The 57,671-nt window shown below is 69.4% G+C and carries 46 protein-coding genes, 1 rRNA gene and 2 pseudogenes (2 of these 49 cut by a window edge); 31 read left to right on the top strand and 18 right to left on the bottom strand.

Going from position 1 to position 57,671, the window contains the following annotated elements; genetic code table 11:
* Positions 1–239 (bottom strand): 16S ribosomal RNA (locus OG767_RS00015); it reaches 1,276 nt to the left of the window's first position.
* Positions 240–922: 683 nt separating this feature from the next.
* On the bottom strand, positions 923–1,168 hold the full coding sequence (locus tag OG767_RS00020; protein ID WP_405091611.1) for an SCO4848 family membrane protein: 246 nt from the start codon (positions 1,166–1,168) through the stop codon (positions 923–925).
* Positions 1,169–1,528: 360 nt separating this feature from the next.
* Between OG767_RS00020 and argS the strand changes: the two genes are divergently transcribed.
* Entirely contained in the window at positions 1,529–3,247 is a 1,719-nt protein-coding gene (gene argS / locus OG767_RS00025) for an arginine--tRNA ligase (RefSeq protein WP_405091612.1), read from the top strand.
* Positions 3,248–3,257: 10 nt separating this feature from the next.
* Here the strand turns inward: argS and OG767_RS00030 are convergent, their stop codons facing one another.
* Entirely contained in the window at positions 3,258–3,623 is a 366-nt protein-coding gene (locus OG767_RS00030) for a VOC family protein (RefSeq protein ID WP_405091613.1), read from the bottom strand.
* A gap of 246 nt (positions 3,624–3,869) precedes the next feature.
* Here OG767_RS00030 and OG767_RS00035 point away from each other — a divergent pair, with 246 nt between their 5' ends.
* Complete coding sequence (locus OG767_RS00035; protein ID WP_405091614.1) at positions 3,870–6,455, top strand: carbohydrate binding domain-containing protein; 2,586 nt, start codon at positions 3,870–3,872, stop codon at positions 6,453–6,455.
* A gap of 110 nt (positions 6,456–6,565) precedes the next feature.
* Positions 6,566–7,114, top strand: coding sequence for an alpha/beta hydrolase (locus tag OG767_RS00040; RefSeq protein WP_405091615.1), 549 nt, complete (start codon positions 6,566–6,568; stop codon positions 7,112–7,114).
* Here the strand turns inward: OG767_RS00040 and OG767_RS00045 are convergent.
* Genes OG767_RS00045 through OG767_RS00055 form a run of 3 tightly spaced genes read right to left on the bottom strand, consistent with a single transcriptional unit; the run spans position 7,101 to position 8,827 of the window.
* Positions 7,101–7,382 carry an SCO0607 family lipoprotein gene (locus OG767_RS00045; protein WP_405091616.1) on the bottom strand — a complete coding sequence of 94 codons (282 nt, stop codon included), beginning with the start codon at positions 7,380–7,382 and terminating at the stop codon, positions 7,101–7,103. The genes OG767_RS00040 and OG767_RS00045 overlap by 14 nt on opposite strands.
* Before the next feature lie 48 nt (positions 7,383–7,430).
* Positions 7,431–8,573, bottom strand: a complete 1,143-nt coding sequence (locus OG767_RS00050; RefSeq protein ID WP_405091617.1) for a glutathione-independent formaldehyde dehydrogenase — start codon at positions 8,571–8,573, stop codon at positions 7,431–7,433.
* A gap of 29 nt (positions 8,574–8,602) precedes the next feature.
* Positions 8,603–8,827: a hypothetical protein gene (locus OG767_RS00055; protein ID WP_405091618.1), complete on the bottom strand. Its 225-nt coding sequence runs from the start codon at positions 8,825–8,827 to the stop codon at positions 8,603–8,605.
* 185 nt (positions 8,828–9,012) lie between these two features.
* Between OG767_RS00055 and OG767_RS00060 the strand changes: the two genes are divergently transcribed.
* Genes OG767_RS00060 through OG767_RS00075 form a run of 4 tightly spaced genes read left to right on the top strand, consistent with a single transcriptional unit; the run spans position 9,013 to position 12,151 of the window.
* The gene (locus OG767_RS00060; protein WP_405091619.1) at positions 9,013–9,432 is read left to right on the top strand and encodes a molybdopterin-binding protein; all 420 of its coding nucleotides are present in this window, start codon (positions 9,013–9,015) and stop codon (positions 9,430–9,432) included.
* A 33-nt stretch (positions 9,433–9,465) separates the two neighbouring features.
* Entirely contained in the window at positions 9,466–10,254 is a 789-nt protein-coding gene (gene modA / locus OG767_RS00065) for a molybdate ABC transporter substrate-binding protein (RefSeq protein WP_405091620.1), read from the top strand.
* Positions 10,251–11,090 carry an ABC transporter permease gene (locus OG767_RS00070; protein WP_405091621.1) on the top strand — a complete coding sequence of 280 codons (840 nt, stop codon included), beginning with the start codon at positions 10,251–10,253 and terminating at the stop codon, positions 11,088–11,090. Before modA ends, OG767_RS00070 begins: the two co-directional genes overlap by 4 nt.
* A complete protein-coding gene (locus OG767_RS00075) occupies positions 11,087–12,151 on the top strand; it encodes an ABC transporter ATP-binding protein (RefSeq protein ID WP_405091622.1) in 1,065 nt (354 codons plus the stop codon). The genes OG767_RS00070 and OG767_RS00075 overlap by 4 nt, the downstream gene beginning before the upstream one ends.
* Before the next feature lie 63 nt (positions 12,152–12,214).
* Here the strand turns inward: OG767_RS00075 and OG767_RS00080 are convergent, their stop codons facing one another.
* Positions 12,215–13,738, bottom strand: coding sequence for a non-reducing end alpha-L-arabinofuranosidase family hydrolase (locus tag OG767_RS00080; RefSeq protein WP_405091623.1), 1,524 nt, complete (start codon positions 13,736–13,738; stop codon positions 12,215–12,217).
* Positions 13,739–14,153: 415 nt separating this feature from the next.
* On the opposite strand from OG767_RS00080, the gene OG767_RS00085 reads away from it, so the two are divergent.
* Positions 14,154–14,702, top strand: a complete 549-nt coding sequence (locus OG767_RS00085) for a hypothetical protein (protein ID WP_405091624.1) — start codon at positions 14,154–14,156, stop codon at positions 14,700–14,702.
* Between the two features lie 60 nt (positions 14,703–14,762).
* Here the strand turns inward: OG767_RS00085 and OG767_RS00090 are convergent, their stop codons facing one another.
* The 3 genes from OG767_RS00090 to OG767_RS00100 are packed head-to-tail and all read right to left on the bottom strand — an operon-like array spanning position 14,763 to position 17,835.
* Positions 14,763–15,962, bottom strand: coding sequence for an ABC transporter permease (locus OG767_RS00090; protein WP_405091625.1), 1,200 nt, complete (start codon positions 15,960–15,962; stop codon positions 14,763–14,765).
* Entirely contained in the window at positions 15,959–16,606 is a 648-nt protein-coding gene (locus tag OG767_RS00095; RefSeq protein ID WP_405094092.1) for an ABC transporter ATP-binding protein, read from the bottom strand. Before OG767_RS00095 ends, OG767_RS00090 begins: the two co-directional genes overlap by 4 nt.
* Positions 16,607–16,635: 29 nt before the next feature.
* The gene (locus OG767_RS00100) at positions 16,636–17,835 is read right to left on the bottom strand and encodes an efflux RND transporter periplasmic adaptor subunit (RefSeq protein WP_405091626.1); all 1,200 of its coding nucleotides are present in this window, start codon (positions 17,833–17,835) and stop codon (positions 16,636–16,638) included.
* Between the two features lie 98 nt (positions 17,836–17,933).
* Here OG767_RS00100 and OG767_RS00105 point away from each other — a divergent pair, with 98 nt between their 5' ends.
* Both OG767_RS00105 and OG767_RS00110 read left to right on the top strand, forming a co-directional pair.
* Positions 17,934–18,623 carry a response regulator transcription factor gene (locus tag OG767_RS00105; protein ID WP_405091627.1) on the top strand — a complete coding sequence of 230 codons (690 nt, stop codon included), beginning with the start codon at positions 17,934–17,936 and terminating at the stop codon, positions 18,621–18,623.
* Complete coding sequence (locus OG767_RS00110; RefSeq protein ID WP_405091628.1) at positions 18,620–20,401, top strand: sensor histidine kinase; 1,782 nt, start codon at positions 18,620–18,622, stop codon at positions 20,399–20,401. The genes OG767_RS00105 and OG767_RS00110 overlap by 4 nt, the downstream gene beginning before the upstream one ends.
* 59 nt (positions 20,402–20,460) lie before the next feature.
* Here the strand turns inward: OG767_RS00110 and OG767_RS00115 are convergent, their stop codons facing one another.
* Positions 20,461–22,731 carry a glycoside hydrolase family 44 protein gene (locus OG767_RS00115; RefSeq protein WP_405091629.1) on the bottom strand — a complete coding sequence of 757 codons (2,271 nt, stop codon included), beginning with the start codon at positions 22,729–22,731 and terminating at the stop codon, positions 20,461–20,463.
* Positions 22,732–22,986: 255 nt separating this feature from the next.
* Between OG767_RS00115 and OG767_RS00120 the strand changes: the two genes are divergently transcribed.
* From OG767_RS00120 to OG767_RS00135, 4 genes are all read left to right on the top strand, one after another.
* Complete coding sequence (locus OG767_RS00120) at positions 22,987–23,697, top strand: VanZ family protein (RefSeq protein WP_405091630.1); 711 nt, start codon at positions 22,987–22,989, stop codon at positions 23,695–23,697.
* A gap of 5 nt (positions 23,698–23,702) precedes the next feature.
* On the top strand, positions 23,703–24,389 hold the full coding sequence (locus OG767_RS00125; RefSeq protein WP_405091631.1) for a response regulator transcription factor: 687 nt from the start codon (positions 23,703–23,705) through the stop codon (positions 24,387–24,389).
* Positions 24,382–25,488, top strand: coding sequence for a sensor histidine kinase (locus tag OG767_RS00130; protein ID WP_405091632.1), 1,107 nt, complete (start codon positions 24,382–24,384; stop codon positions 25,486–25,488). Before OG767_RS00125 ends, OG767_RS00130 begins: the two co-directional genes overlap by 8 nt.
* A gap of 155 nt (positions 25,489–25,643) precedes the next feature.
* Positions 25,644–26,603, top strand: coding sequence for a helix-turn-helix transcriptional regulator (locus tag OG767_RS00135; protein WP_405091633.1), 960 nt, complete (start codon positions 25,644–25,646; stop codon positions 26,601–26,603).
* A gap of 78 nt (positions 26,604–26,681) precedes the next feature.
* Here the strand turns inward: OG767_RS00135 and OG767_RS00140 are convergent, their stop codons facing one another.
* Positions 26,682–28,355 carry a cellulose-binding protein gene (locus tag OG767_RS00140; protein ID WP_405091634.1) on the bottom strand — a complete coding sequence of 558 codons (1,674 nt, stop codon included), beginning with the start codon at positions 28,353–28,355 and terminating at the stop codon, positions 26,682–26,684.
* Positions 28,356–28,786: 431 nt separating this feature from the next.
* Positions 28,787–29,197, bottom strand: a pseudogene (locus OG767_RS00145) (helix-turn-helix domain-containing protein); the annotation flags it as partial.
* Positions 29,198–29,503: 306 nt separating this feature from the next.
* Between OG767_RS00145 and OG767_RS00150 the strand changes: the two are divergent.
* Positions 29,504–31,471 carry an ATP-binding cassette domain-containing protein gene (locus OG767_RS00150; RefSeq protein WP_405091635.1) on the top strand — a complete coding sequence of 656 codons (1,968 nt, stop codon included), beginning with the start codon at positions 29,504–29,506 and terminating at the stop codon, positions 31,469–31,471.
* A 389-nt stretch (positions 31,472–31,860) separates the two neighbouring features.
* Entirely contained in the window at positions 31,861–32,841 is a 981-nt protein-coding gene (locus tag OG767_RS00155; RefSeq protein WP_405091636.1) for an alpha/beta fold hydrolase, read from the top strand.
* Positions 32,842–32,915: 74 nt separating this feature from the next.
* Here OG767_RS00155 and OG767_RS00160 read toward each other — a convergent pair whose 3' ends face one another.
* Together OG767_RS00160 and OG767_RS00165 are read right to left on the bottom strand one after the other, a co-directional pair.
* A complete protein-coding gene (locus tag OG767_RS00160) occupies positions 32,916–34,505 on the bottom strand; it encodes a cellulase family glycosylhydrolase (protein WP_405091637.1) in 1,590 nt (529 codons plus the stop codon).
* Between the two features lie 535 nt (positions 34,506–35,040).
* On the bottom strand, positions 35,041–36,093 hold the full coding sequence (locus tag OG767_RS00165) for a polysaccharide deacetylase family protein (protein WP_405091638.1): 1,053 nt from the start codon (positions 36,091–36,093) through the stop codon (positions 35,041–35,043).
* Positions 36,094–37,777: 1,684 nt separating this feature from the next.
* Here OG767_RS00165 and OG767_RS00170 point away from each other — a divergent pair.
* Together OG767_RS00170 and OG767_RS00175 are read left to right on the top strand one after the other, a co-directional pair.
* Positions 37,778–38,332 carry a DinB family protein gene (locus OG767_RS00170; protein WP_405091639.1) on the top strand — a complete coding sequence of 185 codons (555 nt, stop codon included), beginning with the start codon at positions 37,778–37,780 and terminating at the stop codon, positions 38,330–38,332.
* Positions 38,333–38,757: 425 nt separating this feature from the next.
* Positions 38,758–39,456 carry a hypothetical protein gene (locus tag OG767_RS00175; RefSeq protein WP_405091640.1) on the top strand — a complete coding sequence of 233 codons (699 nt, stop codon included), beginning with the start codon at positions 38,758–38,760 and terminating at the stop codon, positions 39,454–39,456.
* A gap of 130 nt (positions 39,457–39,586) precedes the next feature.
* Here OG767_RS00175 and OG767_RS00180 read toward each other — a convergent pair whose 3' ends face one another.
* Complete coding sequence (locus OG767_RS00180) at positions 39,587–40,822, bottom strand: cytochrome P450 (protein WP_405091641.1); 1,236 nt, start codon at positions 40,820–40,822, stop codon at positions 39,587–39,589.
* 393 nt (positions 40,823–41,215) lie between these two features.
* Between OG767_RS00180 and OG767_RS00185 the strand changes: the two genes are divergently transcribed.
* From OG767_RS00185 to OG767_RS00240, 12 genes and pseudogenes are all read left to right on the top strand, one after another.
* Positions 41,216–42,469 (top strand): MFS transporter, encoded by a 1,254-nt coding sequence (locus OG767_RS00185; RefSeq protein WP_405091642.1) that lies wholly within the window; start codon positions 41,216–41,218, stop codon positions 42,467–42,469.
* A gap of 101 nt (positions 42,470–42,570) precedes the next feature.
* The gene (locus OG767_RS00190; RefSeq protein WP_405091643.1) at positions 42,571–44,067 is read left to right on the top strand and encodes an FAD/NAD(P)-binding protein; all 1,497 of its coding nucleotides are present in this window, start codon (positions 42,571–42,573) and stop codon (positions 44,065–44,067) included.
* 209 nt (positions 44,068–44,276) lie between these two features.
* Complete coding sequence (locus OG767_RS00195) at positions 44,277–44,543, top strand: phosphopantetheine-binding protein (protein ID WP_405091644.1); 267 nt, start codon at positions 44,277–44,279, stop codon at positions 44,541–44,543.
* A gap of 104 nt (positions 44,544–44,647) precedes the next feature.
* A complete protein-coding gene (locus tag OG767_RS00200; protein ID WP_405091645.1) occupies positions 44,648–45,010 on the top strand; it encodes a hypothetical protein in 363 nt (120 codons plus the stop codon).
* Positions 45,011–45,113: 103 nt separating this feature from the next.
* Positions 45,114–45,254: pseudogene (locus OG767_RS00205) on the top strand (MbtH family protein); the annotation flags it as partial.
* Between the two features lie 72 nt (positions 45,255–45,326).
* Entirely contained in the window at positions 45,327–47,126 is a 1,800-nt protein-coding gene (locus OG767_RS00210; protein ID WP_405094093.1) for an amino acid adenylation domain-containing protein, read from the top strand.
* Positions 47,123–48,382, top strand: a complete 1,260-nt coding sequence (locus OG767_RS00215) for a cytochrome P450 (RefSeq protein WP_405091646.1) — start codon at positions 47,123–47,125, stop codon at positions 48,380–48,382. The genes OG767_RS00210 and OG767_RS00215 overlap by 4 nt, the downstream gene beginning before the upstream one ends.
* Positions 48,383–48,407: 25 nt before the next feature.
* Entirely contained in the window at positions 48,408–49,145 is a 738-nt protein-coding gene (locus OG767_RS00220) for a thioesterase II family protein (protein ID WP_405091647.1), read from the top strand.
* Positions 49,146–49,200: 55 nt separating this feature from the next.
* A complete protein-coding gene (locus OG767_RS00225; protein ID WP_405091648.1) occupies positions 49,201–49,950 on the top strand; it encodes a thioesterase II family protein in 750 nt (249 codons plus the stop codon).
* Positions 49,951–49,997: 47 nt separating this feature from the next.
* A complete protein-coding gene (locus OG767_RS00230) occupies positions 49,998–51,935 on the top strand; it encodes a RiPP maturation radical SAM C-methyltransferase (protein ID WP_405091649.1) in 1,938 nt (645 codons plus the stop codon).
* 93 nt (positions 51,936–52,028) lie between these two features.
* On the top strand, positions 52,029–52,262 hold the full coding sequence (locus tag OG767_RS00235; protein ID WP_405091650.1) for an MbtH family protein: 234 nt from the start codon (positions 52,029–52,031) through the stop codon (positions 52,260–52,262).
* A gap of 56 nt (positions 52,263–52,318) precedes the next feature.
* Positions 52,319–54,094 (top strand): non-ribosomal peptide synthetase, encoded by a 1,776-nt coding sequence (locus tag OG767_RS00240; RefSeq protein WP_405091651.1) that lies wholly within the window; start codon positions 52,319–52,321, stop codon positions 54,092–54,094.
* Between the two features lie 77 nt (positions 54,095–54,171).
* Here OG767_RS00240 and OG767_RS00245 read toward each other — a convergent pair whose 3' ends face one another.
* Together OG767_RS00245 and OG767_RS00250 are read right to left on the bottom strand one after the other, a co-directional pair.
* On the bottom strand, positions 54,172–55,386 hold the full coding sequence (locus tag OG767_RS00245; RefSeq protein ID WP_405091652.1) for a condensation domain-containing protein: 1,215 nt from the start codon (positions 55,384–55,386) through the stop codon (positions 54,172–54,174).
* A gap of 87 nt (positions 55,387–55,473) precedes the next feature.
* Entirely contained in the window at positions 55,474–56,670 is a 1,197-nt protein-coding gene (locus OG767_RS00250; protein WP_405091653.1) for a hypothetical protein, read from the bottom strand.
* A gap of 189 nt (positions 56,671–56,859) precedes the next feature.
* Here OG767_RS00250 and OG767_RS00255 point away from each other — a divergent pair, with 189 nt between their 5' ends.
* Positions 56,860–57,671, top strand: the 5' end (the start) of a protein-coding gene (locus tag OG767_RS00255) for an AMP-binding protein (protein ID WP_405091654.1). Its footprint extends 2,200 nt past the window's final position; the window shows 812 of its 3,012 coding nt (coding positions 1–812); its start codon is at positions 56,860–56,862; the stop codon falls past the right edge of the window.

Consider the following 57,671-nt stretch of genomic DNA (forward strand, 5'->3'; position numbering starts at 1 on the left):
GCTGATAGGCCGCGAGCCCATCCCAGGCCGAAAAACTTTCCACCACACACCATGCGATGCGAGGTCATATTCGGTATTAGCCCCCGTTTCCGAGGGTTATCCCAAAGCCTAGGGCAGGTTGCTCACGTGTTACTCACCCGTTCGCCGCTCGAGTACCCCGAAGGGCCTTTCCGCTCGACTTGCATGTGTTAAGCACGCCGCCAGCGTTCGTCCTGAGCCAGGATCAAACTCTCCAACAAAAACTTTGTCGGACACAATGTCCTGGCAACAAAAGTGTTGCCAAAGGAATCCCGACCAAATCAGACCAAAGCCTGACCAGTCCGGGGTATAAAACAATTGGCACTGGCTTATCAAGCACCCTGTTGAGTTCTCAAAGAACAACCACACACCAACCCGGAAACCCCCACCAGGAGGCCCCCGACCCGGGGTATTTCGTTCGCGTCCCCGCCGCTCTCGCGCCGGGCACTTTTACTACGTTACCTCACCGTCTCCGCCGTGTCAAACCGTGTGTCCCGGTCTGTCGTGCTTCGTACGGGTTGGCGCCCGGTGAACCCGCGCAGCGGTGAACCGCTGCGCTTGATCATCGGATTTGGCAGCCCGGCCGCTGCGGTTTCCCGCAAGCTCGCCCGGTTCCCTGCCGGTCGACAACCTTACCCGGTCGGTTCCGCTCCGCCAAATCCGCCCTGCGGCGTTCCGGTGAGCCCCTCCCGGACCGCATCCTCGCGGGGTGGTGAGACCCCGTTCGGACCCGGTGCCCACGTGGATCGGTGCCTCGGGTTTTCATCCCCGTTTGCCCCGTTCCGCGCTGGCAGAGAGAAAGTTACGCGTCTGCGGGTTTGATCGTCAAATCCGGGGGTAGCGTCCCGCGTCACATCATCACCACCGAGCTATCTGCCCAGTTCAGCGCGCTCAGCGCGCCACCTCACCGACGGCGGGTCGCCAACCAGCCGCGTACGCCGAGCACGCCGGCCGTCGTGCCGATCGCCAGTGACGCGGCGATGAGCAGCGCATGCACCCAGAGGAAGCCGGTCGGATCGCCCGCCCCGACGGCGCCGGTCGACCAGGCCCGCGGGTCGTTCCAGATCGCGACCGCGAACCTCGGCCAGATCACCCAGGTCCACACCCCGACCCCGACCAGGAACAACGACCAGCCACGCGACAGAACCATGGTCGGCCAGTATGCCAGCGGCCCGACCGCCGAGACCGGCGGAGCGGCGGCGGAGCGCCGAGCGCCACCGCCACACCGGCCTGACGACCGGATACGCCGAGGGCCGGCCCGGGTAAGCGATTGCGCCGACCCCGGGCCGGCCGGTTACGCTGCGGGCATGAGCAGTTCGCAGGCGTATCCGACGGCGTCCCCCGACGTCCGGCTCGGCGCGCTGCGACGCCGGCGGTCCCGCGACCGCCTGCGCTGAGCTTTTTCTCCTGCGACCGGCGGATCGAGCCGCCGGTCGTCGTCGATCGTCCTCGCTCCGCCGCCTTCCCGTCCGGTGATCCGCGCGGCGGATCGAGCGAGATCGGCGTACCCATGGATCTTGAGAAGTTGTTGACCGACCGGCTGGCGCCGGCGTTCGCGGCGGTGGCCGGCGGGCCGGTGGACCCGGTCGTGCGGCGCTCACACCACGCGGACTTCCAGTCCGACGCGGCGCTCGCGCTGGCCCGACAGCTCGGCCGGCCGCCGCGGGCGATCGCCGAGGAGGTACGGCAGCGCGCGGAGCTGGCCGACCTCTGCGCGTCGGTCGAGGTGTCCGGGCCGGGCTTCCTCAACCTGACGGTGGCCGACCGGACGCTCGGCGGCCTGATCTCCGCGCTGGCCGCCGACCCGCGGCTCGGGGTGCCGGTGGTCGCCGGGCCGGAGACCGTGGTGGTCGACTACTCGGGGCCGAACGTGGCCAAGGAGATGCACGTCGGCCACCTGCGTTCGACAGTGATCGGGGACGCGGCGGCCCGGCTGCTGGAGTGGTTGGGGCATCGGGTGCTGCGGGCCAACCACCTCGGCGACTGGGGGACGCCGTTCGGCATGTTGATCGAGCACCTGGTCGACCTGGGCGAGGCCGGGGCGGCGCGGGAGCTGTCGATGGGTGACCTGGACGCGTTCTACAAGGCCGCGCGGGAGAAGTTCGACGCGGACGCGGCGTTCCGGGACCGGTCCCGGCTGCGGGTGGTGGCGTTGCAGGGCGGGGACCCGGCGACGCTGCGGCTGTGGCGGCTGCTGGTGACGCAGTCCGAGAGCTATTTCCTGACCGTGTACGAGCTGCTCGACGTGACGTTGTCCGAAGCCGACTTCCGGGGCGAGAGCAGCTATCACGACCTGCTCGCGCCGACCGTCGACGAGTTGGACCGGCTCGGGTTGCTGCGGCGCAGCGACGGCGCGGACTGCGTGTTCCCGCCGGGTTCGGTGGGGCGGGACGGCGAGCCGCTGCCGCTGATCGTGCGCAAGTCCGACGGCGGGTACGGCTATCCCGCGACCGACCTGGCCGCGCTGCGGCACCGGACCGGCACGCTGGGCGCGACCCGGCTGCTCTACGTGGTCGGGCTGCCGCAGCGGCGGCACTTCGAGATGGTCTTCGCGGCCGCCGAGCAGGCCGGCTGGCTGGCCCCGCCGGCCCGCGCCGAGCACGTCGGGTTCGGGTCGATCCTCGGGCCGGACGGGCGGATGCTGCGCAGCCGGGCCGGTGGCTCGGTGAAGCTGGTCGGCCTGCTGAACGAGGCGGTGGAGCGCGCGACCGCGCTGGCGCGGGAGCGCAACCCGGAGCTGGGGGACGCGGAGGCGGCCGAGGTGGGACGCGCGGTCGGCATCGGCGCGATCAAGTACGCCGACCTGGCCGGTGACCGGCGCAAGGACTACGTGCTGGACTGGGAGCGGATGCTGTCGCTGGACGGCAACACCGCGCCCTACCTCCAGTACGCGTACTCCCGGATCCGGTCGATCTTCCGGCGGGCCGGCGTGGCGGCGCGGCCCGGCGCGGACGTCGCACCGGTCGAGGCGGCGGAGCGGGCGCTCGCGTTCGAGCTTGTCGGTTTTCCGGCGGTGGTCGACGCGGTGGCCGGCAGCCTGGAGTTCCACCAGCTCGCCGGGCACCTGCACCGGGTGGCGGTGGCGTTCAGCGCGTTCTACGAGCGGTGCCCGGTGCTGCGGGCCGACGGGCCGGTGCGGGAGAGCCGGCTGGCGCTGTGTGACCTGACCGCGCGGGTGCTGGGGCAGGGGTTGTACCTGCTCGGCATCCGCACCCCGGAGCGGCTGTGAGCCGGCCCGCTCAGCGCGGCAACCAGGACTGCACCTCGACCAGGTTGCCCTCGGGGTCGCGCAGGTAGGCGGAGCGGACGCCCCAGCCGGGACGGTCGGCGGGTTCGGCCACCACCGTCCCGGCGGGCAGCGCGGTGACGGTGGCGTCCACGTCGGGCACCGGCACCACGACCAGCACGCCGCCGTCGCCCCGCCCGACCGGGAGCACCGCCTCGGCGGCCCGCCGGCCGAGCAGCGCGAGCACGGTTTCGCCACCGGCGTCGAAGCCGGCGTACTCGAACTCGTCGACCATCTTCTCCGGCTCGCCGAGCAGGGCGGTGTAGAAGGCGAGGGTGGCCGGGAAGTCGTCGGTGACGATGCGGGGATGCACGCTCATGGTCGGACCCTAACGGGCCGGCGTCTCCGGGAAGGTCCGTTAACCGCTTCAGCGCGGGTGCCGCCCGGCGCACACCACCGTCACCGGCCCGCAACGTCATCGATAACGTTCGAATAACGCGCCGTTTCGGCCGCTTGACGAGTCGTACCTTAACCGGTTCAGTGAGCGATGGCGATGGCCGGGCATCGACGGACGCCGTCGCCACCCGGTCGCCGCCGGCCCGGCGGCACAGCTGCGGAGGTTCCCATGACACTGCGCATCCGCTGGTCCGCCGCCGTGGCGCTGGTCGCCACGCTGGCGACCGCCGCGCTCGCCGCCCCACCGGCGGTCGCCGCACCCGATCCACCGTCGCGCCGCGGCGACTCGGCGTTCGTGGTCCGCGACGGCAGCCGGCTGAGCCTGGCCGGGCGACCGTTCCGGTTCGCCGGACCCAACATGTACTGGTTGGGGCTGGACGAGAACGTCGGCGGCACCGACCCGGCCGACCCGCCGGCCGTCGACCACCCCACCTACTTCCGGATCCGGGACGGGCTGACCACCGCCAAGCGGATGGGCGCCACCGTGGTCCGTGCCCACACGCTCGGCGTCTCCACCGGGAACCCGCGCTCGCTCGAACCCGCGCTCGGCGAGTTCAACCCGGCGGCGTTCGACCGCATCGACTACGCGGTCGCCGAGGCCGGCCGCCTCGGGCTGCGGCTGGTCGTCCCGCTCACCGACAACTGGCAGTACTACCACGGCGGCCGGTACGACTTCCTGCGCTGGCTCGGCCTGAGCACGGACGACGACGGCGCGCTGTTCTACACCGACCCGGCCGCGCGCGCCGCGTTCAAGGCGTACGTCCGCGCGCTGCTCACCCACGTCAACCGCTACACCGGCAAGGCGTACCCCGACGATCCAACGATCATGGCGTGGGAGCTGGGCAACGAGCTGAACGGGATGACCGCCGGCTGGGTCGACGACCTGGCCGGGCACGTCAAGACGCTCGCCCCGCGGCAACTCGTCGCGGCCGGCAGCCAGCACGGCACCGACCCCGCCGTGCTCGGCTCGCCGTACGTCGACATCAGCGACTCGCACTACTACCCGCCCACCGCCGCCGGCATCGCGGCCGACGCCGCCGCGGCCACCGCCGCCGGCAAGGTCTACCTTGCCGGCGAGTTCGGCTCCGGCCAGGCCACCGACGAGCTGCTGGACCAGGTGGCGGCGAACCCGGACGTGAGCGGCGCGCTGTTCTGGTCGCTGTTCGGCCATCACGACCACTCCGGCTTCGTGCCGCACGGCGACGGCTTCACCGTGCACTACCCGGGTGACACGCCGGCGATGCGGGAGGCGGTCGCCGCGCTGACCCGCTTCGCCGGGACGATGGCCGGCCACCCGGCGCCGGCCGTCATCGGGGACCGGCCGCTGCTCACCGCCGTCGACGCCGACTACGGCATCACCACGCTGCGCTGGCGGGGCACCGCGGGCGCGGCCGGTTACCTGGTGCAGCGGCGCGGTGCGGGCGGGGCCTGGGCCACCGTCAGCGGCGCCCGGCCGCTGCGCGCCGACGACGCGCCCTGGTTCGACCTGGCCACGCCCGCCGGTCCGGTGTCCTACCGGGTGGTGGCGGTCGACGCCACCGGCGCCGCCGTGGCCGTCTCCCCGCCGGTGCGCACCGACCGGGCCAGCGACCAGGTGGTCGACCCGCTGGAGGACTGGTTCGTCAGCGCCGGCCACAGCGACTCGCTGCGCCGCACGCCGACCACCGGCGGGGTGCTTGTCGCGCCCGCCCGCGGCCGGTCCGGGGAGCTGCGCTACCGGCGGGACGGCCTCACCGCCGCCACGGTCACGGTCGCCTCGACCGGTCGCCCCCGCGCCGTGGTGGAGGTGTCCGCCGACGGTACGACCGGCTGGCGTCCGACTCGGCCCCGGATCGACCGGACCGGCCCCGGCCGGTACGCGCTCACCGTCACCGGGCTGCGCGACGTGCGCGGCATGCGGGTGGTGTGGCGGCCGGACGCCCGCTTCGCCGTCGCCTCGGTCGCGCTGACCGCCCGGTCGGACTCGGTGACGGACACCGTGCCGGGCGCGTTCGCGCTGACCGCCCCGGCCCCGGACGCGACCGGGGTGAGCCGGTTGGCGGCGCTGGACTGGTCCGCCGCGCCGGGTGCCGCGTACTACTCGCTGACCGTGTCCGAGCACGCCGACCTGAGCGCGCCGCTGGTGGCGGTGTCGGGCCTGCGTACGCCCGGTCTCACGCCGACCACGGCCTGGCCCGCCGGGGCCACGCTGCACGTGCGGGTCACCGCCACGAACGGGTACGGCTCGACGGTCACGGACGCCGCCTTCACCACCCGCGCCGACCTGCCCGGCGTGGTGGTCGACGACTTCGACACGTACCCGTCGGACGCGGAGCTGGCCGCCACCTACCCCCGCAACACCGGCGGCGACCCGATCACGGCGACGCTGGCCCCGCCCGGCGAGGGCAGCGGGCACAGCATGCGGCTGAGCTGGACGCCCGGCGCCAGCGGGTACGCCGGCGTCATCCGCACCCTGCCGGCGGCGCAGGACTGGCGCGGCACCACCGGGCTGCGGATGTGGGTCGAGCCGGGCGCGGACGGCCAGCAGTTGACCGTCCAGTTCGTCGCGTCCGGCTTCTACTGGGAGAAGACGCTGACCTTCGCCGGCACCGGGGCGCGGGTGGTGGAGGTGCCGTTCGCCGACTTCGCCCCGCCGCCGTGGGCCACCCCCGGCCCGCTCGACCTGGGCGCGGTCACCCAGGTGTCGCTCTATCCCGGCGGCGCGACCGGCCCGGCCAGCCTGCGGCTCGACTCGCTCGGCGCGTACGCGTCGTGACCGGTGGGCGCCGGGCCGGGGCGTGCGGCCCGGCCCGGCGCCGGCACGGGACCACCCGGCGCGTGGACACCGGCTAGCGTGACTCGGGACCGGACGAGAGGGAGGCGACCATGGCGGGTCGGCGTGCGGTGCTCGTCCCGGGACGGGGCTACGACACCCGAGGTCCGCTCTTCGTCTACCTCGGTGAGGCGTTGCGCCGGCTCGGCTTCGAGGTGCACGAGGTGACCTGGCAGCGGCTGGACGAGCTGCGCCTGGACGCGGCACCCGGCTGGGTGGCCGCGCAACTGGCGCCGGTCCTCGACTCCGGCGTCGACCTGCTGGTCGGCAAGTCGCTGGGCAGTTTCGCCACCCCGCTCGCCGCCGAGCGGGGCATCCCGGCGGTCTGGCTGACCCCGCTGCTGCACGAGCCGGCCGTACGCGAGCCGCTGAGCCGCACCACGTCGCCGTTCCTGCTGGCCGGCGGCACCGGGGACGCGAGCTGGGACGGTGCGTTGGCGCGCCGGCTCAGCCCGCACGTGGTGGAGGTGGCCGACGCCGACCACTCGCTGATGGTGCCTGGCCCGCTGGCCGGCTCCGCCGAGGCGCTCGGGCGGGTCTGCACCGCCGTGGAGGGGTTCGCCCGCGACGTCGGCGGGGTGACCCCGGTCAGCGCTCGATGATCGCGCCCTTCTCGTCGATGCCGTGGGTGCGCCAGTAGACATCCCACTCGTCGTCGACGTGCTGCGGGACCTTGCCCTCCGGGTAACGCACGTACGGCGCGGTCGGCTCCTGTCCGTCCGGGAAGCAGGCGCTGCCGCCCTGCCCGCCGACCGCGATGGCCGGATACTCGCCGTCGGCGCAGATGGCCTCCTCGAAGGAACAGCCGGCGGTGAGCATCAGGCCGCTCAGGGCGACCCCGGCCAGGGCGATCAGAGTTCGCGTTCGCATGGGGAGAATTCTGGTCGGCCCGGCCGCGCCTGCCATCCGTACCCGTACTCAGTCGTTGGGGTGCAGCAGCACCTTCGTCCAGCCCTGCTCGCGCCGGTCGAAGTGCCCGTACGCCTCGGGCGCCTCGGCCAGCGGCAGCTCGTGCGAGACCAGGAACGACGGCCGGGCGCGGCCGGCGATGATCAGGTCGCGGAGCTGTCGGTTGTAGCGCATCACCGGGGCCTGGCCGGTGCCCATCCGCTGGCCCTTGGTGAAGAACGTGCCGTACTGCCAGCCGATCCGGCCCTCCCGCGCCCGCTTGTCCGGACCGTTGGGGTCCTGCGGCACGTAGACGCCGACCACGCCGATCCCACCGGTGGAGCGGACCACGTCGACCAGGTTGTCCAGCACCAGCTCCGGGTGCTCCTCGCCGGACGGGTCGTGGGCCTGGTAGCCGACCGCCTCCACGCCGCAGTCGGCGCCCACCCCGTCGGTGGCGTCCATGATCTGCCGCACCGGGTCGCCCTCGCCGAAGTTGACCGGAATGGCACCGATCTTCTCGGCCATGGCCAGGCGGTCCGCCTCCTTGTCGACCACGAACACCCGGTCCGCGCCCTTGATCAGCGCGCTGTGCGCGGCCATCAGCCCGACCGGGCCGGCGCCGAACACGGCGACCGTGTCACCGGGGGCCTGCCCGGCGAGTTCGGTGCCGTGCCAGCCGGTCGGGAAGATGTCCGACAGCATGGTGAAGTCGTTCTCGTGCTCGCTGCCCGGCGGCAGGCGCAGCAGGTTGACGTCCGCGTACGGCACGCGCAGGAACTGGGCCTGCCCGCCGTCGTACGGGCCCATGTTGGCGTAGCCGTAGGCCGCGCCGTCCATCCCCTCGGTCGGGTTGGTGCGCAGGCAGAAGCTGGTCCAGCCGTGCAGGCAGTTGCGGCAGGTGCCGCAGGCGATGTTGAACGGCACGGAGACGCGGTCACCGACCTTGATCCGGGTGAGCGCGTCGCCGACCGCCTCCACCACGCCCATGTTCTCGTGGCCGAGGATCTTGCCCGCCTCTACCGAAGTGCGTCCCTCGTACATGTGCAGGTCGGAACCGCAGATGTTGGTGGTGGTGATCCGGATGATCGCGTCGGTGAGGGCCTGGATGGTGGGGTCGGGTCGGTCCTCGACGGCGACGTCACGGGGACCGCGGTACACGAGAGCTTTCACGGTGGGTCTCCAGATCTTTCGGAAGCAGGTCAGCCGAGGGCGCGGAGGCGGTCGGCGAGCGTGTCGCGGTAGAAGTCGAGGAAGCCGTCCGGGTCCGGGCCGGCGTTCTGGAGTACGAGATGGTCGAAGCCGGCGTCGACGTACTTCTGCACGGCCGCGACGAAGTCGAACCCGACCTCCTCGGCCCGGACGGCCTGCCGGATGAGCTCCTTCGGCCCGAATCCCTCGCTGGCCAGCTTGTAACCGATCTTCATCGCTTTTCCCGACTATAGGGGACCGACTCCTCCTTATGACCTTTCCTCACATCCGCGCCGAAAACAGTCGGTCCGAAAAATCTCTCGCCGCCGGCACCTGCGGCCCTTCGATCACCTTTACCCCCGCAAGTTCCAGCCTTCGTGGATCTTTTATCCAGCACATGCGGTTCGGTAGTGTGTCTGGCGTGACGGTGTTCCGGATCGGGGAGGCGGCGGAACTGCTCGGCGTCAGCGCGGACACGGTGCGCCGCTGGGTGGATGCCGGCCGGCTGCCCGCGTCCCGCGACGAGCAGGGCCACCGGGTGATCGACGGCGTGGAACTGGCCGGCTTCTTCCGCGAACAGGCGGGCGGGCCGGACGGCCGGGCCGAGGAGTCCTCGGCGCGTAACCGCCTGCGGGGGATCGTCACCGCGGTCACCAAGGACACGGTGATGGCCCAGGTGGACATCCAGGCCGGGCCGTTCCGGATCGTCTCACTGATGAGCCGGGAGGCGGTCGAGGAGCTGGGCCTGCGGGTCGGGTCGGTCGCGGTCGCGGTGATCAAGTCGACCACGGTGGTGGTGGAGCGGTCCACCCCGGCGCACCGGCCACGGCCGGGCGCGTGAGCGTGGCCGAGTGACCACGGGGAGGAGAGCCTGATGGGGGCACGGATGGTCCGCGCCGCGCTGGCCGGGGTGACGGCGCTGACGCTGGCCGGCTGCGGTGGCGGCACCGGCTCCTCGCCGGGCGGCTCGACCTCCGGTTCCGGCGTGACCGGAACGGTGACCGTGTTCGCGGCGGCGTCGCTGACTGAGTCGTTCACCCGGATCGGCGAGGAGTTCGAGGCGGCCCACCCGGGCGTGACGGTGCGGTTCAACTTCGCCGGCAGTTCCGCGCTGGCCAACCAGATCAACCAGGGCGCGCCCGCGGACGTGTTCGCCTCCGCCGCGCCGAAGAACATGCAGGCGGTCACCGACGCCGGCAACGGCGACGGCTCCCCGGCCACGTTCGCGCGCAACCAACTGGTCATCGCGGTGCCCAGGGGCAACCCGAAGCGCATCGCCGCGCTGGCCGACCTCACCCGGCCCGGGCTCAAGGTGGCGCTCTGCGCCGAGCAGGTGCCCTGCGGCGCGGCGGCGACCCGGGCCCTGAGCGCCGCGCGGGTGCCACTCCGGCCGGTGACGCTGGAGCAGGACGTCAAGGGCGCCCTGTCGAAGGTGAAGCTCGGCGAGGTCGACGCCGCGCTGGTCTACCGCACCGACACCAGGGCCGCCGCCGACGACGTGGACGGCGTGGAGTTCCCCGAGTCCGCCGGCGCGGTCAACGACTACCCCATCGTGGCGCTGAAGAACGCGCCCAACCGGTCCGGCGCGCGGGCCTTCGTCGCCTATGTGCGATCCGACCGGGGCACGGCGGTCCTGACCGGCGCCGGCTTCCAGGCGCCGTGACCTCGACCGAGGCACCCACCGCGGCTCGGGGCGGGCCGCCGCGCCGCCGTCGGGCGCAACGGGTGCCGGCGGCCCTGCTGGTGCCCGCCCTGGTGGGCCTGCTGTTCCTGGTGCTGCCGCTGGCCGGGCTGGTGGTCCGCGCGCCGTGGGCCAGCCTGCCGCAGCGGCTCACCGAGCCCGGCGCGCTGACCGCGCTCCGACTCTCGGTGCAGACGGCCAGCGTCGCCACGCTGGTGTGCCTGCTGCTCGGCGTACCGCTGGCCTGGCTGCTGGCGCGGGCCCGCTTTCCCGGCCGCCGGTTGGTCCGCGCGCTGGTCACGGTCCCGCTGGTGCTGCCGCCGGTGGTCGGCGGGGTGGCGCTGTTGCTGGTGTTCGGGCGTCGGGGCCTGCTCGGCGGGTGGCTGGACGCCACGTTCGGTTTCACGCTGCCGTTCACCACCACCGGCGTGGTGGTCGCCGAGGCGTTCGTCGCGATGCCGTTCCTGGTGATCGCCGTCGAGGGTGCGCTGCGCGGGGCGGACACCCGCTACGAGGAGGCCGCCGCCACGCTCGGCGCCGGACGCTGGACCACGTTCACGCACGTCACCCTGCCGCTCGTGGCGCCGGGCGTGGCGGCCGGAGCGGTGCTGTGCTGGGCGCGGGCGCTCGGCGAGTTCGGCGCCACGATCACGTTCGCCGGCAACTACCCGGGCGTCACCCAGACCATGCCGCTGGCGGTCTACCAGACCATCGAGGGCGGGGACCTGGACGGCGCGGTCGTGCTCAGCCTGGTGCTGCTGACCGTGTCGGTGGCGATCCTCGCCGGCCTGCGGGACAAGTGGATCACCAGCGCATGAGCCCCGCCCCCGTCGTGGACGCGCACCTGGTCGTCGACCGGGGCGCCTTCCGCCTGGACCTGCCGCTGCGCATCGACGCCGGCGAGGTGGTCGCCCTGCTCGGCCCGAACGGGGCCGGCAAGACCACCGCCCTGCGCGCCCTCGCCGGCCTGCAACCGCTGAGCGCGGGTCACCTCGCCCTCGCCGGGCAACCCGTCGACCGGCCCGACCGGAACCTCTGGACACCACCCGAACGGCGCCCGATCGGCGTGGTCTTCCAGGACCACCTCCTCTTCCCACACCTGAGCGCGCTGGACAACGTGGCTTTCGGGCCGCGACGCCACGGCGCGGACCGGCGCACCGCGCGGCGTCGGGCCGCCGACTGGCTCGACCGGGTCGGGCTGGGTGACCGGGCGCGCAGCAGACCCCGGCAGCTCTCCGGCGGGCAGGCCCAACGGGTCGCGCTCGCCCGCGCGCTGGCCGTCGACCCGGTGCTGCTGCTGCTCGACGAGCCGCTCGCCGCGCTCGACGCCCGGACCCGGCTCGACACCCGCGCCGAACTGCACCGGCACCTCGGCGACCATCCCGGCGCCACGCTGCTGGTCACCCACGATCCGCTCGACGCGCTCGTCCTGGCCGACCGGCTCGTCATCGTCGAGGACGGTCGGGTCGTGCAGGACGGCGACGCCGCCGACATCACCGCGCGGCCCCGCACCGACTACGTCGCCCGGCTCGTCGGCCTCAACCTCTACCGGGGCACCGCCGACGGCCGGACCGTCCGGGTCGGCGACCGGCTCACCCTCACCGTCGCCGACCCGCTGCACGGTGACGCGTTCGTCGCGTTCCCGCCGTCGGCCGTCGCCCTGCATCCGAGCCGGCCCGACGGCAGCCCGCGCAACGCCTGGGCCGCGGTCATCGCCGGGCTGCAACGCCACGGCGACAACCTCCGCGTGCAACTGGACGGTCCGATCACGGTGGCCGCCGACGTCACGCCGGCCGCCGCCGCCCACCTCGACCTGGTGCCCGGCCGGTCCGTGTGGGCCGCGGTGAAGGCCGCCGAGACCCGCGCCTACCCCGCCTGAGGTACGCCGAGGGCCGGCCTCCCGCGTGGGGAGACCGGCCCGTGACGAGCCGCCGAAAACCGGTCAGCGTTGCAGGGTCAGCAGACCCGGCCGGTACGGCAGCAGGCCGTAGTCGCCGCCGGAGTTGGTGGCCCGACCCTGGTAGAGCAGTTGCAGGTTGCACGGGTCGACGGTGAAGGTCTGGTCGGCGGTGGTGCGGATCAGCTCTCCGTGGCTGATGTCGTTGGTCCAGGTGGCGCCGCTGTTGGCCTTGCCGGCGAACGGGTTGCTCTCGGTGGCCGCGTTCGGCGTCCACGAGCCGTTCAGGCTGGTCGCGGTGAAGGACCGGAAGTAGCGGCCCTGCGCGCCGATGGCCTCGACGATCATCAGGTAGCGGGTCTGGCCCTGAAGCTTGTAGACCTGGACGGCCTCGAACAGGTTGTTCGTGCTGTCGCTCATGATCGTCGTGTAGTTCGAGCCGAAGTTGCCGGGGAAGTTCCCGATCGGCATGCTCGCCCGGTAGATCTTGCCGTTGTCACCGGCGAAGAAGAGGTACATGTTCTGGTCGTCGGCGATGAGCGTCTGGTCGATCGGGCCGGTGCCGGAGCCGGAGATGCTGCCGGTGAACAGCGGCTGCGCCGAGGACCAGCCGTTGGGGTTGGTCGGGTCGGACGAGGTCTTGTAGGAGAACGCCGTGCCGCCCCACTGGTAGGCGAGCACCCAGATGTTGCGCGGGGCGAAGTAGAACAGCGTCGGCGCGACGGTGCCCTGGGACATGCCGTTCTGGCTGGCCGAGGCCATCTCCGACCAGTTGGTGAACGGGCTGAAGTTCATCGAGCCCCACGACGAGCCGAAGTCGTGCGTGGTCGCGTACACCAGGTGCTTGCCCTGATAGGGGGCGACGGTGAAGTCCTTCAGCGACGCCCAGCCGGACTTCGGCTGCGCCAGCGCGCCGGTCGAGGACCACCGGTAGCTCGACGGCAGCGAGCAGGTGCCGCCCGGCGGCGGCGTGGTGGGAGTGCCCCCACCGTCGACGCGGACGAGCTGCCACTGCTGGTTGCTGCCGTTCCAGTCGTCGTACTGGACGATGCTGCCGCCGTCGGCGGTCGAGGCGCCCTGCACTTCCACCACCTTGTTGCTGTTCCGGTTGATCAGCCGGACGTAGCCGCTGTCGGAGTCGGCGAGCCGGAACTGCTGGTTGGTCCCGTTGGCGTCGGACCACTGCACGATGTTGGCGGAGTTGGCGGTGGAGAAGTTGTAGACGTCCAGCACCTTGCCGGACAGCCGGGACCGCAGCCGGTAGTAGCCACCGCCCGAGTCCACGAACTGCCACTGCTGCTGGTTGCCGTTGTTGCGCGCCCACTGCACGATCCGCGCGCCGTCGGTCGTGGCCAGGTTGTAGACGTCCAGGGCCTTGCCGCTGTTGCGGTTCACCAGCACGTACCAGGCGCTGGTGTCGACCGTCGCCGCGGCGGCGGGGGACGACACCACGGCCGCCGCGCCGACGCCGGCCAGCACGGCCGTCACACCGGCTGCGACGACGCGCGGCAACCATCGCCGCCGTCGACTCGGCGGGGCGACGGATGGGGACCTACCAAAGCCGAACATGATCCTCCTCGATGGCCGGAACCCGGACGCATGCCGCCAGGGTGTTAGCGCTAACAAGACGTGGCCCACGCGTCGCGCACGCCAGTCCCGACAAGGCGGGCCCGCCCCGGTCAACCCCAGCCTCGTCCTTGACCATCGAATGTGGGCGATAACAGAACGTTCGTCAAGTCGTAACTTTCTCGAAGCATCCATCGGCGGTGGCCGAAGCGCCTTCCCCCGCAGGTGCCGCGCCGCCTCCCGACACTCCGGCCGACCCCGGTCGCGGTAATGATGGCGCTAACATCGACGTTTACCCATCATTCGGTCGCGACGGCGACTCCGTGACGAGACGCAAACAGCTTCCTGACAGTCCGCGGTGATCCTGGGCCTCGCTGGTGGGCACCGCGCCGCGGGCCCCCTACAGGAAGGCGTCACGATGAGGAAGCATTCGATGGCCGCGCTGGTGCTGGCCGTCACGATCGGCGGCAGCGGGTGCTCGGCCACCGGAGACGACCGGGCCGACGCCGGCAAGCCGGACGTGGCCACGCTCCGTACCGTCACGCCCGCCGCCACGACCCCGGCGCCGCCGACCGACAAGCGGCCCCGCGCCCGTCTCGACGACACCGACGAGGACACCCAGGCCCGCTACGGGCCGTACGAGAAGTGCATGACCGAGCACGGCGTCGACATCAGGAGGACCCGGGCCGAGGGTGTCACCTCGGGCCCGATCGGCGCCGCGAACAAGGCCTGCGGGAACCTGCTGCCACTGCCGCCCTGGGAACTCGACCCGGCCAACCCGGAGGCGAAGGACTTCGCCCGCGACGTCGTCGCCTGCCTCAAGGAGAAGGGCGTCCGGTACGTCGAGGTCAGCACCGACGGTCCGGGCTGGTCGCTCGGCGGCGAGCACAACGACGCGGAATCGATCTCGAAGGGCATGAGGTTCTCGCCCGAGTGTGAGCGTGAGGCCGCCGCCAAGCGGAAGTAGCCGCCCGGCCCGGAGGCGCCACCCGCACCGGGTGGCGCCTCCCGCGCGTGCCGGCACGTCTCAGGTCGAGGCGAGCGCCTCGGTCGGTGTGAGACGGGACGCCCGGATCGACGGATAGACACCGGCGAGCACACCGACCACGACGGCGCCACCGAGCCCGGCGAGCGTCGCCGGCACCGAGACCACCACCGGCCAGCCCTGCCAGGTCGCGTAACCGACGGTCGCGACCGTGCCGATCAGCGTCCCGGCGACCCCGCCGAGCGCGGCCAACGCGGCGGACTCGGTGAGAAACTGGGCGCGGATCTGGCCACGGTGCGCGCCGAGCGCGCGGCGCAGGCCGATCTCGGTACGCCGTTCCAGCACCGAGACCACCATCGTGTTGGCCACGCCGATCCCACCGACCAGCAACGCGATCGCGGCCAGGCCGAGGAACAGCGTGGAGAAGTTGCTCTCGGTGGCCCGCTTCGCGGCGAGCGCGTCCGACGGGCGGGTCACCACCACCTGCCCGGGTCGGACCGGCGAGATGGTGGCCGGCAGGACCTCCCGGACGGCCTCCACCGCCGACTCCCGGCACCGCAGGTAGATGACCGTGGGATGCCCGTCGAAGCGCAGGTGGTCGCGGGCCGCCTCCCAGCCGACCAGGACCGAGCGGTCGAGGTCCGGCGAGAGCGGCGTCCGGGCGAGGATGCCGACGACGGTGAACCACCGGTCGCCGATGAACACCGACGGACCGGGACCGCCGGCGGCGGGCAGGTCCGCGAAACCGAGTCGGGTGGCGGCGACGGAGCCGAGCACCACGGTCGGGAACCGTTCCGTGACCGCGTCGAGCCACCGCCCGGAGCGCACCTTCCCGTCGACCGCGCGCAGCAGGTCCGGGCGGGCGGCGAGCACGGTCAGGCCGGAACCGTCGCCGGTGTCGGTACGGTCGTTGCGGCGGACGAGCGCGTGGGTGTTCGCCACCGCGCTCGCCACGGTGACCGGCCCGATGCGCCCGACCATCGCCACGGACTCCTCGGGGAACTCCGCCGGCGAGTCCGGATCGGACTGTGCCCGCGCCTGGAGGTGGTCGGTGCCGAGCGCGGACAGCTCGCGCAGCAGCGCCGCCTGGCCGGAGGCCGGTACGCCGGTGACGAGCACCGTGGTGGCGATGCCGATCGCGATGCCCAACGCCGAGAACGCGGCCCGTGCCCGGCGGGTACGGATGCCGAGCAGCCCGACGTCGAGCAGGTCGAGCGGGGAGAGCCGGACCCGGCGGATCATCGGACCACCGCCGTGTCGCGCACCAGCCGGCCGTCGCGCAGCTCGACGCGGCGGGGAAGGTCGGCGGCGATCTCGTTGTCGTGCGTGATGACGGCGATGGTGGTGCCCTCCTCGTTGAGCCGGCGCAGCAGGCGGAGCACCGCACGCCCGTTGTCGGTGTCCAGGGCGCCGGTGGGTTCGTCGGCCAGCACGAGGGCGGGGCCGTTGACGAGCGCCCGGGCGATGGCGACACGTTGACGCTCGCCACCGGAGAGCTGCGCCGGACGGTGGTCGACCCGGTGGGCCAGGCCGACCCGGTCGAGTGCGTCGAACGCGAGCGGCCGACGGCGGCGGCGCGGGACCCCGGCGTAGAGCAGGCCGGTGGCCACGTTCTCGGCGGCGGTGAGGCCGGCGGCGAGATGGAACTGCTGGAAGACGAAGCCGAGCCAGCGACCACGCAGGGCGGAGAGCCGGCGGTCGGAGAGCCCGGCCACGTCCTGCCCGGCGATCGAGATCGTGCCGGAGGTGGGCCGGTCCAGGGTGCCCATGAGGTTGAGCAGGGTCGACTTGCCGGAGCCGGACGGCCCGACGATGGCGACCAGTTCACCCTCGGTGATGTCCAGCGAGACCCCCCGCAACGCCTCGACGCCGCCGGGGTAGCGCATGCTGACATCGCGCGCCGAGAGCACCGGGGTCACGAGGTGGTCACCACCGGGGTCCCCGCGCGGAGACCGTCGCCCCTGACCTCGACGAGCCCCTGGGCGAAGAGCCCGGTCTCGACCGGGACCAGATCCCCGCCGGAGACCTGGACGCCGTAGCCGCCCTCGCTGAGCGCGAGCAACGCGCCGACCGGGACGACGAGGACGCCTTCGTGGGTCTCGGCGGCGAAGTCGACCCGCACGTCGGCGACGCTGATCCGGGCCGTGGCTGCGGAACTCTTCATCGCGATCGTCACGGTGACGGTGGGCGGGCCGCCGGTGCCGGCATCGCCCTCCGCCGCCTTCACCGCCTGGCCGACCGCGGTGACCCGGCCGCCGATCGTGCTCTCGTCGGGCAGGTGCACGGTGACCGCGTCGCCCGGCGCGATCGAGGCCGCGTCGCCGACGTTCGCCTCCACGGTGACGACCTTCGCCGTCCGGGTGACCGACAGCAGCGGGGCGTCCGCGCTGTCGCCCGGCTGGGCGGCGACCGAGTCGACCCGGACCGCGCCGACGAGCACCACCACGTCCCCGGCCTCGACCGTGCCGGTCGCCGGCACCCCCAGGTCGTGCTGCCAGCGCTTGACCGCGTCCCGCAACGCGGCGGTCAGCACGCTCTCGTCCCTGGCCACCGGCACCGCCGGAGCGGGCGTGGACGACGACCGGGTCGGCCGGGCGCCGGACGTCGGCCGGTCACCGACGTCGTAGCCGAGGGCGTGCAGGTTGTCCGCGACGATCCGCACGTCCCGGCCGACCGTGCCGAGGTCGCGCAGCGGGCGGAACAGCGGCATCCCGCCGTAGAAGAGCGGCACCGGGCGGTCGTCGACCCGGTAAAGCTGCTGGCCGCGCCGCACCGACGCGCCCGGGGCGGGCAGCCAGGTCACCGTGCCGCTCCGGCCGCCCTTGAGCAGTCGGGCGGCGCCGAAGCCGAGCGTGCCCGGCAGCGACTGCGCCGTCGACAGGTCCTGCTTCACCACCGCGACGCTCCGTACGCCTGCCGGTTCGTCCGCTGTCGACGCCGGGCCGGTGTCCCGGCCGGACCAGACGACGACGGCCGCGGCGAGCAGTCCGGCGACGACGACCGCGGGGACCACCGCCCTCGTCAGGTAGCGGCGGCGCGGTGCCGGTTCCCTGCCAGCGAGCGGGATGACCTGGGTTTCGGCGTTCGCCGGCGGCACCGTTCGGGTCAGTGGCATGGCGCCGATCGTGACCCGGGATCATCAGGATCCTGTCAGGTCCGGGCATGACCTTTTCCACGGATTCGCGACCCCGCGGCTCACCTATAGTCCCCACCATGTGCGCACGGGTGATGCTCGCGGAGGACGACCGGCGGCAGGCCGAGGCGCTGCGCCGCTACCTCACCGCGGAGGGTCACGAGGCGACGGTCGTGCACGACGGCGAGGCGGCGCTGCGGGCGGCCCGGCAGGAGACGTTCGACCTGCTCCTGCTCGACGTGATGCTGCCGGGGCTGGACGGGATGCAGATCTGCCGGATCCTCCGCCAGGAGTCGGACGTGCTGATGCTGATGCTGACCGCCCGGTCGAGTGAGGACGACCTGCTGCGCGGCCTCGACCTCGGCGCCGACGACTACATGACCAAGCCGTTCAGCCCCCGGGAACTGGTGGCCCGGGTCCGGACGCTGCTGCGCCGCGTCCCCGCGACGGCCCGACACCCACCGGTGCTCCGGGTCGGCCGCCTCACCGTCGACGAGCCCCGGCACACGGTGACCGCCGGCGGTGTCCCGGTCGACTGCACCGCCGGTGAGTTCGCGATCCTGGCGGCGATGATCCGCCAGCCCGGCCGGGTGTTCACCCGCGGCCAACTGCTGGAGCACACCCGGGGCATCGACCGCGAGTCGACCGGGCGCACCATCGACGTGCACGTGATGAACCTGCGCCGGAAGATCGAGGCGAACCCGCGCCGGCCACGGCAGCTCCTGACCGTGTACGGGGTCGGCTACAAGCTGACCGCCGGGACGCCGTGAGACGCGTGCCGCCGCACCGCAGCCTGGTGGTACGGCTGCTGGCCACCTCCCTGCTGGTGGCGGTCTGCGCGATCCTGGCCACGACCTGGCTGGCCGTCCAGTCGACCACCCAGGCGATCCAGCAGGCCCAGGGCCGTTCGCTCGCCGACGACAAGAACATCTACGACACGCTGGTGAGCTACGCCGCCACCCACCGGGACTGGTCCGGCGTGGCCGCCGTGCTCGCCGAGCGGGCCGGCACGCTCGAACGCCGGATCACGCTGATGACGCCGGACCGGCAGGTGATCGCCGACTCCGCACCGGACGGCCCGTCGCTGCGGGCGGCCCGCCCCTCGGCGACCGTCGACCCGCTACAGGTGGACCTGGGCCTGACCGGCGGGACCGCCCGGATCGACCGGCGCGTGCTCGGGCCGTACGTGCTGACCAGCCGGGAGAGCGGCGTCACCCGGCAGTTGGCCGGGCGGTGGCTCACGTGCATCCACCGCAACTCCGCGCTGGACGGAAAGGTCGTGGTCGGCCCGACCGGCCGGGCGTCGGTCCAGGTGACCGGGACGGACGGGCGCGACGTCGTCGGCCACTGCCTGCCGGCCGACCTGGCCGGTCCGCTGCCGACCGAGGCCGGGCCGATCGCACGGCTACGGGACGCGACGAGGTCGTGCCTGCGCCGGGCGGGAGCGCCGGACCGGGTCATGATCAGGCCGGACCGCACGGCGATCCCGAGCGGCTCCGCCGGGCTCGACGAGCGGATCGACTCCTGCCTGCACGAGGCGCTGGTCGCCCAGTTGAGGGCGTACGCGGCACCGCCGGCGCTGCTGTTCGTGACCGACGAGGCCCAGGGCACCACCGAGCCGGTGTTCAACCTGTCCCGCGCGAACGTGATCCGCATCGTCGAGGTGACCGGCGCGGTGCTGGCGGCCACCGTGCTGGTCACCGTGCTGGTCGGGCGTCGACTGGTACGACCGCTGCGGGCGCTGACCGACGCCGTCCGGCAGCCGATGGACTCGCCGGCCCGGGTGCCGGTGACCACCCGCGACGAGATCGGGCTGCTGGCCACCGCGCTCAACGACCTCGCCGCCCGGCGGGAGCAGATCGAGGCGCTGCGCAAGACCATGGTCAGCGACGTGGCGCACGAGCTGCGGACGCCGCTGAGCACCATGCGGAGTTGGCTGGAGGCCGCCCAGGACGGTCTCGCCCAGCCCGACGCGCACCTGCTCAGCCTGCTGCTCGACGAGGCGATGCTGCTCCAGCACATCATCGACGACCTCCGGGACCTGGCCGCCGCCGACGCCGGTGAGCTGCGCGTGCACCGCGAACCGCACGACGTGGCCGACCTGCTGGACCAGGTCGTCGAGGCGCACCGGGGCGCGGCCGACGCCGCCGGGGTGCGGCTGGGCCTCGACGTGGCCGCCGTCGGTGAGACGGCGGTCGACGGCGCCCGGCTGCGGCAGCTCGTCGGCAACGTGGTCGCCAACGCGATCCGGCACACCGCCACCGGTGGCTCGGTGACCGTGCGGTGCGCGGTGCGGGCGGAGCAGTTGAGCATCGTCGTGTCCGACACCGGGACCGGCATCGCGCCCGCCGACCTGTCCCGGGTCTTCGAGCGCTTCTGGCGGGCCGACGACTCGCGGGCCCGCCGCACCGGGGGGAGCGGGCTCGGCCTGTCGATCGCCCGCAAGCTCGCCGAGGCGCACGGCGGCAGCATCTCCGTCGAGAGTGTGCTCGGCGTGGGCAGCACGTTCACCGTCCGACTGCCGATCGTCGCCGCCGTCCCGCACTGACCGGCCGGGCCGGGACATCGCGATGCCCCGGCCCGGCCCTCGCTCGGGAGGTGGTGCCGTCAGCCGCAGCGTTGACCGTTGAGCGTGAAGGCGGTCGGCGCCGGGTTGGTGCCGCTCCAGGTGCCGTTGAAGCCGATACTGGTGGACGCGCCGGGGGCGAGTCTGCCGTTCCAGCCCAGGTTCTCGGCGGTGACGCCCGTTCCGCTCTGCTTCCAGGTGGCCGACCAGCCCTGGCCGACCTTCTGGCCGGTGGTGGGGAAGTCGAAGGCGAGCTTCCAGCCGTCGATCGCGGTGGTGCCGGTGTTCTTGACGGTGATGGTGGCGGTGAAGCCGCCCGGCCAACTGTTCGCCGCGTAGCCGACCGTGCAGCCGCCGGTCGGGGTGGTGGGCGCGGTCCGCACGGTCAGGCCGGGCGAGGCCGCCGAGACGTTGCCCGCCGCGTCCCGGGCGGTCACCACGAAGGTGTACGGGGTGTCCGGCGTCAACCCGGCCACGGTGTACGCGGTGCTCGTGGTGCTGCCCACCTTCACGGTGCCGGTGGTGTCGACCCGGTGCACGTCGTAGCCGGTGACGCCGACGTTGTCGGTGGACGGCGTCCAGCTCAGCGCCACGCTGTCGCCGGTGACCGTGCCGGCGACCGGCTTGCCCGGGGCGGTCGGCGGCTGGGTGTCGCCGGGCGTGGTGCCGCGCGGCAGCACCAGGTGGGTGATCGAGTTGGCCGGGAAGGTGGCGGTGAAGCCGCCGGCGGTCACCGGCTGGTCGGCCTCCCGGACCACGCCGGCGAGGTTCGCCCCGCTGTAGCGGTAGACCTGGGCGCTGCCGGCGGTGGCACCGGTCAGGGCCACCGGGCTGGTCAGGTCGTCGCCGCTCTTGTTGACCACGACCAGGGTGAGCGCCTTGTCGGCGGTCCGCTCGGCCGCGTACACGGCCAGCTTGTCCTGGTCGGCGCTGGTGGCCCGGACGGACGTCTCGCCGAACGCGCCACCCTTGCCGTCATAGTTGCGGTAGATCCGGAACGCGTCGGCCACCGGCTGGTCGGCGGTCGGCGCGGTCCAGAGGCTGGCCAGGTCGAGCCCCTCCCGGCCGAAGATGCCGAGCACGTCCGCCTGGGCCAGCGCGCCGTTCAGCGAGCCGTACCCGCCCCAGCTGTACTCGGTCATCGCGATCTTCGTGCCCGGGTAGTGCTTGTCGACCAGCTCGCGCATCCGCGGGATGAACCGGACCGGCTGGTTGATCCAGCTCTCGTCCACGTACGTCGGGTCCCAGAGCTGGCGGGTCGAGCGCAGTCGCAGCGCCTGGGTGGCGGCGTCCCCGGCACCGGACCCGCTGACGCCGGACTGCTGCGGGTAGAGGTGCACGTCGAAGTAGTCGAGGACGCGGGTGCCGTGCTGCTGCTCGTACTCCCGCATCCGGTCCAGGTACCACGGGCCGAGGTCCTGGCCGCCGTGCGCGGCCTTGTCCGGCGGGTTCGACCAGCAGCCGGTCCGGGAGCAGGTGTCCTGGTCCAGCCCCGAATAGAAGATCGAGTTCAGGCCCCAGCCGACCGGGCCCAGTGTCTTCGCCCCCGGATCGGCCGCCTTGATCGCCGCGCCGTACGCGTAGGTGCGGTCGCGCAGCTCGTCGTAGCCGAGCCCGACCGGGCGGACGTCGCGGTGCGTCGAGTGCCACAGGTCCGGCTCGTTGTCCAGGTTGTAGAACCGCACCCCACCGCTGCCGGCGGCGCCGAACCGTCCTTTGAGATGGTTGACGAAGTCGGTGGCGTACTCCGGACCGACGGCGACGCTGGTGTCCTCCGGGTCGTTGCCGGTGATCAGGCTGCCGTCCGGCTTCTTGCCGTTGCCGCAGTCGGGCGCCCACTGGTCGGTGGACTCCTGCGGGCCGTACTTCGCCACGCTGAAGCCGCACGCCTTGGCCCGATCCTTGGCGATCCAGCCGATCATCGGCATCGTCATGATCGTGTCGGTGCCGGTGACCTTGTTCCGTTCCACGAACCGGTCGCTCTCCGAGCCGTCGGGCAGGCTGTCCGGATCGGTGTTGTCGTTCGGGATGTTCTCGAAGTACCAGTCCGCGGCCCGATTGGTGGTGTCGGTGCGGAAGTTGTAGCGGGTGGTGGCGTTGCCGCCGTACCGGTGCACCGGTAGCCGCAGCTCCCGGGCGAGCGCCTCGTCGGCGAAGTTCATCCCGTAGACGTACGGGCTGATCGTGTGCCGGTCGGCGGTGGTGTCGACGGCCAGCGCCGGGCCGGCGGCGGCCTGGGCGGGCCCTGGTAGGGCCAGGCCGCCGAGCGTGGCGGCCAGCACGACCGGGAGCAGTGCTGTGGTGGGACGCACGAGCTCTTCCTTCCTGAGGAAATCGAAGCTCGCCGTTGGGAGCGCCCCCACAGCCTGGCCCGGTTCGCCCCCCGCGTCAACACGTCGGCGTCCGGTGGATCAACGCCGCAGTGTCTCGCCGTACGCCCGGCGGTGGCGCATGCCGATCGCGACGCGTATCGGGAAACGCATACGCCCGCGCAACAACCCGGCGTCTTCACTCGGGACGGACCGGGAGGCCGTCCGCCCGGTCCGCCACCGGAGAGGAGCATGGGGATGGACCCGACACGGGGTATCGACCGGCGAGGAGAGGTGGGGGTCGCGCCACCCCGGCGTACGCGAAGGGTCGTGCTCGTCGGCGCGGCGGTCCTCGGCCTGGCGGGGGCCGCGTGCGTGGTGCGGCGCCCGTTGCTGATGGCCGCCCCGGCGTGCCGGGCCGGGCGGTGGCACGGCTGCTTCGACACGGAGAACGGCGTCCTGCTCATGACGCTGGTCGGGCTGCCGGTCGCCGCGCTGGGGGTGGTGGCCCTGGCGTGGTGCCGGCGCCGCGCCGGCGTTACCTCGGCGTGGCGGTCGTCGGTGGCCGAGGTGGGGATGGTCCACGGCACCGTGCCGTTCGTCTGGATGACGCTGATGCCGGGCCCGGGGGCCGGCGTCGTGCCGGGTCGGGTGAGCCTGGTGCCGCTGCGGGACCTGGCCACGATGGGGCCGCTCGGGATCGGTGGCAACCTGCTGGTGCTCGCGGCACTGGGTTTCTTCGCGCCGATGCGGATCGCGGCACTGGCGTCCGTGCCCCGGCTCCTGGCGCTCGGGGCGGGCTGCTCGGCCGTGATCGAGACCCTCCAGTACGCGCTGCGGCTGGACCGGGTGTCGTCGGTGGACGACGTGCTGGTCAACGCCGCCGGCGCGGTGCTGTTCGGGCTGGCGTCCCGCCGCTGGTGGCGTGCCCCGGCGCAACGACGTCATCCGGTGGCGGCGGCAGACTGAGTCGCATGCGGGTACTGATCGTGGAGGACGAGCCCTACCTGGCCGAAGCCGTCCGGGACGGTCTGCGGCTGGCGGCGATCGCCGCCGACGTCGCCGGCGACGGCGACACCGCCCTGGAACTGCTCGGCGTCAACGCCTACGACCTGGCGGTGCTCGACCGGGACATCCCCGGGCCCTCCGGCGACGAGGTCGCCCGGCACATCGTCGCCTCCGGCAGCGGCATCCCCATCCTCATGCTCACCGCCGCCGACCGGATCGACGACAAGGCGTCCGGGTTCGAGCTGGGCGCCGACGACTACCTCACCAAGCCGTTCGAGATGCGCGAGCTGGTCCTGCGGCTGCGGTCGCTGGACCGCCGGCGCGGGCACGCCCGGCCCCCGGTGCGCCGGATCGCGGGCCTCCGGCTCGACCCGTTCCGCCGGGAGGTCTTCCGCGACGGGCGCTACGTCCCGCTGACCCGCAAGCAGTTCGCCGTGCTGGAGGTGCTCGTCGCCGCCGAGGGTGGCGTGGTCAGCGCCGAGGAACTCCTGGAACGGGCCTGGGACGCGCACGCGGACCCGTTCACCAACGCGGTGCGCATCACCGTCTCCGCGCTGCGCAAACGGCTCGGCGAACCCTGGGTCATCGCCACCGTGCCCGGGGTCGGCTACCGCATCGGGACGCCGCCGGTGACCGGGGACGAGCGTGGGTAGGAAACCGGGGCTGAGCGTGCGCGCCAAGCTCACCCTCAGCTACGCCGGGTTCCTCGTGCTGGCCGGCGCCCTGCTGCTCACCGCCGTGTGGGTGTTCCTCCTGCGGTACGTCCCCGACCGGGCCATGCTGATCGTCCCCGGTTCCGCCGACACGCTCACGCCCGGCGTCTTTCCGGTCCGGTCCAACCTGCTGCGCGTCTTCGCGCCGCGGGCGGCCGAGACACTGGCGTTCCTGCTGGCGTTCGGGCTCCTCGGCGGCTGGATCCTCGCCGGCCGGATGCTCGCGCCGCTGACCCGGATCACGGAGGCGGCCCGGACGGCCGGGACCGGTTCGCTGTCCCGACGGATCCGCATGCCGGGTCGGCGGGACGAGCTGCGGGAGCTCTCCGACGCGTTCGACACGATGCTCGACCAGCTCGAGTCCCACGTCGCCGAGCAGCAGCGGTTCGCCGCGAACGCCTCGCACGAGCTGCGTACCCCGTTGGCGATCTCGCGGGCGCTGCTCGACGTCGCCCGCGACGACCCGACGCGGGACCGGGACGAACTCGTCGCCCGCCTGCACGAGGTCAACCGGCGGGCGATCGACCTCACCGAGGCCCTGCTGCTGCTCAGTCGCGGCGACCGCGCCGTGGTGACCCGCGAGCGGGTCGACCTCTCCCTGCTCGCCGAGGAGGCCGCCGAGACGCTGCTCCCGGTCGCCGAGCGACGCCGGGTCACGCTCGACGTCACCGGCGACGCGGCCCCGACCAGCGGCTCCGCCGAGCTGCTGCGGCGGATGGTGACCAACCTCGTCCAGAACGCCGTCGTCCACAACCTGCCCGAGGGCGGCACGGTGACGGTCCGTACCGCGACGTCCGGTGACGCCAGCGTGCTGCGGGTGGCGAACACCGGGCCTCCGCTCCCACCGGACCTGGTCCCGACGCTCGCCGAGCCGTTCCGGCGCGGGACGCGACGGGTACGCGTCGACGAGCACGCCGGCGCCGGCCTCGGCCTGGCCATCGTGCGCAGCGTCGTCCGCGCCCACGGCGGGACGCTCACCCTGGTCCCCGGCCCGGACGGTGGGCTTCTCGTCACGGTGCGACTGCCCGACCCGCCCTGACACCCCGCGGGGGACGCGGGCGGCGCGGCGCGCCGACGGAACGTCGCCTGCTCAGTGGAGGTCTCCGCCTGCCGCACAATGATTGTTGTCCACGGGTGGGAAACGGCGCACCGTCGTGTTCGGGCGCCGCGTGCTGGTGCATCCGAGGTGCATGCATGGAACAGGTCTTCGAGGCGATCGGTGTCGACGTCGTCGAGCAGGTCCTCCGTGACAGCTATGGCGGGGACATCCGCGTCGACGTCGGCGACTCTCCTCCATGGTTGCGGCTGGAGGCCGCCGCGATCACTCCGTCGGCGCGACTCGACCAGATCACCTTCGGCCTCCACTTCGACGTGCAGGCCGAAGCGCTCGGTCGGCTGGTCATCTGCCGTATCGACTCCGGCCGGCTCGCCTACCACCCGGCCGGCGGCGGGGAGACCGCATACGGCCCCGGTGACGCGTTCATTCCCGTGTCGCCGGAGCGTGGCTTCACCGCCGACTGCGCGAAGGCCGACTTCCACACGACGGTCCTCGACCCGGTCCTGCTGGAGAGCGTCGCGGAGACCGCGCCCGGCCGTCGCCCCGAGCCGGTCCGGTTCACCAGCCACCAGCCCGTCTCCGCAGCCGCCGCCGAGACGTGGGACACCGTGTACGGATACGCCCGCGAGGCGATCGACCTCGGGGTGGCCGGCGAGCCGCTGCTGGCCGGGAGCGTGGCCCGGCTGCTGGCCGCCACCGCCCTGACCGTCTTCCCGAACAACACGCTCAGCGATCCGACGTTCTCCGACCGCCGCGACGCCCATCCCCGGACGCTGCGTCGCGCGATCACGTTCATCGAGGAGAACGCGGACCGGGACATCACGCTCGCCGACATCGCCGCTGCGGCCCACGTGACCATCCGCGCCGTGCAGTTGGCGTTCCGCAGGCATCTCGACACCACCCCGATCGCCTACCTGCGATGGGCCCGGCTCGAACACGCCGATCAGGAGTTGCGCCGGGCGGATGCGACCGACGACGGCACCGTCGCCGAGACGGCCCGGCGCTGGGGGTGGGCCGACGCCGACCGGTTCACCGCCGCCCACCGGCAACGCTTCGGTTCGCCACCGACCGGGCCGCCGCACGACCGCGCGCCGTGAGCGCCGGGACGCGTACCCGATCGCTGACCGGCGGACGCCGGTGTCACCGTCGCGGGTGACACCGGCGTCGCCCGGTCGTTACGGGGTGACCACCTTGCCGCCGAACGTCACGACGAGGCGGCCGTCGGAGGCGAAGGACCAGCCGAGGGCGCCCGAGTACTGGGCGCAGCGGGACCCGTTGCTGCCGGAGAAGAACTGGTTCGAGCTGTCGGAGTTGCCGACGATCCGGTCGTTCGTGCCACCGTCGCACGAGGTGTTGTTCCGGAACACCGAGGAGCCGCCGTCGAAGTTGAAGTTGCGCTCGGTGTTGCCGATGCCGGCGTTGTTCGACACCGTCATCGAGCCGACGTTGCGGTTGTAGGTGAACCCGTGCTGGCCGTTGTCATACGCGATGTTGCCGCGCACGACGTGGTTCACGCCGATGTCCTCGCCGCCGAGCTTGAAGCCGTTGCGGTCGCCGTTGCCGGCCTGGCCGCCGTTGCTCAGCGTGCCGTTGCCGTAGGCCAGGGAGGACTCGATGGTCACCGGACCGATGGGCCCGGTGTCGCTCTTGGTGTAGAGGTCGTACCCGTCGTCGATGTTGTTGTGGGACACGGTGTAGCGGAAGACGTTGCCGGTGCCGACCGTCAGCTTCGGGGCGAAGCCGTCGGCGTCCTCACCGTCGGAGTCGGCGTTGTCGTGCGACTCGGTGCTCACCACCAGGTTGTTCGCGGGCCACTGGTCGCGGGGCGCGTTGGCGACCAGCCGCGAGAGCTGGAGCCCGGAGTCCCGGTTGAAGCGGGTCACCACGCGCTCGATGATGTTGTTGTTGCCGGCGAGCAGGATGCCGTTGTCCCCGGCCCGCTCGACGACGATGCCACGGATGTGCCAGTACGACCCGCCGACCTGGAGCCCGCGGTTCGCCGGGTCCTCACTCTGCGCCGAGAAGTTCAGCACCGGCGTCTCGCCCGGGTAGGCGAAGATGTTCTTACGCGCGCTCGACGTGCCGTTGTTGCCCTGGCCGATGGTGACGGTCTGCGTGTAACGGTAGGTGCCGCCGCGCAGGTAGATGGTGCCCCCGGCGGCGACCCGGGTGATCGCCGAGGCGAGCGTGGTCGGGTTCGCCTGCGTGCCGGCCGCGCCGTCGGTGCCGGTCGGCGACACGTAAAGCGTGCCGCTCGACGGTGGCGGGGTGGTCGGTGGCGGCGTGGTCGGCCCGGTGGTGGGCGGCGGGGTGGTGGGCCCGGTGGTCGGCGGCGGCGTGGTCGCGCCCGAGGCGTACGTCTCGAACTCGGCGATCCGCGGGGTGGCGGTCGAGCTGGTGATCTCAAAATTGATCTTGCGAAGGGAGGTGGCCGCGAACGTGACGACGCCCGCCCCGGTGCCGCTGGCCAGCGTGGCGCCGGTGTCGTTGTTGACCACCCGCCAGGAGCCGACCGCCCCGACCGCGCCGGCCGCCTCCCGGATGTTGATCGAGGCGACCGTGGTGGCGGAACCCCACTTCACCGAGATGCGGCCGGTCGAGCCGGCCGGCGACCAGTAGGTGCTCATGTCGCCGTCGATCGCGCTTCCGTAGCTGGTGCCGTCGGCCTTGCTGGAACCGTCCGCGCCGGCCCCGAGACTGAGGTTTGTGGCATTGGCGTTGATCGATGTTAAATCGAGGTCGCCGAATGCCCCCGACGCCTGGCTCACCGGTATCGTCGCGACGACCGCCACGGCGGCGAACACGGCGATCCCGCCGGTAAGAAGCTTGTGTCGCACTGCGGTTCTCACAGTTGGACTCCTCGGGAGTAGACACGGTGCGGGCACGACTCTCACCGCCCCGACACCGCATGTGGCTTCGTGTGCGCACCCTCAGCCCGGATCGAAACATCGATGAAACACAGGCTAAGAAAGCGCTTACCGGCGAGGCAATAGCAAAGACGTGCAGGTTTGTTGCATACGGGAAGGGCGCCCCGTCCGCCGTCGGCCGCTCAGGTCGGTGGGCGTGCGCGCGACCGGGACGCGCCGCCGGCCGGCCGCCGGTCGTCGGGCGACGCCGCGACGGGCCACGGCCCCCAGGGGTGACCGGAGGGTCCCGCCGCGTCGAGGAACTGTCGGGCGCGCCGACGCACCGACACGACGCCGCAGTCGGCGGCCAGCGCGAGCGCCCGGACGGCCAACCCGGTGGCCTGTTCGAGATCGCCGACGCGCAGGTGGGCGGTGGCCAGGTCGAACGCCTCGGCGGCGTACGCCCGGGCGATGCGGAAGGCCCGCAGGTCCGGGGCGAGCGTGGCGAGCAGGCCCGACAGGTGGACGGCGACGCGTCCGCCGGGCTCCCCGCGCCCCGCACCATCGGGCCGGTCGATGCCCACACGTCGGCGGCGCAGGCCCAGCTCGGCGATGCGGTCGTAGTCGGCGGTCAGCGTGCCGCCGGTGCGCAGCACGGTGTCGCACCGGCACCAGAACGCCCGGTCGGGGTGCTGCCGGCCGGTTTCCGTGCTGGCGATGGAGCTGCGGGCGTACCGCACGAGCGGGGCGAGGCGGTGCTGGGTGAGGCCGGCGGCCCTGCGCAGGTGGGCGAGCCGACGGCCGAGCGCGCGGCGCGCGGCGACGATCTCGTCGCGGTCGTCCATCAGCCACCACCCCGGCGTCGAGCGGTCACGGTGAGGGGTGACCCTAACGACCCGCTGTGACATTTTCCGCGTCCGGGCACCGGACGGGCAGCGACCACCGGTGGTTGCCGGCCCGGGTGGCGATGTCGGAGGCGATGTCGGCAGAGACCGACATTGTCGGCGGGCGGTGTCACGGGCGTGTCGGCCGGTCGGAGTCCTACGGTGCCTGCATACGCGCCGACCGGCCCTGATCCCGACCCGCCGGTCTCCCGCGCCGCCGCACGTCCACGCCACCGGCCCGCCCGCCCGTCGTTGGGAGGATCCGTCATGCCCGAAACCGACCGTTCCGATTCCGCGTCGCCCGCCCCCGCGTCGGGGGTCGACCCGGTGTTGCCGGAACTGCGGGAGATGTGGTGGGAGACCGGCGTCCGCGCCCGCGCCCAGGCCGGGCTGTTCGCCGTGTTCACCGAGCTGCCCCGCCTGGTCCGGGCCGCCCTCGTGGTGAGCTGGCGCGCCGATCGGCTGCGCACGTCCATCGTGGCGGCCTCGACCGTGGGCGCGGGGGTGATGGCGGCGTTCGGGCTCCTCGCCACGCAGCGGGTGCTCGTGGAGCTGTTCGCCGGCGGACCCACCGGCGACAAGGTACGCGCCGCGCTGCCCGCGCTGACCGCGCTCGCGGCGGCGACCGCGCTGCGCGCCGGGATGGCCACCGCGATGGGGTACGCGCAGAACGGGCTGGCCCCCAAGGTGGACCGGGAGGTGGAACGCGGCCTGTTCGAGGTCTCCACGGCGGTCCGGCTGGAAGCCTTCGACGCCGACGCGTTCGCCGACGACATGGAGCGCGCCTCCCGGGGCGCGGACTCGACCACCGGGTTGGTGCAGGCGGCGATGAACCTGCTCGCCGGGCTCGCCGGCGTGGTGGCCGTCGCGGTCGCCGTCGTGGTGGTCCACCCGTTGCTGCTGCTCGCGTTGCTGGTCGCAACCGTGCCGAACGGGTGGGCGTCGCTGCGCGCCGGGCACCTCCGCTACCAGACGTACGCCGCCGGCTCGGTGCGACGGCGGCGGTTGTGGCTGCTGCACCGGCTGATGGCCGAACGCGACTCCGCCCCCGAACTGCGCTCCTACGGCCTGCGGCAGTTCCTGCTCGACCAGTACGACCGGGTGATGGCGGTGGAGACCCGCATCCAGCTCGCGCTCGCCCGCCGGGTCACCACGACCACCACCGTCGGGGCGATGATCGGCGGGATCGCCACCACGGCGGTCTACGTCCTGCTCGGGTTGCTGCTGGTCGACGGGCAGATCCCCCTCGCCGCGGCGGCCACCTGCGTCATCGCCGTGCAGGCCGCGCAGCGGTCGCTGGCCGTGGTCACCTTCCAGGTCGACCGGGTCTACACCGAGGGACAGCACTTCCGCGACTACAGCGGCTTCATGACGCGAGCCGCCGACCACCTCCCCGCGCCCCGGGACCCGGCCGCGCCTCCCACCGCGCCGCGACGACTGCGGACGATAAGCGTCGAGAAGGTCAGCCTGCGCTACCCCGACCGCGACACCGCCGCCGTCGACGAGGTGACCCTGAGCATCGGGTCCGGCGAGACGGTGGCGTTCGTCGGGGAGAACGGCTCCGGCAAGTCCACACTCGCCACCATGATCGCCACTCTGCGTACGCCCACCGCCGGCACCATCCGCTACGACGACCGGCCGCGCGACGACTGGGACACCGACGCGCTGCGGTCCCGGATCGCGGTCGTCACGCAGGAGTACCACAAGTGGCCGTTCACCGCCGCCACGAACATCGCCATCGGCGACGTCACCACCGCCGCGGACCAGGACCGCATCACCGCCGCCGCGGCCCGGGCCGTCGCCCACGACATGATCAGCGAGCTGCCCCACGGGTACGAGACGCTGCTCGACCGTACGTTCGCCGGCGGGCAGGACCTCTCCGGCGGGCAGTGGCAGCGCATCACCGCCGCGCGCGGGTTCCTGCGCGACGCCGACGTGCTCATCATGGACGAGCCGTCCTCCGCGCTCGACCCCCGCGCCGAGGACGCGTTGTTCCAGGCCATCCGCGACCGGCAGGGACACGCCATCACCATCCTGATCACCCACCGGCTGGCCAACGTCCGGCATGCCGACCGCATCTACGTCCTGCACCACGGGCGCCTCGTCGAGGCCGGTACGCACCGGGACCTGATGACCGCCGGCGGACGCTACGCCGAGCTGTTCACCCTCCAGGCCGCCGGCTACGACACCACCACGCCGGCCACGACGCTGCCCCGCCAGCCCTCCTCCGCCTGACGGGTCCCGCCGACGCGACGTGGCACGGAATGGGCCTGACCCGCCTCCACCACAATCGCCGACCCGGGTAGTGACACTTACGCACTGACCTGCGACGATGCCTGGTTCACCCAACGGAGGGCCGTCCGCAACCGAACAACATCAACTCGGTGAATCACGAGATCAACTCGAAGCACGTGCACGGATGTGGTTAAGATCGTCGTCTGTCCCGTTGACGGCATTCCCGTTGATGGCAGTCCCGACCATCGGACGCAGGCGCAGGAAATTAGGTCTCATCGGTCATTTCCCATCGACCATCGGGCATGAGTGGCGTTGTCACGAGCCTGCATTTACCGAAGTCGGTAAAGATCCTTGGCACCGTCTAGAGAACTGGAGCATGCGTGTCTTCCATGAACAGAAGGAAGCTGATCGCGCTCGGGGCCGGCGCGGTCGCCGCGGCGGCGACCGGCACCGCGGCACAGGCCGCACCGTCCACCGACGGTGCGCGGATCGCCGCTCCGTCCGCCGCCGACCTCGCCGCCTCCCTTCCCGGGGGGTTCACGAGCAGGTACGCGGACGTCAACGGAATCCGGCTGCACTACGTCGCCGGCGGGCGCGGGGAACCCCTGATCCTGCTGCACGGCTGGCCGCAGACGTGGTGGGAGTACCACAAGGTGATGCCCGCGCTGGCCACCCGGTACCGCGTGATCGCCGTCGACCTGCGCGGCGCCGGCAATTCCAGCAAGCCCGCGTCCGGGTACGACAAGAAGACCATGGCGGCGGACATCGCGGCGCTGGCCGGGGCCCTGGGCTACGCCAAGGTGAACGTCGTCGGTCACGACATGGGCTCGATGGTCGCCTACAGCATGGCGGCGAACCACCCCTCGGTCATCAACAAGATCGCCATGCTGGACGTGGACCACCCGAACAGCAGCTACTACGAGTTCCGCATGCTGCCGGCGCCGGGTGCCCCGTTCCACCCCTGGTGGTTCGCCTTCAACCAGGTGTCGCAACTGCCGGAGCAGCTCATCACCGGCCGGTCCCGGTTCCTCGTCGACTGGATGTTCGACAATCTCCTGGTCAACAAGGCCGCGATCAACGATTTCGACCGGGCCGTCTACGCCCTGGCCTATTCGACCCCGGACGCCATTCGGGGCGGCAACGGCTGGTACAAGGCGCTGGGTCAGGACATCCTCGACAATGAGACGTACGCGCCGATCACCGTTCCGGTCCTGGGCATCGCCCACCCCATCTTCTACCCGAGCTTCGCCGCGACGCTGACCCAGCAGGCCACCAACGTGCAGCTGGTCCAGATCGACAACACCGGGCACTACTTCGTGGACGAGCAGCCCCAGGTGCTCGTCCAGCACCTGCGGGCGTTCTTCGGCTGAGCGGGTCGAGCTGAGCCGGGCTGAGGCTCCGGACGGGTGGGCGACGGACAGCGTGCCGTCGCCCACCCGGCCTGTCAGCTCGCCGCGCAGGTCAACGACGGTACGCCGTTGGTGCCGCTCGACGAGCCCAGGAAGCCGAAGGTCGTGCTACCGCCGGCACTGAGCGCGCCGTTGTAGCCGACGTTGCGGGCGGTGACGGTCGAGCCGCTGCTGGTCACCGTCGCGCTCCACGCCTGCGTCACCTGCTGCCCGTTCGCGAACGTCCAGGTCACCGTCCATCCGCTGATCGCCGAGCCACCGGCGGTCACCCGTACCTCGGCCTGGAAGCCGCCCTGCCACGAACCGGTCACCGTGTACGACGCCGAACAGGACCGTCCGTTCGACGGCGGCGGGGTCGTCGGCGGGGTGGTGGTCGGCGGCGCGGTCGTCGGCGGGGTGGTGGTCGGCGGCGTCGTCGGGGTGGTACCGACGGCGCTCATGATGGCGTCGATGATGCCCTGCTGGGTGACCGCACCGCTGCTGCGGTTGAACAGCCCGAACCCGTACGCGCCGTTGTAGCCGTTGTCCCAGTACGCGGTGGCCGCCCCGTACTTCTTGGCGGTGGACACCAGCGTGCGCGCGTAGTCCGCGCGGTACCTGTTGTTCGTCGAGTCGGCCGACGTCTTGTCGACCGAACCGTATTCACCGACGAACACCGGGTACCCACGCGAGACGAACGTGTCGCGCATCTTCTTCAGCTGGGTGTCCATGAAATCCTGCTGGCCCCAGGTCGACTTCCGGGCCGGATTGGTGGCGGCCGGCCCCCACTGCGTGATGGTGCCGTTCTCCTCGCCGGCGAAGTCCCAGGGGTCGTAGTAGTGCACGGAGATCATGAGCCGCTGCTCGTTGGCGGGCACGGACGACGACCGGTACTGGTCCGTCGGCAGCACGAAGCCGTAGTTGCCCGCGGTGTAGTCGATGTTGGTGTTCCAGCCGGGGACGAGCAGCCAGCGCGAGGTGTTGTTCCCACCGGTCCGACGGACCGTGTCCACGAAGATCTGGTTGTAGGCGTTGATGTTCGAGTAGCACGGCTGGGTGGGGTTGCCGTACTGCCCGTCGAACTCCTCGTTCATGGACTCGAGGACGAGGCGCTCGCCGTAGCTCTGGAACCTGGTCGCGACCTGCTGCCAGACCTTCTGGTACTTCTCCCTGATCGTCGTCTGGTTCGACGAGTCGCAGATCAACCACGAGCCGGTGATGGTCTTGTAGCCGTCGCCGTGCATGTTGACCAGCACGTACAGGCCGCGACCGTAGGCGTAGTCGACGATCTCCTGGATCCGGTTCAGCCAGGCGGAGCTGATCGTGTAGTTCGGGGCGGCCCCGATGTTCCCCAGGTAGGAGACCGGGATGCGGATCGTCTTGAATCCCGCCGCCTTCACCCGGTCGATGAAGGCCTGCGTCACGACCGGGTTGCCCCACGCCGTCTCGCTGGGGATCCCGTTGGCGTTGGCCTCCAGGGCGTTCCCCAGATTCCAGCCCGCACCCATGTCGGCGACGAGTTGGGTGGCGTTCAGCTGGGCGATGTTGTCCGCCGACGCGGAACTGGTCATCACGGCTGCGGATCCGGCCAGCGCCAGTACGCCGGACACCAGGGCGAACTGAACCTTTCTGAATGTGGATTTCACGAGAATCTCCTGTCTTCGAACCAACCGTCACGCTGGGTTGTCGAAGCGATTCGACGATATTCGATTGCCTACGCTGGCAGTCGATGGGCCGCCAAAGAATAGATGCATGTGCATGGATGGAGCAAGGACTCGGCCAGTCATGCATCCCCGCGTTGTCCGAGGTCCGCGTTGTCCGAGGTCCGCGTTCCCGAGCCGGTCGTGCGAGTCGCCGTCGGCGTGCGCGGTGCCATGCCGAATACGGCAGAGACACCCCGCTTCGACGACGGACCTTGGCGATTCGCGTCCGTGAGGTCCTTGCAGCTACTGGACCTTCTCCTGCTCTGCGGGTGGCACCACGCGATCAGCTTCGCCGCCCGGGCCGCCCGCGTCGAACTCGAGCCCGGAGCGGTCGCACACGACCAGACCGCCACGGAAACCCGGCGCCGCCTCGGCCGGGGGTGCCCCCACGGTCCAAGGTCAGTTGGAGTTCACCGTAGGGGCACCTGGTCGACCATGTCTGTCTGAGCGTTTTCGGTGGCCGGGAGGGCCATCGGGATCAGCCCGTGGTGCAGGAGCGGATCTGGGCTCTGGCGCCACTGTTGCCGTTCATCATCGTGGTGAAGCCGAAGGTGTTGCCGCTGCCGTTGGACCGCATCGTCATCACGTAACCGGTGCTGTCCCAACTGGGGGAGCCGTTCCAGGTAGTGGAGATCCGCTGCGGCGCGGTCACCGCCACGACCACGGTCCAGTTGCTGGCCCCCTCAACCGTCACCGAGGTGTTGTACCGGTCACCCCAGACATTGGGGGTCGTCGCCGTTGCCGTGCACCCGCCGGTGGGCGGCGGAGTGGTCGGCGTGCCGGTCGGCGGCGGAGTGGTCGGCGGCGGGGTGCCGTCCGGAGCCACCGCTCGGCCGGTGCTCGGTGAGATCATGCCCGGACAGAGGTTACGGCTGCTCAGGTTGGCCACGATCTGCGGAATCGCGTCGCGGGTGTTCTGAATGCCGTCGTGCATCAGGATCACCTGGCCGGCCTGGAGGCGGCTGGCGTTGGAGACGATCTGGCTGACGCTGGCGCCGTTCCAGTCCTGGGAGTCGACGTCCCAGATCACCTGGCGCAGGCCAAGCGACGTGGCGACCGACTGGAGGGTCGAGTTGGTCTCCCCGTAGGGCGGGCGGAACAACTGCGGCCGGACGCCGGTCGCCGACTGGATCGCCGAGTTGGTCTGGGAGAGGTCCGACTGCATCTGGCTCTGGCTCATCGAGGTCATGTGCGCGTGGTTCCAACTGTGGTTGGCCACCCACATGCCGGCGTCGACCTGGGCCCGCGCGGCGGACTGATTGCTCTGCACGTTCTGCCCGACGTTGAACATGGTCGCCCGTACGCCGTTCGCGCGCAGCACGGACAGCAGTGCGCTGGTGTTGCCGGTCGGCCCGTCATCGAAGGTGAGGCCGACGTACCCGTTGCAGGTGGCGGCGCTGGAGGGAGTGGCAGCGACCGCGAGACCGACGGCGCTCAGCGCCACGGTGGAGGCGAGCACGGCCAACCGGACGGTGAGACGCGATGTTCGGGGGGCGGACGGACGGCGGGAGCCGCCGATGCTGGCGTTCATGCGCAGGTCCTCCTTGGGACGGGTGACACCTGACGACGCATGGCATCAATCGACAGAGACGGATGTCACCGCGATTCGGAGTATTGCAGCGGCGTTTCGGAAACGTCAACGATATTTCCGGAAGTTATCCGGAGGTTTTCCGGAAGATCGGCTGTCGACCGCGACCAGCGAGCCGGCCACGGCGACACCGACGGCGCTTTGCTGCTGTACGCATGGAAAAGGGGCCGACTCGGTCTCCCGAAACGACCCCTGACCTCGACGTCACCGTCGAACAGCACCGAGCGTGCTCCTGCGGCCAGGTCGATGTCGGCAACCACGACAGCGCCACTGCTCCACCCGCAACCCCTACTACGGCCTCCGTAACGGGCACCTCCGTGACGGGCGCACGCGCGCCCTGCGCACGACCGGAGCAGCGCGTGAAGCGGTCCGGGCGCCGCCCAGGTCTGGTCCCCGCCGGTGGCGCGGTCGCCGCTCTGATTGACACCGCTCAGATCATTACCCTCTGCGACATCCTTTACAAGGACATCGATCATGGATAATATGGGCGCCAGCGGTTTTCCTAACGGGGAGGAAACATGCCAGCTGAGAGTCTTGCCGTGTCGGTCCTAGCAGATACAGCGACTTTTTCGAAAATCTGACAGCGGTTCGCTGTGAATTGGCTGGGCCACTTCAATCGTCGACTTCTCTATTGTTGAGAGTGTCCGTGCGGCGAACCCTTCCACCTGAAACAACGCGCCAGTTTCCGGGCCGATGTACGCCTTCTCTGCGCGTACACACTCTCTCCAGCCTCATAACTCCGCGGGGGGATTATGGACACCACGCAGCTACCCGAAGTGCAACACCCTTCACGACAAACGCCGCGCCACCTTTCGATCGCCCCAGCCGGGGACTTCTCGGCCGCCCGGCCATGGTGACTTCGTGCCCTCAAGGCCGCGCTCCCGTGCCGTTCCAGGCTTCTCCCGCCCCGCCTCCCACACCACCGCCGGGGCGCGCTCCGTTCGGCAGCCGCAGCCCTCGACCGGGATTCCTGTCAATCGGGCCCTGCCGCCGCGCTGCCGACAGGCGCGTCGCCCAGCACCGCACGGATACCGTTCAGGGAGCCCGGAGAGGATTGGCCATCCGCCCCGGATCTGGCGGCGCAAAGTGCGGTCCATCGACCGATGGGCATCCCGGGTGCACAACCTCCGCATCCGACCGTGACCCAACTGCGGACTGAGGTAGTCGTTCACGAGGACGCGGTAGGGCATTCTCGGAAAGCTCCGTGGCTCCGCTGCTGGCCCCGCCGCGCCACCTCGATCGCGCAGGCCATCGTCGTCCTCCAGGCCGCCGAGGACGCCCGCTACCCACGATGAAAACGGCTCATTACATGCCGGCCCAAACTCATACTCGACGAAAGCTGCCGAACCACCCTCCCAGCCAGCTGCTGCGCCGCGTCACCCACGGCAAACCCGCCCGTCGGCAGCAACGCCGCACGCTACGACACGCCCGAGTCGCACCTCTCTAAAACACCCACTCAGACGCTACCTGCGCCGACGCAGAGGCCGATCTTTCGGCGAATCCCCAGTCCAGCGCTTTGCCATCAGACTATGCAAACGCCCCGCCTTGGCTCCTGCGTCCAAGAGCAAGTACGGTGTTTGGGGTGTTGCGATTTTCGCATTTATCAATCCCAAGTCCTGGAGGCTACATGGCTGACATAATCGTGCCCGACACCGTCGCGCGAGATTTTCTAGCGACTTTCGAACGCGCGCGAACCCGGTTGTTCGACCGCCTCGAAGGCCTGACCGACGACGAGTACCTCTGGGAGCCGGCCAGCGACTGCGTCAGTATCCGCCTCGGCAACGACGGCACATTCCGTGTCACTAGTCTATTTCCGGAATCGAGTCCGGAGGTGCCGGACCCCATCACGACGATCGCTTGGCGCGTATGGCATATCGGTGCCCTCTGTCTGCGCGGATATGTGATGCACTTCTTTGAGGACGTCCCTGAGTTCGGCGACCGCCATGAGTGGCCGGGCACCGCGAAAGAGGGCGTCCAAGCGCTCGCCGAGCACTGGGACCACTTTCACTCCCGTATCGCGGCCCTCAGCGCCGAGCGCCTGTTGGCGCCGATAGGCCGGGGCCCTGGTGGTTGGGTCGATGAGACCTATCTGAAGCTCGCGCTGAAGGCTCTGGTCGAGGTCACGCATCACGGTGGCGAGATCGGCCTGCTGCGTGACCTGTACTCACGCCAAGGTGTTTGATCTCGGCGGTGGCGACCATGTCCGGCCGCGGGGCCGGACGACCAGGTTGCCCACAACTCCAGCCCTCTCGTGGTCGCCCTGTCGCTCGGAGGCTGACAAGGCTCGAACCCAGGGTGAGTGGGAGACCACTGTCGGCCGCTGCCTCCCGCATGTTTCCGGCCGCACCTCGACGACCGTGCTGGACCGCACGCTTGCGCAACTCAAGGGGGCGAGGGGAAGTGCCGCAAACCACGGGGGCGGGTAGGTCGCGTCGTTGGGTTACTCGCAGTGCTTTCCTAGATGATTTGATCCAGGCGCCGCTCTGTCCATGAATCAGCCGTAAAGCCGGCCATTTCATTGCCCACGCTTCGACAACGCTTGAGGAACAGGATGGCGAACCAATGCATGAGCGATCCAAAAGTGATGTAGGCGCGATCGTGACATGGGTGAAGGGCAACCGTGACTTCGATCAAGGACACGCGAAGGAAAGAATCTACCTGAAGACGGGCGAATACCTCGATTTCGGAATAGATAGTCGTACGGGCAGGTTCGAGCCGGGCGGGAAACCCAGTGTCGGCGCATTTGAGTTTCGCGATAACCGTCTCCTTGTCTCGAACTTCACCACTAGCTCCACCTATGTGATAGAGAATTTGGAGGGCGGGATAGAACTGGTCAAGGTTCGTCCGCGCCAGCTCAGGTTGGCGATACCCTTTGAAATGTCGCGCGTTCTCATTCCTTCTGGCGAAAATCTGACCGAGCTCACCGTCTTCGGTTCCCCTCTGCCCCTGATGGAAGAAGGGCTGTCGGCCAGGGCACCGATCCCTCCCATGGTCAATGTGGAGACGACGAGTAAGTACTTTGCGGTTCTCGTCGCCCTGTGCGAACCACGCCTGCGCGGATCTTCGATGGCGGCCGTGCCGTCCGTACAGGAGGTTGTCGAAAGGTTGAGGAGGAGCAGTCAGTTCAGAGACGCAAATCGGAGTAGCATCAATTATCACATCAACTATCTGGCGGATCAGAAGCTTCCGGTTAGCCGCTGGGTCAAGTATATGGACGAGGGGCGTAGGCACTCCAAGCGCGAGGCCCTTGTCGCATTTGCGCTCCGATTCGACATAGTCCGGGAGGAGCACCTCAATCTACTCTGACGAGGGGGCCCGGATGATGCTGGTAACCGGCTGGCATGCCGAATGCCGATCTTGGCACGGACCACAAGGCGGCGAACATGCGCACCGCTCTGCCGCGGCTGGTCGAGGGAGGGACCACCATGGAGTCCTGTCAGCGTGGAGTGAACTTCACGGGCAGACTGCTGATACCCGAAAGAAGGTTGGAGCGAACCCTCTTCGGGGTGCCCGTGAGCGCGATGTCGGCCGTGAAGCGGCACAGGGCATCGAGCATCGCCCTAACCTCGATACGGCCTAGTTCCGCACCCAAGCAGAAATGCGGACCGTAGCCGAAGGTGAGATGGCGGTTGGGTGAACGGGACAGGTCCAGGACGTCTGGTGATGCAAAGACGGCCTCGTCACGGTTGGCCGACACGTTCCACAGTGTCACAATGTCGCCCTGATTGATGGCTTGACCTGAGACGTTGGTGTCGTGCAGCGTCGTCCGTCCGAAGTGCATGGCGGGGGTTGTCCAACGCAGGAGTTCCTCCGTAGCGGTTCGGCTGTCGATGCGTCCAGAGCTCAGGGCCGCCCACTGTGCGGGGTGCTCTACCAGAGCAGCAATCGAACTGATCATTGAGAGCCGGCTGGTGTCGTCGCCCCCGATGATCAGGCTATAACAGTTCAGAACGATCTCTTCGTTGGACAGTGCCACACCAGACGCCTGGGCGTCCGCGAACGTTCCGATGACGCCTTCTCGTGGGTTCTTGCGAAATTCCTCGAGGAGATTCGAAAAGTAGACCAGTATCTCGCTTCTAGCCACTGTGGAGTCGAACGCCGTGATATCCTCGTCATCCGCACTGAGGGCTTTCTTGGTCAGAATGAGAAGTTCACCTTGATCAGCCCTCGGAACTCCAAGCAAATCGCATATCGTGCGGATCGGAATTTTCTCCGCGACGTCTTGCGCGAAGTCGCAGCTGCCTACCTCCGCAGCACGACGGACGAGGCTTTCCGTGTTCTCTCGCACTTGCTCGGCGACCGTCGACATGACGCGCGGAGAGAGCGCCTTCAAAAATACCTTTCGCAGTTCCCGGTGCCGACTTCCGTCGGTGACGGCAAGCATCTTTCCCGCCGCCGAGTCACCGCCATGAAGAAGTGTGGTCAGCACATTTCCGCGTGAAGATGCGAAGGTGGAGGTTTCTCGATAGACATACATAACGTCGTCGTATCGTGTGACGGCCCAGAAGCCGGGCCGCCCGTCGCGCGGAGCGTTCCAGAAAACCGGATGCTCAGCGCGCATTCGACGCCATAATTCGCCCTGGTCGTACCGCAGGAAGGTCTGCGGATCTGCCAGGTCCAGCGACAACAGATCAGCAGGAAGCTCCGCTATGACGTTCAGGTTCTTCGACATGCGCTTCCTCAGTGCGGCCGACGTAAAGCTCGCTGATGCTCATTGATATGAATCACCTACACGTACGGCATTGGTTATGCCAAGGCCTACAATTTCAGTAAACCGCCCTCGCGCTCAGGAAGCTACCGCTGCCGACTCCATGGACCAGTGGCTGGGCACTGACCCGGCCCGCGACCGCCAACGGCGCGTGCCATGCGGTGCGGCATGCGTCCACGTTAGCCGAGCGGCTGGCGCACGGCTCCTGACATGGGACAGGTCCCGGCCGCCAGCCGACCCTGGCGGATGTCAGGAGGCGCACACACGCCGCAAACATAATCTGTGCGCATGCCGCGCCCTTCCCCCAATACTCCCCTGCCCGGTGCCGGCAGCGCGTTCGCTCGTCTGCTACGGCGAATGGCCCCGCCGTCGCGGACAGTTGGGCGGGTCAGCACACAGGCGCTGCTCTACGGGCTGGGCTCCGGCAGCTACCTGACCATCAACGCCGTCTTCTTCACCAAAATCATTGGTCTCTCCGCCTCCGCGGTCGGCCTGGGCCTGACGATCGCCGGCATCACCACGTTCCTCGCCGCGGTGCCATTGGGCCGGGCCAGCGACCGGATCAGCGCGAAGAAGGTCTGGGGCCTGGCATCCCTTGTGGAAGCTGTCTGCTTCATGGCCTACCCGTTGGCTTCCGGATTCGCCTCCTTCCTGGCGATCGTCATGGCCATCGGAGTGTGCAAGGCAGCCGGGGGTGTGGGTTACGGCGGGTACGTGCTCAACCTCTATTCCGACGAGGAGCGGGTCGCGGGGCTTGCCTACAACCGAAGTGCGTTGAACGCCGGCTTCACCGCCGGCGCGGGGCTGGGCGGCTTGGCCCTGGCCACCGGAAGCGACACGGCGATCCGGTTGCTCCCCGTGTTCATCGGGGTGGTACTGCTGGTCAACGCGACAGTGATTCGCCGACTGCCCGAGCTGCCCAAACCGGCGCCGGCACCATCGGCCGCGCGTGAATCTCGGAGGTGGGTTGGCGCCCTGGTCAATCGTCCGTTCTTCACCCTCTCCGTCCTGAGCGGCGTGCTGTCGACGAACCAGGTAGTCCTCTCCGTGGTCGTTCCGCTATGGCTGGTGCAGGAGACCAACGCACCTCGGGTGCTCCTGGCCGGACTGCTCGCGACCAATACCTTTATGGCGGTGTCCCTGCAGTCCCTGGCCGCCCGCGGCACCGACACCGAGTCGGGCGCTGTTCGGGCGACGTACCGGAGCGCAGCCTGCTTTGTCGCCTCGTGTGTGCTCATCGCGTTCACGGACGGCACCATCGAATGGCTGACCATCGTCCTGGTCTGGGTGGCGCACGTTGTACTGACCGGTGCTGAGCTGTTCCAGGCGGCGGCGAGCTGGGGATTCACCCAGCGCTTGTCCGATCCCGCCCGACGCGGCGAGTACATGGGCATAGACCAGGTCGGCCAGACGATTGGTAGCGTGTGGGCGCCGGCCGTCTACACTTTCCTCGCGATGAATTGGGAGCGGACGGGCTGGTTCACCATCGCCGCCATCGTCGTCCTCGCCGCCGTCGTCACTCCGTTCGTGGCCCGCGCTGCCGAACGTTCGCTCCGCTGGATGATGGCCGGGAATGCCTCCGACGACGTTCCCTCTGGTCAGCACGCATAGCGCTTCGGCCACGTCAGCACCCCAGCTGCACCAGTGCCTCGACACATCCCCCGCTCCCGACGGAAACAGGTCTGCAGGTCTCTTGTCAGATAGAGGAAGCAATGGAATTCGCAGTCATTGGCGGTGGCGCTACCGGCGTGAGCCTGGCCGACGCCCTTACCCGACGGGGTTTGACGCGGGAACTCGACCTGACCATCTACGAGCCGAAAAAGGAAATCGGCCACGGCAACGCCTACCGCCCTGACCTGAGCTCATCCCTCTTGAATGGGGAAATCGAGTTCATGTCGATCCGGCGAGCCGAACCCAGGCATTTCCAGCAATGGCTGAGCCGGCATCATGACCCACGGGCGCGCGAACACTCCCGCTCTGGCTCCTTTGCCCCGCGCCACCTCTTCGGCGACTACATTACCGATTCATTCAAGCGAATCGAAGAGGCCTGGCGAGCCAGCGGCCGGCCGATTGAGGTAATTCCCCACAGCGTCGTCCACCTGTCGCTCGGCACTGACGGCGAGCGCGTGCGCTTGACCGCAGCCGATGGCCGCACACGCGAATACGACGGTGTCGCTCTATGCGTGGGCACCAACGCGCCGGCGGATGCATACGGATTGGCAGGCAGTCCGCGCTTCATCGACAATCCCTATCCGCTGCGTGTCACGGTCGAGACGATCGAGCCGCACGAGCACGTGACGGTGCTGGGGACCGGCCTGACCGCGGTGGATGTTGTGCTGGCCTTGCTCCAACAGGACCATCGCGGGCCCATCACGATGGCGTCGCGCCGGGGCCTGTTGCCCGGGGTCCGCCAGCGCTACCGCCAACTCTCCGCGTCTGTCCTCACCGAAGTTGCCGTGCTTGAGGCCGCCGCCGCCCCTGGAGGGCTTTCGCTAGCCGCGGTGCTCCGCCTGATGAACGCCGAGCTGGAAACACACGGCATCGCGCCCGAAATTCTCCACCGGGAAGTCGATCCCACCGAGGCCCCTGCCGACCGTCTCACCCGTCACGTGGACCTGGCCGAGCGTGGAGAGGTGTGGCATCCCCTGCTCATCAATGCCGCCAACGATGTGATCGAACTCGTGTGGTCGCGCTGGTCGGACGCGGAGCGCCACATGTTCCTCCGCCACTACCACCATGTTTTCCAGAGCCTGCTGCACCCCATGCCGATGGCGACTGCCACTCGGCTGCTCTCGACCATCCGATCAGGTCAGCTGAGGGTGATCGGCGGCGTGAAGAACGTGACGGCGACCATCGACGGCTTCACCGTGACCGCACGGGAGACGAGCTTCACGACTGACACACTCATCAATTCGGCCAAGAACAACATGGCCGCCCCGCCCACCGCAGCCTCCGCGCTGTGCGCTTCGGTGGTCGAGGCCGGCCTAGGGCAGTACGACCCGTTCGGCGGGCTCACCATCGACACCGCCGACAACCGGCTGATCCCGGCGGACTCGTCTGCCCCCGTCCCCGTGTTCGTCCTGGGACAGCTCGCCGCCGGCTGCCTGTACTACACCAGCTCGCTTGGCATGATCACTCGGCGCGCGGAAATGGTCGCCGACCACGTCGCGGCTACCGCCCGCTCCGGCGCGCGGAGGCACGAGCCCTAAATTTCGGCGGGGTGAAAAGAGAGCAAGGTGCTCCTACCGCACCGGGGCAAACCGGCTGCACCACCTGGCGGAACACCATCCGGAGTCCGGCACTCTGAATCGACCCTGCCCGGTGTCAGTACGCGCGTTCCCAGTGGGTGAACTAACCTCAGCCCTTAAGCATGAGCTTTGTTTCCGGCCCCTCCGACGCGCATCACCCGGGAGGTCTCATGTCCGCTGTCAGTATGCCCCGGCCCGACGATGGGGAATCTTCTGACTCGCACTGGCTCCAGGCGTTTCGCGAGGTCCTCAACTCCACTGAGGTCGACGATGACACCGACTTCTTTGAGGGGGGTGGTCATTCCATGCTGATTCCCAAGCTGTTGCTGTGTTACGAGTCACTTTCGGGTTGCCGGCCGCCGATAAGGCTGGTGTTCGAATTCTCGACACCGCGCGAACTGGAGGCGGAGATGGCCATGCTGCAGGGCGGTCGGTAGGGCAATCGGGTGCCTCGGCGGTCAGAGCGACGCTGGGGATCTCGGCTCGGGCTTATCGGGTTCGCGGAGCGGTCCACGCGAGAAACTGGATGAGGGCAATAGCCATGGTCGACTTCGAGATCGGTCCAAACAAGAACCCGCTGCCGGATGAAGAGCGCCGAACGGTTGTTGCCGCCGCCAAGTTCGGTCAGGTGTTCACGGTTCACATGATCACCCTGCGCTGGGACGAAGAGCGTGGATGGCACGACGGATGGGTCAAGGCCTTCCCAGCCCCTTTTCCTGCCGCCGTCGGCGTCGGTCTTCCACCACGGGCAGGAGATCTTCGAAGGGATGAAGGCGTACCGCCAGAAAGGCGGCACCATCGCCCTCTTCCGGCCGGAACGCAACGCCGCCCGGTTCGACGCCTCGGCAGGATCGCCGTTGGGTGCCGGACGGCGACGGCAAAAGCCTGTATCTGCGGCCGATGATGATCGCCACCCGACCGAGGCCGGGATTCACCCTTCCGGTCGGACGCACTCCGTGCGCTGACCCTTTGGCCACATCAGGACTGACAGAGAAAGATCTCCCGACTTGAATGAGTTCGATAACCCCAATGGCACGTATGTGGTCCTGGTCAATGATGAGGAGCAGTACTCACTGTGGCCGGCGAAGACAGCATGCCCGTCTGGCTGGCGGGGGGCGCGGGAGGCGGGCTCTCGCGACGAGTGTCATACGTTCATCGAGTCGACCTGGACCGACATCCGGCCGGCGAGCGCCCGGGGTGCCGCGCCTGAGCGCGACCCGGTGGCGCTGATTCACGACCTGGTCTCCGAGCAGGCCGCGCGTACGCCCCGCGCCGTGGCGGTCAGCCACGAGGGCGCCGTACTGACCTACGAAGAGCTGGACACGCACGCCGAGTCGCTGGCCGCCCGACTGCGATCGGCGGGCGTCGGGGGCGGATCCGTCGTCGCCGTCGTCCTCGGCCGGTCGCTGCCGCTCATCACGACGCTGCTGGCCGTCCTCAAGGCCGGTGGGGCGTACCTGTACCTCGACCCAACTGAGCCGGCCGACCTGCGGCGTCGGATCGTGGCGGACTCCGCCGCCCGGTTCACGGTCGTCAGCCGCGAGACCGCGGACGCGGTCCCGGAGATCGGCCAGGTCTTGTACGCCGATGACGAGAGTGCCGACCGGTACGCGCCGGAGCCGGCCGACGAGACTCCGATCACGGCAGACACTCCCATGTACGTCTGCTACACCTCTGGATCCACCGGTGAACCCAAGGGTGTGGTGGTGCCGCACCGGGCAGTCTTCCGGCTGATCGACCAGCCCGGGTGGATCGACGTCTGGCCCGAGGACGTCTTCCTCCAGCTCACCCGCGTCGGGTTCGACGTCTCCACCTTCGAGATCTGGACCCCGCTGGTGCGCGGCAACCGGCTCGCGCTGGCGGGCTCGGGTCACGCCGACTTCGCTGAGCTCATCGCCACAGTGCAGAACGAGGGCGTGACCGTCCTGTGGCTCACCACCGGACTCTTCCACAAGATCGTCGACCATCATCTCGACGGCCTCGGCGGGATCCGCCACCTCCTGGCCGGCGGAGACGTCCTGTCGCCGATGCACGTCCGGCGGCTCATGGAGACCTACCCGCACCTGGTCTTCACCAACGGGTACGGCCCAACCGAGAACACGGTGTTCTCGACCTGCTGGACGTCGCGTACACCGCCCAGCGGTTCTCGGGTGCCGATCGGGCGGTCCGTCGAGGGCACCACGACAATGGTCCTCGACGAAGCGCTCCGGCCGGTGAAGCCGGGCGAGGTCGGCGAACTCTGGGTCGGCGGGGCCGGCGTGGCCATCGGCTACCTGCGCAGGCCGGTGGCGACCGCGGAGAGGTTCGTCGCCGACGTCGATCCAGCCCGGCCCGGCGCCCGGATGTACCGTACCGGCGATCTCGTGGTCACCGACGACACCGGCGACCTCAACTTCCTGGGCCGTGCCGACCGGCAGCTCAAGATTCGGGGCTACCGCGTCGAGCCGAGCACTGTGGAGATGGAGCTGCTGACCCATCCGAAGGTGCAGCGGGCCGTGGTGCGCGCCCACACCGACGGGGCGGGCGACGCCCGGCTCGTCGCCACCGTCGCCGTCGGCGAGCTGCCGGCGGACGAGGCGAAGACCCTGGGCAACGAACTGCGCGACTACCTGCACAAGACCTTGCCCGCGCACCTCGTCCCCTGGGGCATCTTCCCGGTCGCGGACATCCCGCTGAACCGAAACGGCAAGGTCGACCGCTCGGCCCTGCCCGCGGCCCGGATGCCGCGCAACGTCTGGAACGATTACGTCAAGCCCGCCACCGATCTCCAGCGCAAGCTGGCGGAGATCTGGAGCGACGCCTTGGAGATCGAGTCGATCGGCATCACCGACGACTTCTTCGCGCTGGGCGGGCATTCACTGCTCGCGGCCGAGCTGCTGGCCGCGCTGGAAAGCCAGTTCAAGGTGGCCATGTCCGCCCGCACGTTGTTTCTCAATCCCACAATCGAGGCTTTGGCCGAAGAGCTCTCGCGCCGGCTGGACAGCTCCGCCGCCGAGGCCGGACAGGGGCTACGAAGATGACCGATGTCCACGAGACACCCGCCCGGCTGGTAGGCAAGTGCCCGGTGAGCCATACGGCGGCGTACGGCGTCGCCGACCCCATGCTGTTCAGCGACGGCGACTACCGCGCCACCTGGGCCCACCTGCGCGGTCTCGACCGACTGACCTGGCAGCAGGTGGACGAACGACGCGGCTTCTGGTCCGTGGTCAAGTACGAGGACGCCGACCGGGTTCTGCGCGACCACGAGACGTTCACGTCCGAGCGGGGCACCATGCTCGACACCCTGGGCACCCAGGACCCCGCGGGCGGCCGACAGATCCCGGTGACCGACCCACCCCGGCACACCGGGATGCGCGCGCGCCTGCAGAAGGCGCTCACGCCCAGGTCCGTCGAAGCGCAGCACGCGGAGATCCGGACTCTGGTGCGCGAGCTGTTCGCGCCGCTGGGCGACGGCGGCACCTTCGACTTCGCCCAGGCCATGCTCATGCTTCCCGTGGCGGTGGCCGGGGTCGCCATGGACCTGCCCCGGGCGGACTGGCCGCGGCTGTGCCACCTGCTCAACGCCTCGATCGCAGGCCACGATCCCGACTACCTCGACGCCGGCTCCGGCAACGCGGTGGCGACGGTGGACGGCGCGCACCGGGAGCTGTTCGCATACTTCCAGGAGATCTACCGCGAGCGGAAGCGCAAGCTCGGCGATGACCTCATCAGCGTGCTGATGACCACCCAGGTGGACGGTCGGCCGATGGCGCCCGGCGAGGTCATGTCCAACTGCTACAGCGTACTGCTCGGGGCGTCGGTGACGACTCCGCACTCGCCCAACTACGTCATGTCGGAGCACCTCGGGAACGGGCTGCTCGACGAGTGGGCCGCCGACATCAGCGTCACGGGGTCGGCGGTCGAGGAGGCCCTGCGGCTCGCCGCGCCCGTGAACTACTTCATGCGCCATGCGACCCGGGACGTCGAGGTGCGGGGCACCATCGTCAAGGAGGGCGACCCCCTGGTCATCTGGTTCGGATCGGCGAACCGGGACGGGGACGCGTTCCCCGATCCCGACGAGTTCCAGCTGCGGCGCAAGCCGAACCGGCACCTCTCCTTCGGCATGGGCCCGCACTACTGCGTCGGCCACACCCTTGCCCGCGCCACCCTGAAGATCCTCTTCGAGGAGTTACTGACCTCGTACCACCGGTTCGAGCCCGCCGGCGCCCCGGAAAGGATGCGCTCGACGTTCGTATCGGGTTACAAGCACTTGCCGATATCGGCACGCCCCCTCTGACGATCACCGAGAGGCAAGGAGCTCCATGTCCGACGGACGTCGCTGGTTCAAGCGTTTCGGAAGGCCGGCAGCCGGGGCGACCACGCTGCTGTGTCTGCACCACGCGGGCGGCAACGCGGCGATGTTCCGTGCGTGGCGGCGGTTGCTGCCACCGTGGGTCGACCCGATCGCGGTCCAACTGCCCGGTCGTGCCGACCGGATCGACGAGCAGCCGTACCACTCCATGGACGACCTGGTCGACGGCCTCGTCGACGCCGTAGAGCCATTGCTGGACAAGCCGGTCGCCCTGTTCGGAGCGAGCATGGGCGCGCGGGTCGGCTGGTCTCTCGCCCATGCCCTACGCGAGAGAGGGCTGCCGATGCTGCGCGCGCTGTACGTCTCGGCCAGCTCGGCGCCGAGCCTTGATCGTGAGGTGCGCGGCTGGAACGGTCCGGACGAGGGCCTGGTGCAGTACATGAGGACGCTGGGAGGCACCCCGGCCCAATTCCTCGACGACCCCGAGCTGTTGGGTGAAATCGTGGCCACCCTGCGCGCTGACCTGACCGTGCTCAGTACGCACACGTATCAGCCCGACGTGCTGCTCGACATCCCCATCACAGCCTTCGCCGGCGCTGCCGACGAGGAGTCCTCGCCGCAGCAGCAGGAGCCGTGGGGCAAGGAGACCACCGGTCCGTTCGTCATGAACATCCTGGACGGCGGGCACTTCCCCGACGCGGACGCGACGCGATTCGTGATCGACGCCGTATCGAAGGACCTGCGATGAGCTGCCCCGCGTCAATGACCCAGACGAGTGGTTCCGATACAAAGGTGGTGGCCCAGTGAGCGGAATCAACGTGGGTCGGCCCCCGAACAAGTGGTTTCTGCGGGCTCCACTGGCCGAGGTGTCAGCGCGCCTGTTCTGCATACCCTATTCCGGCTGCGGCGCGCTCATGTACCGGCGGTGGCCGGACTCCTATCGGGGAATCGACATCTGTCGCCTGCAACCGCCGGGCCGGGAGAACCGTTTCAGAGAGCCTATCTTCGCCACCTACCAGGAGATGGCGGTCGCGCTGGCTGACGCCGTCGAGCCGCACCTCGACGTCCCCTACGGCTTCTTCGGTCACTGCGGTTCCGCCCTCGCGGCGTACGAGGCGACCGCGGAGATCGAGCGGCGCGGCTGGCCGACGCCGAGTGCTCTGTTCATCTCGTCGCAGGTCGCGCCGCAGGACGGACCGGCCGGGCGCTGGCTCGAGATGAGCCGGTCGGAGCTGAACGACGAGCTGGACACGCTGACCATCGCGATGGGCGGCGTCCCTGTCGCCGAGCTCAGTGATGTCTATCTGGACATCCTCGAAGCGGACATCGCGGCCAACAAGCGGTACGTCATGCCGAATCCACAGCGGCTGGCGACGCTGATCATCACGATCGGGTGGAGCGAGGACCACGAGGTCGACCATCGGCAGATGGGCGGGTGGGCGGCCTGCGGGGAAACGCGTTTCGTGCTCCTCGACGGCCCGCACCAGCATTTCATCAGCGGACCGGTGGAACTCTTGGAGACATTCGCCGCGGAACTGCCGACCCTGGACTGATGGCTGGACGCAAAGACCCCTATACAGCTGAATCATAAGGAGCTTCAATGCTGCGTCTAGCGCTGGTGAACATGCCCTTCGCCGCCTGGAACCGCCCTTCTTTCGCACTGGGCCAGCTCTCGACCGTCATACGACGTGAGTTGGGTTCCGACGTCTCGGTCGATGTGCACTACCTGAACCTGGACTTCGCAGAGTATCTCGGCAGGTCGGCCTATGAATCGATCACGGAGAAGCTGGAGCACTTGCACACTGGGGTTGGTGACTGGCTGTTCAGGGAGATTGCCTTTCCGGATGCCGCCGACAACTCGGACAAGTACTTCCGCCGGTTCTATCGGGGCGACGAGTGGGTCGAGTTCCGCGATCTCATTCGCGAACGCCGGGCGGGACTGCGTGATATGTGTCTCGACCTGATTGACCGTCACCGGCTGACCGAAGCCGACGTGGTGGGGTTCACCTCGATGTTCGCCCAGAACGGGGCCAACATCGCGATGGCGCGGCTGATCAAGGAACGCAACCCCGACATCGTCACCATCATGGGCGGTGCGAACTGCGAGGTGCCGATGGGCGCGGTCATCGCGGAGAGGGTGCCCGCGCTCGACTACGTCTTCTCCGGTCCGTCGCTCGACACACTCGTGACCTTCATGAAATACCGGGTGGACGGCCGGCTGGACGAAGCCGATGGGATTCCGGGAATTCTGTCCCGGCGTAATTGCAGGGATCCACGCTTCCGTAAGGCCATCGGCACCGATCACGACATCGATGACGTCCTGTTCCCGGACTACGACAGTTTCTTCGCCGCGCTGGCGGAGTACCCGAGGCTCACGGAGGCGAACCCGGCCGGACCGATCCTCTTCTTCGAGACATCCCGCGGTTGCTGGTGGGGAGAGCGTTCGCACTGCACGTTCTGCGGACTCAACGGGCAGAGCATGAATTACCGCTCCATGGATTCAGAGAAGGCCGTGGAACAGTTCAAGTGGCTATTCGGTTACGCATCCCAGTGCTCCACCTTCTACTGCACGGACAACATCCTACCGCGCCATTATCCCCGGGAAGTCCTTTCCCGGCTCAGCACGCCGCCGGACGTTTCCATCTACTACGAGGTCAAGCTGCCGCTGAGTCGTAGCGACATGGCCACCATGGCCGCGGCCGGCGTCAACATTGTCCAGCCAGGCATCGAAGCCCTGGCCACCTCGACGCTGAAACTAATGGGCAAGGGCACCACCGTCTTCCAGAACCTGCAATTCCTCAAGAACTGCGTGGAGTACGGCATCGAGCCGGATTGGAACCTGCTGATCGGCTTCCCGGGCGAGCCCGCTTCGGTGTATGAAAAGTACCGGCAGGACCTGCAGCTGCTCAGCCACCTGCCGCCACCGCACGGCGTGTACCTGGTGCGCTTCGACCGGTTCAGCCCGTATTTCAACCGCCGTGATGAATACGGCCTGGACCTGTATCCGATGGATTACTACGGGCTCATCTACCCGTTTGATGGCGAAGACCTCGCGGACCTTGCCTACTTCTTCGCCGACCACAGCCTGTCCCCGTACCAGATCCACTCGGCAGAGCACCACGACGCCCTAAGGGACCTGGTGGCGCGATGGCGGGAGGCATGGCAGGGGCACGACGGTCGGACGACCACCCGCGAACTGCGGCTGGTCGAGGACGGACCGGATGGCTGGATGGTCCGCGACTCGCGGTTCGACAAGCTGGTCACGCACCGGGTCGACGCCGCGACGCGCGACCTGTTGCATCGGCTGACGTCGCCGGTCCGCCGAGACCAGCTGATCAAGGGATGGTCCGGCGGGGCGGACGACCTCGACCGTCGGCTGGCCTGGCTGCGCGAGAAGGGAATGCTGTTCACCGAGGACGGCCGGATGCTCGGGCTCGTTCTGGGTGAGTTCGAGCCGGGCGACGAGTCAGGTCCCGCACCGGCGGCCGAGCTTCGGCAGTTGCCGCTGACGGTCGTTCAACGGCCGAGCCAGCCGTAGCCGCGCGGAAGACCAACGCGGCGGTGACAGCCGCGTACAGAGGAGAACTTCACTGATCGCGCGACGACCAATAATCACTGAGAAGGCCGAACGATGACGGATGCCACTGCTTCCACACACATCGTGATCGTCAACGTCCAAGAGCAGTACTCGATCTGGACCGCCGGACGAGAGCTGCCGGACGGCTGGCGAGCCGTGGGAGAACCCCGTACCCGCGAAGCGTGCCTGGACCACATCGAGCAGATCTGGACGGACATCCGGCCGCGAAATGCCGGGACGGCTTCGACGCTCCCGACCGGTTCGACATCGGTGTCCATGCAGCCCTGAGCGGACTTTCGCCCTTGTCTCACCCCCCGACCTACTGCACTCCAAGGAGGCCTGCGGTGCCCTCAGGCAGCGACCCGACCGACGCCGATGTCGTCTCCCGTTTCCTCGCACACGCCGCGGCCCGGCGCGATGCCCCGGCCGTGGTGGAGGACGGTGGGATACTCACCTACGGTCAGCTCGATGCTGCCTCGGCCGCCCTGGCCTCCTCACTGCTTCCTCAGTACGCCGGGGATCGGGACTCCGCGCCGATCGTCGCTGTCCTCCTCCCCCGTGGCGCGGCGGCTGTGGTCGCCGCCGTCGGCGTCCAGCGTGCCGGCGCCGCACATCTTTCGCTGGAACCACGTGATCCTGACGACCGGCTCCGTCTGATCGTCAAGGACGCGAGACCGACCTGCCTCATCACCGACCAGGAAGGCGAGAAGCTTGCTGCGGAGTGGGGGCTTCCGATGGTCTCCGTGGACGTAGCATCGGTCGAGGTCGCTCCGGTGGAGCTGAGCGTCCCCACGCCCGCGGACTGGGCCGCCGTCATCTACACCTCGGGCACCACTGGCACTCCGCGCGGCGTGGTCGTGCGCCATGAGGGCCTCGGCAATCTCGTTGCAGCCCACGCCGACCACTTCGGCACCAGACCCGGCGATCGGATCGGCTGGGCCTCCGACATGGGCTTCGACGCAGCCATGTGGGACGTCTGGTCGACCCTCGGCGCGGGTGCAACGCTGTACGTCGTCGAGGACGCGATCCGTCTCGACCCTGCCCGGCTCATCACCTGGCTGGACCAGCACGAGATCAGCGGTATGTTCCTCGTGACCCCGCTCGCGGCCGAGCTGATGCGTAAGTACGACCCTCCGGTCACCCTGCGTGCGCTGCTCACCGGAGGAGACCGACTGTGGCGGGTCCCGCCCGGGCGAACGCGGTCCTGGCCTGTCCACAACGCGTACGGTCCCACCGAGGGCACGGTGGTGGTCACCTGGACCGGGCCCATCGCTCCTACGAACACGGCTCCGTCACTCGGCCGCCCTCTACCCGGTGTGGTGGTGCACATCCTGGATGCGACCGGAACTCCCGTGGCAGTCGGCGAAGTCGGAGAGGTCGCCTTCTCAGGACCCTGCGTCACGTTGGGCTATCTACGCGACCCGCGGCGTACAGCCGAACGCTGGATCCCCGATCCGGCCGGCCACGGCACACGTATGTACCTCACCGGGGATCTCGGTCTACTTGACGCGAGCGGCGAACTGTGGTTTGTCGGCCGGGCTGACGGGCAGCTGAAGGTCCGTGGCATCCGTATCGAGCCGGCCGAGATCGTCGCGGCTGCTCTCGCTCTGCCCGGCGTCACCGGGGCAGTGGCCGTGCCTCTCGGTGAGCCGACCGACCCGGTGATCGGCCTCCTGTGGACCACTGACGTCACTGACCTGGACGAGGCGCAGCTGCTCACCCACTTACGTGGTCTGCTCGCCGCTCCGGTCGTCCCCAAGCGACTGCGCCGCGTCGCGGAACTGCCGCGTACCACCCGCGGGAAGATCGACCACGCTCAGGCGTCCGAACTCCTGGCCTCGACCGGCGACTTGACCGCCACCGTCCCGGCCACCGTTCCCGCCGATCCCGTGGAGCGCCTGGTAGCCGAAATCTATGCCGAGGTCCTGGAGGTAGAATTACCTCGGCCGGACGACACTCTCTTCGGCCTGGGCGGCACTTCCATGCTCGCCGTCCGCGTGCTCGCGCGGCTGCGGGAGTACGCCCCGTCCTTTCCCATGGTCCGCCTCTACCGCCACCCGACGGTACGGGAAGTCGCTGTAGCACTGAGCGAACTCGGCGCTACCATCCCAGCCCACTGAATCACCAAGATCGAATGGCATGACCGACTGAAATTCTTGGTGAGCGCGCCCCGGTCCGGGAAGAGAGTCCCGGATGGTTACCGGTTCGTCGAGAGCGCGAATTCCTCGGCGGCCTGAAGGATCGTTCGGACCACCTCACCCGGAAAGTAGCTCTCGTTGTAAAAAGCGATGATCTGCGGGGCTAAACCATCGATATCCCACTCGATCTGAATGGTCTTGGGCCAAGTCTTCTGACCTGGCACATACATGAAAACGGTCTCCGCCTTGATTCCGGTGAGCAGCGACTCCCCGAAAGAAGTCGTTCGCTGGTTGCCGAGGCCCACCTGCACCCCGGCTTCCCGGTCGATATGCGCCAGGTTTTCGTTCCAGAGCTGTCCGACGGACCAGAGCGAAACGCTGTGCTCGAACACGTCGAGCATTTGATCGAAAACTTCGTGAACCGTCTCCTCCTGCTGACGCGACCGTGAGGTCAGATGCAGGGGGACCTTCTGGACGAACAGGCCGGCGATGTCGGACGTGCCGGGCCGCACACGCCCGTGATAGTTGGTGATGACACCCACGGTCGAGTTGCCGGTGGCTTCCTGCATACCCGCCAGCACCGCTGCGGCCACGGTCGCGAACGGGGTCGCACGGCACCGTCTGGCGAGGTCGACGATTCTCACCTTCGCGTCTGCCGGCAATTCGTGCTGCACTGAGGTACTTTTGGGTTCGCCTTTCGGTTCGTAGTCGATCGGAAAGGGCGGGGGAAAAATCCCGAACCGCTCGGTCTGGGCGCGCCAGAAGGTCCGACGTCTCTCACCCCAGGCGCCGGCCAGTTCACGGCGCTCGAGCACGGCGAAGTCGTGATATGCCTTCTGCTCGACCTCCCGGTCAAGGCTCGACCCTTGGGCGGCGCGCTCGTAGAGTTCGGCGAAATCCCTCATCAGGCGGTCCCACGTAACGAAATCGACGATGATGTGGTCCAGCGCTATCGCGAAGAGGTGCCGGTGTTCATCGCGTTGAACGATCGCGATCCGCGACAACCCGAGTCCGAAAAGGTCGAAGGGGGGCTCGACGAGCCGGCGTATCATGTGAAGTGCCTCCGCATCCGAGTTGGCGACGGAGAAATTCAACTCAACCAACATGTCATCGTATGTGCAGGCTTCGTCCGACGAGAGGTAGGTCCGGCGTAGAATGTCGTGACGCAGGCAGACTCCGCGCCACGCCTCACGAACGGCGGAGATGTCCAGCTTGCCGGTGAGCCACACCACGCTGTAGACGATGTTGTGCCACCCCGCGAACTCGCCTGTCAATCGAGCCATCTCGGCGAGCGATGTCGGACCCCGCGTGGTCTCAGCCCGGCCCACAGTCATTTTAATCGCCCTCCGTGAATCAGGGTGTCAGGATCGCCGTTCGGGGGAGAAACTCGACAACGCCTCGCTTAACCGGCGGTGCCAGCGCGCACCCAGGTCGTGGGCCGCATAGCCTGCCTCCTTGTTCACCATCAGTTCGAGCCCGATCTCGTGCTTTCGGACCGTCGCGGCGGCGGTGAACGCCTGAATCGGCTGGTTTCGGCCCTTCGGTAGCGGAATCTCGATCGCCTCGATCCCGGCAACGTTCACATTGCCCTCGGTCGCGGCCGTGAAGGCGAGCATCCCCGAGACCGAGCCGGAAAAGGCTGAGCCGAGGCCGGCAACCGAGACGAAGGGCATGTCCGCGTGATCGATCTCCAGATACCAGTCGTCGAGGAAGCCAGCCATCGTCCCGCGCGGTCCGGTCCGGTCGAGCGAGATGACCGTGTTCAGGAAGCACCCGGTGACGTCGATGAATGCCGTGCTCCGGTGTCCCCAGGCGTAGGCGATGGCGGTGGTCGCGGCCCCCGTGACATCGCGCAGGGCGCGGTGGATCGAGAAGAGGGCATACGGGAAGTAGGAGCCACGGAAGGCGCTCGGACGGGCGACGCCCGGAAAGCGGACAACGGAGACGAGTTCCGGGGTCATCGGAGCGGTTCCCGGCGGAAGCTCCTCCGGGAATTTCTTCAAACGTTCTGTCCAGAAGGCAATTCTGCGTCCGTCAACGGTGGCGGCCTTCTCGAACTCGGCCCGCTCCCGGACAGCGGCTTCGAAGCGCTCCTCGAGCCCGTCCGCGGCCGGTGCCGGGGTGGCCAACTGTTGGACCATCGTTGCCTGCGACTCACCGTCAACCAGAGCGTGGTCGAAAACCATCAGTAGATAGTCGGCCTCGCGGGTGCGAACGAGACGTGCTGCCAGCGCGGCGCCGTCCAGGTCGTTCTCGAATTCATCGACGACTGCGAGGCGAAGTCGAGCGACGGCCGCTTCGTCCTCCGCCCGCACCTCAGCGAAGTCGTAGGCGTCCGAACGTCGTTCCTGGTACGCCTCGCCTCGCGAAATCCCGAGGCGATAGGAAAGAGTGGGATTTCGCAGCACGATCGAGCGCAGCACCAGATTCAGATCGCCCGCCGACAACACAACGGGCGGCAGACGAAAGAGCCGGTTCGTGGCGACTCTCCGACCGGTGCGTTCCGCCATGAGCAGGAAGCCGAGTTGTGTGCTGAGCAACGGTAGCCTGCCCGCCATGTCCCCCCTTTCCGCCGCGATCGGACCCGCATCAAGGAGCCCGGTTCACCATAGTGAAGCAGGAGAAGGCGGAGTCCTTACAGATCGCAGGAGCGGAGCCGGCCAGCTATCTGCTATCTATCAGGAACGATGCGAGGAGCAGCAAGTTCAGAACGATGATTGTTCCGCCTTTGACGAAGGAAGACGGTCGTGTCCATCCATGGAGTTCTGCGTGACCTCGCTCAGGCGGATCCTACGCGTCCCGCGCTGATCCACGGCGATGAGATCATCAATCGGGGGCAGCTCGATGCCTGGTCCGACGCGGTCGCCCGGTGGCTGGCCACGGAGGGGGTTCGGGCCAGCAGCATCGTTCCCCTTCAGTTGGAGACGTCACCGGCACTGATCGCAGCGGCCATCGGTGTGCTGAAGCTCGGCGCCGCGTACGCGGTTATGGACCTGAAGTGGAACGCGCGGCACCTTCGACGGATCGACGAGATTCTCGGCGGCGCACTCGCGGTCGCCGCCCCGGGCCGGTCCCGCGGCTGTTTCCGGCGGGAGATCGAGCTGCCCAGCTTGGCCCCACTCGGCTGCCACACCTGGGAACCGGTCCGCGCCGCCGGCTCCGACGCCGCGACGCTCTTCTTCACGTCGGGCAGCACGGGCGAGCCGAAAGCCGTGCTCTCGACGCACGAAGCGACCCTGCGGCTGTTCACCGGGGAGGGCATCCCGTTCATGGACGACGCGACGGTGATGCCACACCTGGGCTCCTCAACCTGGGACACGTTTTCGCTCGAGGTATGGGGTCCGCTCCTGCGTGGCGGCGTATGCGTGCTCCGGCAGCACCGGGCGATCGCACCCGACGAGCTGCGTCGTGAGATCTCGAACCACGGCATGAACACCGCCTTCTTCACCGCCTCGCTGTTCAACGTGCTGGTCGACGCGGACGTCTCCGCCTTCGAAGGCATGCGTCTCGTCATCGCTGGCGGCGAAGTGCTTTCTCCCCGCCATGTCGCGCGCTTCCT

The sequence above is a fragment of the Micromonospora sp. NBC_01392 genome, assembly GCF_045040125.1.
In the GTDB taxonomy this organism is placed as follows: Bacteria; Actinomycetota; Actinomycetes; order Mycobacteriales; family Micromonosporaceae; genus Micromonospora.

Excerpts from the sequence above, each read along its gene's own strand:
- OG767_RS00185 (WP_405091642.1), top strand. The coding sequence starts at position 41,216 with ATGGCCCCGCCGTCGCGGACAGTTGGGCGGGTCAGCACACAGGCGCTG.
- OG767_RS00230 (WP_405091649.1), top strand. The coding sequence starts at position 49,998 with ATGCTGCGTCTAGCGCTGGTGAACATGCCCTTCGCCGCCTGGAACCGC.
- OG767_RS00195 (WP_405091644.1), top strand. The coding sequence starts at position 44,277 with ATGTCCGCTGTCAGTATGCCCCGGCCCGACGATGGGGAATCTTCTGAC.
- OG767_RS00150 (WP_405091635.1), top strand. The coding sequence starts at position 29,504 with ATGCCCGAAACCGACCGTTCCGATTCCGCGTCGCCCGCCCCCGCGTCG.
- OG767_RS00085 (WP_405091624.1), top strand. The coding sequence starts at position 14,154 with ATGAGGAAGCATTCGATGGCCGCGCTGGTGCTGGCCGTCACGATCGGC.
- OG767_RS00125 (WP_405091631.1), top strand. The coding sequence starts at position 23,703 with ATGCGGGTACTGATCGTGGAGGACGAGCCCTACCTGGCCGAAGCCGTC.
- OG767_RS00235 (WP_405091650.1), top strand. The coding sequence starts at position 52,029 with ATGACGGATGCCACTGCTTCCACACACATCGTGATCGTCAACGTCCAA.
- OG767_RS00105 (WP_405091627.1), top strand. The coding sequence starts at position 17,934 with ATGTGCGCACGGGTGATGCTCGCGGAGGACGACCGGCGGCAGGCCGAG.
- OG767_RS00095 (WP_405094092.1), bottom strand. The coding sequence starts at position 16,606 with ATGCGCTACCCCGGCGGCGTCGAGGCGTTGCGGGGGGTCTCGCTGGAC.
- OG767_RS00200 (WP_405091645.1), top strand. The coding sequence starts at position 44,648 with ATGGTCGACTTCGAGATCGGTCCAAACAAGAACCCGCTGCCGGATGAA.
- OG767_RS00215 (WP_405091646.1), top strand. The coding sequence starts at position 47,123 with ATGACCGATGTCCACGAGACACCCGCCCGGCTGGTAGGCAAGTGCCCG.
- OG767_RS00030 (WP_405091613.1), bottom strand. The coding sequence starts at position 3,623 with ATGAGCGTGCATCCCCGCATCGTCACCGACGACTTCCCGGCCACCCTC.
- OG767_RS00120 (WP_405091630.1), top strand. The coding sequence starts at position 22,987 with ATGGACCCGACACGGGGTATCGACCGGCGAGGAGAGGTGGGGGTCGCG.
- OG767_RS00090 (WP_405091625.1), bottom strand. The coding sequence starts at position 15,962 with ATGATCCGCCGGGTCCGGCTCTCCCCGCTCGACCTGCTCGACGTCGGG.
- OG767_RS00035 (WP_405091614.1), top strand. The coding sequence starts at position 3,870 with ATGACACTGCGCATCCGCTGGTCCGCCGCCGTGGCGCTGGTCGCCACG.
- OG767_RS00135 (WP_405091633.1), top strand. The coding sequence starts at position 25,644 with ATGGAACAGGTCTTCGAGGCGATCGGTGTCGACGTCGTCGAGCAGGTC.
- OG767_RS00020 (WP_405091611.1), bottom strand. The coding sequence starts at position 1,168 with ATGGTTCTGTCGCGTGGCTGGTCGTTGTTCCTGGTCGGGGTCGGGGTG.
- OG767_RS00075 (WP_405091622.1), top strand. The coding sequence starts at position 11,087 with ATGAGCCCCGCCCCCGTCGTGGACGCGCACCTGGTCGTCGACCGGGGC.
- OG767_RS00055 (WP_405091618.1), bottom strand. The coding sequence starts at position 8,827 with ATGAAGATCGGTTACAAGCTGGCCAGCGAGGGATTCGGGCCGAAGGAG.
- OG767_RS00155 (WP_405091636.1), top strand. The coding sequence starts at position 31,861 with ATGAACAGAAGGAAGCTGATCGCGCTCGGGGCCGGCGCGGTCGCCGCG.
- OG767_RS00040 (WP_405091615.1), top strand. The coding sequence starts at position 6,566 with ATGGCGGGTCGGCGTGCGGTGCTCGTCCCGGGACGGGGCTACGACACC.
- OG767_RS00220 (WP_405091647.1), top strand. The coding sequence starts at position 48,408 with ATGTCCGACGGACGTCGCTGGTTCAAGCGTTTCGGAAGGCCGGCAGCC.
- OG767_RS00190 (WP_405091643.1), top strand. The coding sequence starts at position 42,571 with ATGGAATTCGCAGTCATTGGCGGTGGCGCTACCGGCGTGAGCCTGGCC.
- OG767_RS00045 (WP_405091616.1), bottom strand. The coding sequence starts at position 7,382 with ATGCGAACGCGAACTCTGATCGCCCTGGCCGGGGTCGCCCTGAGCGGC.
- OG767_RS00080 (WP_405091623.1), bottom strand. The coding sequence starts at position 13,738 with ATGTTCGGCTTTGGTAGGTCCCCATCCGTCGCCCCGCCGAGTCGACGG.
- argS (WP_405091612.1), top strand. The coding sequence starts at position 1,529 with ATGGATCTTGAGAAGTTGTTGACCGACCGGCTGGCGCCGGCGTTCGCG.
- modA (WP_405091620.1), top strand. The coding sequence starts at position 9,466 with ATGGGGGCACGGATGGTCCGCGCCGCGCTGGCCGGGGTGACGGCGCTG.
- OG767_RS00180 (WP_405091641.1), bottom strand. The coding sequence starts at position 40,822 with ATGTCGAAGAACCTGAACGTCATAGCGGAGCTTCCTGCTGATCTGTTG.
- OG767_RS00100 (WP_405091626.1), bottom strand. The coding sequence starts at position 17,835 with ATGCCACTGACCCGAACGGTGCCGCCGGCGAACGCCGAAACCCAGGTC.
- OG767_RS00250 (WP_405091653.1), bottom strand. The coding sequence starts at position 56,670 with ATGGCGGGCAGGCTACCGTTGCTCAGCACACAACTCGGCTTCCTGCTC.
- OG767_RS00170 (WP_405091639.1), top strand. The coding sequence starts at position 37,778 with ATGGCTGACATAATCGTGCCCGACACCGTCGCGCGAGATTTTCTAGCG.
- OG767_RS00165 (WP_405091638.1), bottom strand. The coding sequence starts at position 36,093 with ATGAACGCCAGCATCGGCGGCTCCCGCCGTCCGTCCGCCCCCCGAACA.